This is a genomic window from Fusibacter bizertensis, assembly GCF_029914245.1.
GTDB lineage: Bacteria > Bacillota > Clostridia > Peptostreptococcales > Acidaminobacteraceae > Fusibacter_C > Fusibacter_C bizertensis.
In genome coordinates this window covers 173,015-230,685 of record NZ_JARYZI010000005.1, presented here as the reverse complement: position 1 = coordinate 230,685, position 57,671 = coordinate 173,015, and the positions used below count along the sequence as shown (strand labels likewise).

The 57,671-nt window shown below is 33.2% G+C and carries 56 protein-coding genes and 1 tRNA gene (2 of these 57 running past the window's edge); 5 read left to right on the top strand and 52 right to left on the bottom strand.

Annotation, left to right across the window (positions count from 1 at the left end; all coding sequences use genetic code 11):
• From QE109_RS09670 to lepA, 21 genes are all read right to left on the bottom strand, one after another.
• Positions 1-1,946, bottom strand: partial view of a methyl-accepting chemotaxis protein gene (locus QE109_RS09670; RefSeq protein ID WP_281094258.1) — the 5' portion only. It extends 40 nt beyond the left edge of the window; 1,946 of the gene's 1,986 nt are visible here — the first part of the coding sequence; it begins with the start codon at positions 1,944-1,946; its stop codon lies beyond the left edge, outside the window.
• 192 nt (positions 1,947-2,138) lie between these two features.
• A complete protein-coding gene (gene recO, locus QE109_RS09665; protein WP_281094257.1) occupies positions 2,139-2,906 on the bottom strand; it encodes a DNA repair protein RecO in 768 nt (255 codons plus the stop codon).
• 19 nt (positions 2,907-2,925) lie between these two features.
• On the bottom strand, positions 2,926-4,296 hold the full coding sequence (mgtE, locus tag QE109_RS09660) for a magnesium transporter (protein ID WP_281094256.1): 1,371 nt from the start codon (positions 4,294-4,296) through the stop codon (positions 2,926-2,928).
• Between the two features lie 90 nt (positions 4,297-4,386).
• Positions 4,387-5,277: a GTPase Era gene (gene era, locus QE109_RS09655; protein WP_281094255.1), complete on the bottom strand. Its 891-nt coding sequence runs from the start codon at positions 5,275-5,277 to the stop codon at positions 4,387-4,389.
• A gap of 35 nt (positions 5,278-5,312) precedes the next feature.
• The gene (locus QE109_RS09650; RefSeq protein WP_281094254.1) at positions 5,313-5,702 is read right to left on the bottom strand and encodes a cytidine deaminase; all 390 of its coding nucleotides are present in this window, start codon (positions 5,700-5,702) and stop codon (positions 5,313-5,315) included.
• Between the two features lie 12 nt (positions 5,703-5,714).
• A complete protein-coding gene (locus QE109_RS09645; RefSeq protein WP_281094253.1) occupies positions 5,715-6,812 on the bottom strand; it encodes a DUF3048 domain-containing protein in 1,098 nt (365 codons plus the stop codon).
• Positions 6,812-7,294 (bottom strand): rRNA maturation RNase YbeY, encoded by a 483-nt coding sequence (gene ybeY, locus QE109_RS09640; protein ID WP_281094252.1) that lies wholly within the window; start codon positions 7,292-7,294, stop codon positions 6,812-6,814. The genes QE109_RS09645 and ybeY overlap by 1 nt, the downstream gene beginning before the upstream one ends.
• Before the next feature lies 1 nt (position 7,295).
• On the bottom strand, positions 7,296-9,446 hold the full coding sequence (locus QE109_RS09635; RefSeq protein WP_281094251.1) for an HD family phosphohydrolase: 2,151 nt from the start codon (positions 9,444-9,446) through the stop codon (positions 7,296-7,298).
• Positions 9,406-10,422, bottom strand: coding sequence for a PhoH family protein (locus QE109_RS09630; protein ID WP_281094250.1), 1,017 nt, complete (start codon positions 10,420-10,422; stop codon positions 9,406-9,408). The genes QE109_RS09635 and QE109_RS09630 overlap by 41 nt, the downstream gene beginning before the upstream one ends.
• Positions 10,423-10,659: 237 nt before the next feature.
• Entirely contained in the window at positions 10,660-11,103 is a 444-nt protein-coding gene (locus QE109_RS09625) for a GatB/YqeY domain-containing protein (protein ID WP_281094249.1), read from the bottom strand.
• A 15-nt stretch (positions 11,104-11,118) separates the two neighbouring features.
• Positions 11,119-11,301, bottom strand: coding sequence for a 30S ribosomal protein S21 (rpsU, locus tag QE109_RS09620; RefSeq protein ID WP_204661319.1), 183 nt, complete (start codon positions 11,299-11,301; stop codon positions 11,119-11,121).
• A 116-nt stretch (positions 11,302-11,417) separates the two neighbouring features.
• Positions 11,418-11,759, bottom strand: coding sequence for a histidine triad nucleotide-binding protein (locus tag QE109_RS09615; RefSeq protein ID WP_281094248.1), 342 nt, complete (start codon positions 11,757-11,759; stop codon positions 11,418-11,420).
• 107 nt (positions 11,760-11,866) lie between these two features.
• A complete protein-coding gene (gene mtaB, locus QE109_RS09610; RefSeq protein ID WP_281094247.1) occupies positions 11,867-13,186 on the bottom strand; it encodes a tRNA (N(6)-L-threonylcarbamoyladenosine(37)-C(2))-methylthiotransferase MtaB in 1,320 nt (439 codons plus the stop codon).
• An 11-nt stretch (positions 13,187-13,197) separates the two neighbouring features.
• A complete protein-coding gene (locus QE109_RS09605) occupies positions 13,198-13,938 on the bottom strand; it encodes an RsmE family RNA methyltransferase (RefSeq protein WP_281094246.1) in 741 nt (246 codons plus the stop codon).
• A complete protein-coding gene (gene prmA / locus QE109_RS09600; RefSeq protein WP_281094245.1) occupies positions 13,938-14,882 on the bottom strand; it encodes a 50S ribosomal protein L11 methyltransferase in 945 nt (314 codons plus the stop codon). The genes QE109_RS09605 and prmA overlap by 1 nt, the downstream gene beginning before the upstream one ends.
• Positions 14,883-15,110: 228 nt before the next feature.
• The gene (gene dnaJ, locus QE109_RS09595) at positions 15,111-16,295 is read right to left on the bottom strand and encodes a molecular chaperone DnaJ (protein ID WP_281094244.1); all 1,185 of its coding nucleotides are present in this window, start codon (positions 16,293-16,295) and stop codon (positions 15,111-15,113) included.
• A 69-nt stretch (positions 16,296-16,364) separates the two neighbouring features.
• Positions 16,365-18,179 carry a molecular chaperone DnaK gene (dnaK, locus tag QE109_RS09590; protein WP_281094243.1) on the bottom strand — a complete coding sequence of 605 codons (1,815 nt, stop codon included), beginning with the start codon at positions 18,177-18,179 and terminating at the stop codon, positions 16,365-16,367.
• Between the two features lie 26 nt (positions 18,180-18,205).
• Positions 18,206-18,793 carry a nucleotide exchange factor GrpE gene (gene grpE, locus QE109_RS09585; RefSeq protein WP_281094242.1) on the bottom strand — a complete coding sequence of 196 codons (588 nt, stop codon included), beginning with the start codon at positions 18,791-18,793 and terminating at the stop codon, positions 18,206-18,208.
• A 24-nt stretch (positions 18,794-18,817) separates the two neighbouring features.
• The gene (hrcA, locus tag QE109_RS09580; RefSeq protein WP_281094241.1) at positions 18,818-19,843 is read right to left on the bottom strand and encodes a heat-inducible transcriptional repressor HrcA; all 1,026 of its coding nucleotides are present in this window, start codon (positions 19,841-19,843) and stop codon (positions 18,818-18,820) included.
• Positions 19,844-20,042: 199 nt separating this feature from the next.
• A complete protein-coding gene (hemW, locus tag QE109_RS09575; protein ID WP_281094240.1) occupies positions 20,043-21,212 on the bottom strand; it encodes a radical SAM family heme chaperone HemW in 1,170 nt (389 codons plus the stop codon).
• A gap of 54 nt (positions 21,213-21,266) precedes the next feature.
• The gene (gene lepA / locus QE109_RS09570; protein ID WP_281094239.1) at positions 21,267-23,078 is read right to left on the bottom strand and encodes a translation elongation factor 4; all 1,812 of its coding nucleotides are present in this window, start codon (positions 23,076-23,078) and stop codon (positions 21,267-21,269) included.
• Between the two features lie 226 nt (positions 23,079-23,304).
• Here lepA and rpsT point away from each other — a divergent pair, with 226 nt between their 5' ends.
• Positions 23,305-23,571: a 30S ribosomal protein S20 gene (rpsT, locus tag QE109_RS09565; protein ID WP_281094238.1), complete on the top strand. Its 267-nt coding sequence runs from the start codon at positions 23,305-23,307 to the stop codon at positions 23,569-23,571.
• Between the two features lie 173 nt (positions 23,572-23,744).
• On the opposite strand, the gene holA is transcribed toward rpsT, so the two are convergent.
• The 4 genes from holA to QE109_RS09545 all read right to left on the bottom strand — a co-directional run bounded on the left by holA (position 23,745) and on the right by QE109_RS09545 (position 29,699).
• Positions 23,745-24,758: a DNA polymerase III subunit delta gene (holA, locus tag QE109_RS09560; protein ID WP_281094237.1), complete on the bottom strand. Its 1,014-nt coding sequence runs from the start codon at positions 24,756-24,758 to the stop codon at positions 23,745-23,747.
• A 74-nt stretch (positions 24,759-24,832) separates the two neighbouring features.
• A complete protein-coding gene (locus tag QE109_RS09555) occupies positions 24,833-26,995 on the bottom strand; it encodes a ComEC/Rec2 family competence protein (RefSeq protein ID WP_281094236.1) in 2,163 nt (720 codons plus the stop codon).
• 61 nt (positions 26,996-27,056) lie between these two features.
• Positions 27,057-28,787 carry an Eco57I restriction-modification methylase domain-containing protein gene (locus tag QE109_RS09550; protein WP_281094235.1) on the bottom strand — a complete coding sequence of 577 codons (1,731 nt, stop codon included), beginning with the start codon at positions 28,785-28,787 and terminating at the stop codon, positions 27,057-27,059.
• A 9-nt stretch (positions 28,788-28,796) separates the two neighbouring features.
• On the bottom strand, positions 28,797-29,699 hold the full coding sequence (locus QE109_RS09545; RefSeq protein ID WP_281094234.1) for a hypothetical protein: 903 nt from the start codon (positions 29,697-29,699) through the stop codon (positions 28,797-28,799).
• An 86-nt stretch (positions 29,700-29,785) separates the two neighbouring features.
• Between QE109_RS09545 and QE109_RS09540 the strand changes: the two genes are divergently transcribed.
• Positions 29,786-30,991, top strand: coding sequence for an alanyl-tRNA editing protein (locus QE109_RS09540; RefSeq protein WP_281094233.1), 1,206 nt, complete (start codon positions 29,786-29,788; stop codon positions 30,989-30,991).
• On the opposite strand, the gene QE109_RS09535 is transcribed toward QE109_RS09540, so the two are convergent.
• Positions 30,988-31,899: an alpha/beta hydrolase gene (locus QE109_RS09535; protein ID WP_281094232.1), complete on the bottom strand. Its 912-nt coding sequence runs from the start codon at positions 31,897-31,899 to the stop codon at positions 30,988-30,990. The two genes, QE109_RS09540 and QE109_RS09535, sit on opposite strands and share 4 nt — an antisense overlap.
• 118 nt (positions 31,900-32,017) lie before the next feature.
• Here QE109_RS09535 and plsY point away from each other — a divergent pair, with 118 nt between their 5' ends.
• Complete coding sequence (gene plsY, locus QE109_RS09530) at positions 32,018-32,605, top strand: glycerol-3-phosphate 1-O-acyltransferase PlsY (protein WP_281094231.1); 588 nt, start codon at positions 32,018-32,020, stop codon at positions 32,603-32,605.
• Between the two features lie 80 nt (positions 32,606-32,685).
• Here plsY and QE109_RS09525 read toward each other — a convergent pair whose 3' ends face one another.
• Entirely contained in the window at positions 32,686-33,006 is a 321-nt protein-coding gene (locus QE109_RS09525; protein ID WP_281094230.1) for a putative heavy metal-binding protein, read from the bottom strand.
• Between the two features lie 136 nt (positions 33,007-33,142).
• On the opposite strand from QE109_RS09525, the gene QE109_RS09520 reads away from it, so the two are divergent.
• Positions 33,143-33,239, top strand: a tRNA-Sec gene (locus QE109_RS09520).
• Positions 33,240-33,320: 81 nt separating this feature from the next.
• On the opposite strand, the gene QE109_RS09515 is transcribed toward QE109_RS09520, so the two are convergent.
• The 9 genes from QE109_RS09515 to QE109_RS09475 form a co-directional block, all read right to left on the bottom strand.
• The gene (locus QE109_RS09515) at positions 33,321-33,755 is read right to left on the bottom strand and encodes a GNAT family N-acetyltransferase (RefSeq protein ID WP_281094228.1); all 435 of its coding nucleotides are present in this window, start codon (positions 33,753-33,755) and stop codon (positions 33,321-33,323) included.
• Between the two features lie 21 nt (positions 33,756-33,776).
• Complete coding sequence (locus QE109_RS09510) at positions 33,777-35,444, bottom strand: glycosyl hydrolase family 18 protein (protein ID WP_281094227.1); 1,668 nt, start codon at positions 35,442-35,444, stop codon at positions 33,777-33,779.
• A 93-nt stretch (positions 35,445-35,537) separates the two neighbouring features.
• Entirely contained in the window at positions 35,538-36,401 is an 864-nt protein-coding gene (locus QE109_RS09505) for a GerMN domain-containing protein (RefSeq protein ID WP_281094226.1), read from the bottom strand.
• 22 nt (positions 36,402-36,423) lie between these two features.
• Positions 36,424-37,731 (bottom strand): sensor histidine kinase, encoded by a 1,308-nt coding sequence (locus QE109_RS09500; RefSeq protein WP_281094225.1) that lies wholly within the window; start codon positions 37,729-37,731, stop codon positions 36,424-36,426.
• An 85-nt stretch (positions 37,732-37,816) separates the two neighbouring features.
• Positions 37,817-38,521 carry a response regulator transcription factor gene (locus QE109_RS09495; protein ID WP_281094224.1) on the bottom strand — a complete coding sequence of 235 codons (705 nt, stop codon included), beginning with the start codon at positions 38,519-38,521 and terminating at the stop codon, positions 37,817-37,819.
• 13 nt (positions 38,522-38,534) lie between these two features.
• The gene (gene selB / locus QE109_RS09490; RefSeq protein WP_281094223.1) at positions 38,535-40,427 is read right to left on the bottom strand and encodes a selenocysteine-specific translation elongation factor; all 1,893 of its coding nucleotides are present in this window, start codon (positions 40,425-40,427) and stop codon (positions 38,535-38,537) included.
• Complete coding sequence (gene selA / locus QE109_RS09485) at positions 40,420-41,817, bottom strand: L-seryl-tRNA(Sec) selenium transferase (protein ID WP_281094222.1); 1,398 nt, start codon at positions 41,815-41,817, stop codon at positions 40,420-40,422. Before selA ends, selB begins: the two co-directional genes overlap by 8 nt.
• Before the next feature lie 33 nt (positions 41,818-41,850).
• A complete protein-coding gene (gene selD / locus QE109_RS09480) occupies positions 41,851-42,888 on the bottom strand; it encodes a selenide, water dikinase SelD (protein ID WP_281094221.1) in 1,038 nt (345 codons plus the stop codon).
• Between the two features lie 88 nt (positions 42,889-42,976).
• A complete protein-coding gene (locus QE109_RS09475; RefSeq protein ID WP_281094220.1) occupies positions 42,977-43,459 on the bottom strand; it encodes a ComEA family DNA-binding protein in 483 nt (160 codons plus the stop codon).
• A 126-nt stretch (positions 43,460-43,585) separates the two neighbouring features.
• Between QE109_RS09475 and QE109_RS09470 the strand changes: the two genes are divergently transcribed.
• A complete protein-coding gene (locus tag QE109_RS09470; RefSeq protein ID WP_281094219.1) occupies positions 43,586-44,932 on the top strand; it encodes a D-alanyl-D-alanine carboxypeptidase family protein in 1,347 nt (448 codons plus the stop codon).
• A gap of 57 nt (positions 44,933-44,989) precedes the next feature.
• On the opposite strand, the gene QE109_RS09465 is transcribed toward QE109_RS09470, so the two are convergent.
• From QE109_RS09465 to minC, 16 genes are all read right to left on the bottom strand, one after another.
• Complete coding sequence (locus QE109_RS09465) at positions 44,990-45,370, bottom strand: RidA family protein (RefSeq protein ID WP_281094218.1); 381 nt, start codon at positions 45,368-45,370, stop codon at positions 44,990-44,992.
• A gap of 16 nt (positions 45,371-45,386) precedes the next feature.
• Entirely contained in the window at positions 45,387-46,028 is a 642-nt protein-coding gene (locus tag QE109_RS09460; protein WP_281094217.1) for a helix-turn-helix transcriptional regulator, read from the bottom strand.
• A gap of 77 nt (positions 46,029-46,105) precedes the next feature.
• Complete coding sequence (gene rsfS / locus QE109_RS09455; RefSeq protein WP_281094216.1) at positions 46,106-46,450, bottom strand: ribosome silencing factor; 345 nt, start codon at positions 46,448-46,450, stop codon at positions 46,106-46,108.
• Entirely contained in the window at positions 46,434-47,663 is a 1,230-nt protein-coding gene (gene nadD / locus QE109_RS09450) for a nicotinate-nucleotide adenylyltransferase (protein ID WP_281094215.1), read from the bottom strand. The genes rsfS and nadD overlap by 17 nt, the downstream gene beginning before the upstream one ends.
• Positions 47,664-47,668: 5 nt before the next feature.
• Entirely contained in the window at positions 47,669-48,235 is a 567-nt protein-coding gene (yhbY, locus tag QE109_RS17750; protein ID WP_281094214.1) for a ribosome assembly RNA-binding protein YhbY, read from the bottom strand.
• Between the two features lie 25 nt (positions 48,236-48,260).
• Positions 48,261-49,538, bottom strand: a complete 1,278-nt coding sequence (gene obgE, locus QE109_RS09440; RefSeq protein ID WP_281094213.1) for a GTPase ObgE — start codon at positions 49,536-49,538, stop codon at positions 48,261-48,263.
• 175 nt (positions 49,539-49,713) lie between these two features.
• Positions 49,714-49,995 carry a 50S ribosomal protein L27 gene (gene rpmA, locus QE109_RS09435; RefSeq protein ID WP_281094212.1) on the bottom strand — a complete coding sequence of 94 codons (282 nt, stop codon included), beginning with the start codon at positions 49,993-49,995 and terminating at the stop codon, positions 49,714-49,716.
• Positions 49,989-50,330, bottom strand: coding sequence for a ribosomal-processing cysteine protease Prp (locus QE109_RS09430; RefSeq protein WP_281094211.1), 342 nt, complete (start codon positions 50,328-50,330; stop codon positions 49,989-49,991). Before QE109_RS09430 ends, rpmA begins: the two co-directional genes overlap by 7 nt.
• Positions 50,331-50,335: 5 nt before the next feature.
• Complete coding sequence (rplU, locus tag QE109_RS09425; protein ID WP_281094210.1) at positions 50,336-50,644, bottom strand: 50S ribosomal protein L21; 309 nt, start codon at positions 50,642-50,644, stop codon at positions 50,336-50,338.
• Between the two features lie 109 nt (positions 50,645-50,753).
• Positions 50,754-52,163: a ribonuclease E/G gene (locus QE109_RS09420; RefSeq protein WP_281094209.1), complete on the bottom strand. Its 1,410-nt coding sequence runs from the start codon at positions 52,161-52,163 to the stop codon at positions 50,754-50,756.
• 2 nt (positions 52,164-52,165) lie between these two features.
• On the bottom strand, positions 52,166-52,861 hold the full coding sequence (locus QE109_RS09415) for a TIGR03936 family radical SAM-associated protein (protein ID WP_281094208.1): 696 nt from the start codon (positions 52,859-52,861) through the stop codon (positions 52,166-52,168).
• Positions 52,861-54,687 (bottom strand): TIGR03960 family B12-binding radical SAM protein, encoded by a 1,827-nt coding sequence (locus QE109_RS09410; RefSeq protein ID WP_281094207.1) that lies wholly within the window; start codon positions 54,685-54,687, stop codon positions 52,861-52,863. Before QE109_RS09410 ends, QE109_RS09415 begins: the two co-directional genes overlap by 1 nt.
• A gap of 18 nt (positions 54,688-54,705) precedes the next feature.
• Positions 54,706-55,818, bottom strand: a complete 1,113-nt coding sequence (locus QE109_RS09405; RefSeq protein ID WP_281094205.1) for an FtsW/RodA/SpoVE family cell cycle protein — start codon at positions 55,816-55,818, stop codon at positions 54,706-54,708.
• 42 nt (positions 55,819-55,860) lie between these two features.
• Positions 55,861-56,127: a cell division topological specificity factor MinE gene (gene minE, locus QE109_RS09400; protein ID WP_281094204.1), complete on the bottom strand. Its 267-nt coding sequence runs from the start codon at positions 56,125-56,127 to the stop codon at positions 55,861-55,863.
• A gap of 9 nt (positions 56,128-56,136) precedes the next feature.
• Positions 56,137-56,934, bottom strand: a complete 798-nt coding sequence (minD, locus tag QE109_RS09395) for a septum site-determining protein MinD (RefSeq protein ID WP_281094203.1) — start codon at positions 56,932-56,934, stop codon at positions 56,137-56,139.
• An 87-nt stretch (positions 56,935-57,021) separates the two neighbouring features.
• A protein-coding gene (minC, locus tag QE109_RS09390) for a septum site-determining protein MinC (RefSeq protein WP_281094202.1) crosses the window boundary here: on the bottom strand, positions 57,022-57,671 show its 3' portion. It continues 43 nt past the right edge of the window; the window shows 650 of its 693 coding nt (coding positions 44-693); the start codon falls outside the window, past its right edge — the gene reads right to left on this strand; it ends in the stop codon at positions 57,022-57,024.

The window sequence follows — 57,671 nt, the reverse complement described above, 5'->3', positions numbered from 1 at the left end:
GCAAGATCTCTCAATCTTTCAGCTGATGAAGCAACCTCTTCAACAATAGCTGTCTGTTCTTGCATAGAAGCACTTACTTCTTCTGAAGCTGCAGCAGCTTCTTCTGAAATACTTGCAATACTAGATATACTATCAAGAATCTCAATCTTACTGCTATCTAAAACTTCAATGTCTTTTGACACAGAGTCAATTACACTTTGTATACTTGTTATAGCTGTGAAGATCGAATTAAATGATTCTTCAACTTTTTGAACAGCGATATTTTGATCATTAGAACGTGTTTTTACTTCTTGCATAATCGTTACTGTATTTGAACTCTCATGCTGAATGCTATCAACTATATTCTTAATTTCACCGGCTGCTTTGCTAGATTCTTCAGCAAGTTTTCTGATTTCATCCGCTACAACTGCAAAACCTCTACCATGTTCACCTGCTCTCGCAGCTTCAATCGATGCATTAAGAGCTAGTAAGTTTGTTTGTTCAGCAATTGTGCTAATTGCTTGTACGATACTACCAATTGCCTCAGATTGAGAAGCCAACTGCAAAATTGCCTTTTCAGTTTTTTGAGTAGCATCATTATTTTCTGTATTCTTTTGTCTTAAAACAGTAACAGCTTCGACACTGCTCTTATTAATTTCGCTCGCTTTTGAGGTTTGATCGATCATAGAAACAATATTTTCTGTTAGGGTTTTGATGTTATCACCCATTTGTGATGCAACCTTACTACTAGTTTCACTATCAGCAGCTTGCTTAGAAGCGCCCATAGCGACTTCTTCTACAGCATGTGATACTTCTTTAGCTGCTTGAGTAGAACGGTCTGACAGTCCAACTAAGTCGTTTGATGAAGATAGAACATCAGCTGTAGCCTGTGTGACATTATGCATTAGTCCAGATACATTATCTAACATTTCGTTTAGATCATGTGAAAGTTGACCAATTTCATCTTTAGCAGTGATATTGATTCTCTTAGAGAAGTCACCCTTACTTACAACACTAATATACTCACTGATAATTTTTATGTTTTTAAGAAGAACATTTGAGAACACTATAGCAACAACAATTGCTATAGCAAGTAGTAGTGATGCAAAACCAGCAAGTGTTATGAGTAATGCTCTAGTTTGTGATGCTATTTCACTTTCATCTACTAGTGCTAATATCTTCCAGCCAAGTTCATCAATTGTAGTAATAAAAGCAATTTTTTTAACACCGTCATAAACATAATCAATTGAACCAGTCGTATTATTTTCTACAAAAGCTTTTAGTTCAGGAATAGGGATTTCTTCACCAACTAACTCCGGCTTTGGATGCGTAAAAGGAATATTATTGCTATCTAGTGCAATTACATAGCCTTTTTTACCAACTTTGATTGCATTCATTGTATTCGCTATTTTTGTGATATCAAGGTCAAGCGCAAGTACGCCTTCAAAAGAACCTGATGCGCTTAGGACAGGTTTTGCTGCTGATATAACTGTTTTAGATTCATCAGATGCATCTTTATAAGGAGCAGTCCAAATAAAACCATCTTTTGCAACAGCATCTGTATACCAAGGTCTAATAGTAGGATCATAACCAGCTGGTAAATCTGTAGATGGCCAAATGAGCATTTGTTTATCTTTGTACCCAACATAGATATTTTTAACTTCACTGTATTCTTTGATAAAAGAATCAAAAGACTTAAACATCCATGTTTTGCTTTCTTCACTTGTACGAGCTACTTTAACATTTGGATCCTCTGATATAAGCTTTGTAGCCCTCTCATAAATAGACATATAGTTTACTGTACTGTTTTTAATCTGTTCTGAAACTTCAGACACAGATCCTTTCATATTTTCAAAATAAGAATCTTTAGTAATTTTATAGACGATACCACTTAGTGCTAACATAGGAATCGTTATCACAAGTACAAATGCCAAAATGAGTTTGGCCCTTAAGCTGAATTTCTTCATATTCATTCCTCCCCGTTTTACCCAAATTAAATTATAATGATATATACCCCACAATATTTTAAATATTAACATAAAGAAAAAAAAAATAAAAGAAAGTGTATATACACTTTCTTGTCAAGATAAAAATTATATAATAACAATAATATTTGCATAAAAAATATTTTATACATAAATAGTTAGTATTTAGAATCATTACTCTATGCTTTTTAAAAATGATTTTGATCTTATTTCAGTGATGTTGTTATGAAATAAGATATAATCTTCATATATTTGATTGAGGTGAAACACATAATTTTTATGGATTTTAGTTTTTATGATAACGCGAACATCTTTTAGTGTTAAATAATGAATTAATTTTAAGTATGTTTCATTTAGTTTAACACCTCTATACTGAGTTGCTTCACAACTTTTACAAATTAGTCCACCAGCTTGAACTGAAAAATACATAACCTGATCTTGACTGGCACAATTTGTACAAACATATTGCAAATTAGCTTGATGACCCGTTATTACACTCAGTTTGATCAGATATGCCAATTTAAGTAATTCATAATCAAGTTGTTGCTCTGTTCCCACTGTTTTAGCGCTATTAGATAAGAGTGATATGATCTCAACAATCAATTGAAAATGCTTTAGATCAATTATATTGGGCATTGTAGCTAAGTTACATAATTCGATAAAATAGTTACCATAAGCTAATGTTTCCAATTGGTCGGCAATACGATAATGAGAATCAATGATTTCACACGAGATTACTTTAGTGACTTTGTTATGTGTATTCAGTGTGAAATGGCCATAAACAAAAGGTTTGGAACAAGCCGATAACTGAGATTTGGAACTTTTGGCACCATTTGCTACGACTTCGATTTTTCCAGCTTTTCTAGAATATAGGGTCAAAAATAAGTCGTTATTAAGCGTCTTTGTCGTTTTGATGACTAAAGCATCAGTTTCCAAATACATATAAACTCCTATCGATCGATTAAACCTTTGTAATCATAATTGTTGCTAGTGAAAAATAAATTGTTAAGCCTGTTAAATCTATAGTTGTAGTAATGAAAGGTGCCGATGCTACAGCAGGGTCAACACCTATTTTTTTAAAAACAAGTGGCACAATAGTTCCAATGGTTGCAGCTGTAGTCATATTTGCCCACATCGCAATGCCTACAATTAAGGCTATATGATAATCTGCTTGCATCATCATTGCTGCAAATGCAACCATAGTAGAGCAAACAATCCCAACAAATAGTCCTACTGAAATCTCATGTATAAGTGTCCTAAAGATGCCAGTCCCTTCTATAACGTGTGTTGCAATATTCCTAACTGTAATTGTCGATGATTGTGTACCTACATTCCCCCCCATTCCTGTAAGGAGTGGCATAAACATAGCAAGTGTTGCATTTGCACTTATGGTACCTTGAAAGTTTGCTAAAATTCTTGCAGATAATAACCCACCAAAAATTGTTATAATTAGCCATGGTAGACGAGACATAACTGAATTTCTAACACGTTTAAATAAGGTTGTATCGTTTTCATATATTTCATATTCGGACGTACCAGCAAATTTGAAGATATCCTCTGTTGCTTCTTCTTCTAAAATATCTAATACGTCATCAATGGTTATGATTCCTCTTAAGATGTTATCATTATCTACGACTGGTACAGCTAATAAGTCGTATTTTGATACAACTTTAGCAACATCTTCTTGATCATCGTTAACATTAACAGTTATTAAATTTTCATTCATAATAGTATCAACCGTACGGTTTGGCGGTGAAATAATAAGTTCACGCAATGAAATAACGCCAACTAGTCGATCAATTTCATCTGTAACATATAAATAATATATAGTCTCAGCATCTGGTGCAATTGCACGTAAAGTCTCTATGGCATAATAAACTGAATAGTCTTTGCGTATAGAAACATAGTCTTTTGTCATGCTTCTACCAGCAGTTCCCTCCTCGTAAACGAGTAGTTCTTTTACGTCTGCGGCATCTTCATAATCGAGAAAAGCGATAATCTCTTGTTGTCTACTCTCTGGAAGTTCACTTAATTTATCAACTATATCATCTTGAGACATATTTTCTAAAAGGGTAACTTTTTTCTCGTAAGTTAGGTCCTTTAAGAGGATACTAAACTGCTCTGAGTTTATCTCCTCAAGTACTTCTGTTGCCTTTTCGTCTGACAATAAACCGAAAACTTGAATTTGTTGATCATCTTCAAGATTTTCTAGCACTTCTGCAATATCGGCAGCATGCATGTCTTCAAGATAAACGTGAAGTTCTAAATCTTTATTTTCTTCAAGTAGTGTTTCTACTTTTGATAGATATTCATAAAACATCAGCAAGCCCATGTGTGCCACCTCCTTTAATAAACAGCTTTAAGGGTAAGTTTTTCACTTACCCTTAAAAAATTATTATCTTAAATTTAATTAAATAAAATCTTATTCTTTATAACCAAGACCTTTAAGGAAATTAGAATTGTCTCTCCATCCTTCTCGTACTTTAACAAACAATTGCAAGTTCACTGGTGTTTGTAATAATCGTTCTACATCTTGACGTGCACTCTTGCCAATTCCTTTTAATTTGCGCCCCTCTTTACCAATAATTATTCCCTTATGAGACTGCTTTTCGCATATAATATCAACTTCAATATCGTATAGTTCTTTATTGGTTCTCTTCTTAAAACTTTGAACCTCTACAGCAACCCCATGTGGGATCTCATCATCGATATACATGAGTACTTTTTCACGTATAATTTCAGAAACAATTGTCCGTTCAGTTTGATCGGTCATATGATCTGTTGGATAAAAAGCAGGACCTTCAGGGAGTTTAGATTTAATAGCTTTTATCAAATCTTCTGTTCCCTTGTTGTTGATTGCTGATAAACCAATAATCTGATCAATAAAATCAAATTGTTCATATGTCTCAAAAATTGTTTTGAAAGCATCAGGTGAGATTAAATCGACCTTATTGATGGCTAAAATAACTTTTACTTTTGATTCTTTGATGAAATCTAATAAATATTCATCTCCAGGACCAATTTTCATAGAGTGATCTACCATAAGGATAACAACATCAACATCATTTATAGCACTCTTGGCACTATTAACCATATAATCACCAAGCTTATTTTTGGGTCTGTGTATACCTGGAGTATCCACAAAAATAATCTGACTGTCGTCATCGTTATAAACACCAGTAATTTTGTGTCTAGTCGTCTGTGGTTTGCTTGACATTATGGCGATTTTCTCACCAATAATCCCATTCAATAAAGTTGATTTTCCGACATTTGGTCTACCGATGATGGTGACAAAGCCTGATTTCAATTGCATTCATTCCTCCTAATTTAACCTTTGTATCTATACACTTATTTCAAATCTATCTGTGTAAATGATTTAGGCAATAATTCTTCTATTTTATAGACTTCATAATCATAGTCTTTTGCAACTATGATGTCAATATCTTTAGAGAATTCAACAATTACTTGTCTACAAATACCACAAGGATATGTGAAATCTCTGCTTGATGATACAACAGCGATTGCTTTGTAGTCATGTTCTCCTTCAGAAATCGCTTTAAATATAGCTGTTCTTTCAGCACAATTAGTTGCGCCAAAAGATGCAATTTCAACATTACATCCAGTATAAACTTTACCAGATTTAGTCAATAATGCAGCACCAACTTTGAAATTTGAATATGGTGAATATGAAAAATCCATTGCTTCATATGCTTTTTCTACCAGTTGTTTATAATTCATTATTCTACCTCGCTATTTTATAGTTTCTTCTGTACCAATTTTCATGATTTGAAACCATGTTACTCCAGGATTCAAGGTGATCGGATTGCCCTTCAAGTCAAAAAAATCAGTTTTTGAGTCTACAGTTTTTTTAGACCACGTGACGTCCATCACTTTACCTGCACTATAATATTTACCCTTTCCAGTGGTAATTAAATCAACATCCAATCTACCTTCATTGTCAAGAACTACAGTTTTAGCATACTGAACAAGGATATTCGTACAAGTTAGTTCCTCTTTTGTGTTTTCATCAACATGTGCATCTCCGTTAGTATAACGGAAATACAGATGTTTTTCATCGTTATATTTATACGAAGTATAGTAACCAATAGAATCTGATTTTACGGGTTCTTTGTAAACAAATGTAATATCAGTTGCATCCTTACCTTCTATTATGGTGAATTCATCATAAAAATTTAAAAATGAAAAAGGCTTTGTATCAGCATAACCAAGTCTAGTTGCATCTTTTATTATGGATTCTGAAGAGGTATACATGTTATGCGGGATTTTTTTATGGTTTTCTCTCCAAAAGGCGCCACTGGTTAAACCATCAATATCAGCCAACTGATATTTTCTAATATCTGACAAGGCTTGCATTGAGCCACCAACATGGACATAATATGGATCGAACTCATAAGCCTTTTCTATAAAGTAGGGTCTTGCGCTACGTACTGGTCCAATATGGTCTGGATACGTCCCATAAAACACTGCCATATAGCGTGTGATTAATCCTTCAGCGAGTATCTCATAAACAACATCAGCTTCAGCTAGTGCTGCCTGTGGTCTTGCTAAGTACTGATTATCTAACATAACTACAATCGGACGTCTAGTTGTCAAGTCACTGTCGCTATAAGTACCGGTTAGAGGGTTATAATGACTGTCAACTACTGGTGCCGAAGTTGTTGCTTCAATTTCAGTTTCAGTTTCAGTGGGCACAGTTACAACGACTTGGGTGGTAGTTGGTTCTGTTGTTTCAAATGAATTACTTGGAGATTTAAAAACAAGCGCTAATATGACAACAAGTATGATTGTACCTATAACTGAACCACCGATAACTATATTTCTTTTCATCACTGGTCCTCCCCTATGGAAGTTCCTTTGAAGATCTTCAGTGCACCAAGAACTGCTTTTTCTTTAGTTCTCATCTCAATCTTATCCTCTTCAGTTAAATGATCATATCCAAACAAGTGTAACATGCTGTGTACTGTTAAATAGACGATTTCTCTCTCAATAGTATGGCCAAATTCATCTGCTTGACGTTTGGCTTGTTCTAACGAAATAACAACATCACCAAGGTAGATGAAGGGTTCGTTTACACCATCTTCTTTAATAGAATCATACTGTGGAAATGATAATACATCTGTGACGACATTTTTTTTTCTGAATTCATAATTAAGTGCTTTAATTCTCTCATCATTAACGAAGAGAACACTTACTTCACCCTCGATATCAAAATCTTCGTATTCAAGAACTTTATCCGTTGCTTTAACTATTAAAGCTTGCAGTTCAGAATCAAGTTCAGTGGTCGTTTCATTTAGAATTTCAACTTGCATTTCATTTCTCCTTTTGTTCAGTTTGGTCAAAAGCATTTTTTGAGATTTGGTTCATATTAATTTCAGGATAAGCAATTCTCTCGTGGAAAATACCACTTAAAACATTTAGAAACGAATTCTTAATTATTTCTAACTCCCTGAAAGTTAAATTAGCATTTGAAAACTGATTTTCTGAAATTTTTTGAGCAATAATTTTATCAATTAGATTGGTAATTGATTCTTGAGTAGGTTCTTCTAAACTTCTTACAGCCGCTTCAACTGAATCAGCCAACATCAATATAACTGATTCTTTAGAATCAGGTTTGGGACCAGAATACAAAAATCTAGCGATGTCTACTTCAGGGTTGTTGAGTTGTTCCCTATGATAAAAATACTTAATCAAAGATGTACCGTGATGTGCTTTTACGACATCGATGATTTCTTTTGGAAGTTTATTCTTTTGAAGCAAATCAACACCATAACTCATATGATTCTTAATGAAATTTGCACTGACTTGTGGAGGTAATTTATCATGAGGATTTTCATGACCGACTTGATTCTCTTTATAGTAATAAGGACGTTCAAGTTTACCTACATCATGATAAAAAGACGATACTCTTGTCAGTAAACTATTTGCCCCCACATCATGTGCAGCAGTTTCAGCTAAATTGCCAACTAATATACTATGGTGATAAGTTCCCGGCGCTTCAATGAGTAAACGCTTTAATAAAGGTCTGTTTGGGTTTGAAAGTTCTAAAAGCTTAAAAGGAGTTAGCACATCAAAAAAGCTTTCGAAAAACGGCATTATGCCTATACTTAGAATCGCACTTAAAACTCCATTAGAAGCTGCAAATAAGATGCTCAATGGCAAATTGGAAATTTCAGTTTTATTGATAATCCCTTGAGTTAAAGTAAACACTACAAGCACTAAAGAAACATACAAACCGATACCTACTACTTGAGATCTTTGTTTGATATTCTTCACCAAGGCTCTTGTAATAAGAATTGTTAATAAATATGCTATCAGAGTATAAGCACTCAGTCCCGTTTGCATACTGATCAGTATCAGTAACCCTATACCAAAATAAATGGCTATTGTTGGTGTTATCATGATGCTAGCAAGAATTGAAAAAGCTGGGAGTGGAATTAAATATGGTGAAATATCATAGAAAAATCCTGCACTTAAGAAAAATGTTAAGAATAAACTAATCAATATGCCGTATTTTTTTGGAGATGCCATAATATCTTTTTCAAAAAAAGAAAGATACATATGCAAAATTCCCCAGAGCATAACCAGCATTAAAATCAAACCTAATTTCATGGTTACAGAATCCCATGTGGATTCCACAATTACACCACCACTTTTAAGCAGATTATAGTTCGCATCAGATAAAATTGTTCCTTTTGCTAAAAACAAGGTGCCACTCTTGTAAACAACATCCTCGATTTTTGCTAATTCAGTATCGATTTTTTGAGTTGTTTTAACTTGATCTACAAACTTATTCTCTACTAAAACACCTGAAATCAATTTCAACAAGATGCCTTTATCAAAATCTGAAATGTCACTTTGTGCTTCAATATAATTTTGTATTGTTGAAACTGCTTCAATTTTCTCTATTTCAGTAAGACCACTTGACATATTTTCAACTGTAATATCGGTTGCATAATTTTGTAATAAACTAAGTTTTTCGTTATTCAACGTAATTAACGTCATTAATTCCTCAGATGTGATGTTGTATATATTTTTTCTTTCTATGCCTGCATAAATTTTTTTCATAAGCTCTATATCTTCAGAATAATCACTCTTAATCTCAGAAAGCCTAGTGAAAAATTCGTTTAAGCTTTTTTTTGACTCAACTTGTTTAGAAAAATCTACATACATGATTGGTTCTACTTCAGCAGCTTTTTGTTGCTTCAAAGCGTCAGTAGCAGCAATATCTACAATATCATTTTGAAGATAAATATCTTCTTGAATTGTATTGCCAGGTTGATAATTATAAATTCCATAAAAATTAGCGTTATTTAAGGTAAAAAAAACAATAAGAAGACTAAAAAACATCATTGAAAAATTAATTAAAAGTTCTTTATTTCTCACTTTTAAATGCAAGAACTTACGATTTTGTGAATTTTTCTTATTTTTGGTTTTCTTGTTTGAATTCTTGTTTTGAGCCATGTTTCACTTCCTTATTCACTTTTTCATAGCGGTCATAGCTGAGTATAATTTTCTTAACAAGTTCATGTCTGACTACATCTTTCTCACTCATATAAACAAAACCAATTTCTGGGACATCACGCAAAACTTCTATTGCATGTATAAGGCCAGATCGACGCCCGTTTGGGAGATCAATTTGAGTGGTATCACCGTTGACGACCACCTTAGAATTGAAGCCAAACCGAGTTAAAAACATTTTCATTTGTTCTTTAGTTGTATTTTGTGCTTCATCTAATATGATAAATGCATTATCTAAGGTTCGTCCTCTCATATAAGCTAAAGGTGCAATCTCAATTAAACCTCTTTCCTTGTAGGTATTATAAGTCTCTGGACCGAGTATATCAAATAAAGCATCATACAAAGGCCGTAAATAAGGATCGACCTTCATCTGTAAGTCGCCTGGTAAAAAACCTAGATTTTCTCCAGCTTCAACTGCTGGTCTCGTAATGATGATTTTTCCTACTTCATGATTTTTAAATGCTCTAATTGCCATTGCCACAGCTAAATAAGTCTTACCTGTACCCGCAGGACCAATTCCAAATACTACATCTCTACTTTGTATCGTTTTAATATATTGATTTTGTCCAATTGTTTTAGGTTTTATATATTTTCCTCTTGAATTAACACAAATAAACGATTTGCTTAAATCATCAAGTTTACTACCATCTCCGGTGCTAACAGATTGAATCACATAACTAACTTTTTGTTTATCTATTAATTCACCTGATTGAATATTTTTAACAAGTACATGTATCGCTTCCTCTACGCTTGATATATTTTGAGGTTCCCCTTTGAGACTAATCTCTCCATCTCTTGAAACGATACTCACATTAAACGCCTTTTCTAATAATATGATATTTTCATCTAAATTCCCAAATAACAAATGAAAAGCACTAAAATCATTTAGTATCATTTTTTTAACGGCCACAGCTGTCATTTAAACCTCCAGAGTGTAATTGTTACATTTATTTTAACATAATTTTATGTATAAATCACATCAAATAAAAATCTTCGGACATCGAGCCCGAAGATTCTATCACAAAGTAGTTGTGACTAAATAAAAAACTTCGAACATCGCGTCCGAAGTTTTATTACTTAATATGTTAGGACTAAAAAATTAATGGCATATCTTATAAAGATACGCCATTTAACTTAATGTTCACTTATATGCTTTTCAAGATAAAGCTTTTTTGACTAAATCAGATATGAGTTTGCCCTCTGCTTTTCCTTTAGTAGCATTTGTGACGATTCCCATGACTTTACCCATATCTTTCATAGTTGTTGCGCCAGTAGTTGCGATAGCTTCATCTACAATCACTTTAACTTCATCAGGTGAAAGTTGTTCCGGTAAATACTTCATTAGAAACTCGATTTCATTTTTCGTAAGATCTACAAGATCTTGACGATTACCATTATCAAATTCGACAATGGCATTATTTTTCTGTTTGATTTGTTTTGCTATAATTTCAATGATAGCTTCATCATCCAGTTCGATGCGCTGATCAACTTCAATTTGCTTTATAGCAGCACGAAGCATCGTTACAACAGACTTTTTGACTACATCTTTGTCCCTCATAGCAACTTTCAAATCATCCATGAGCAAATCTTTTAGTGACATCTTCTCACCTCTTCACTAAAACTGCTTTTTCTTTTTCTTTCTAGCTGCTTCAGATTTCTTTTTACGCTTTACACTAGGCTTCTCGTAATGTCTTCTTTTCTTAATCTCAGCCATTACGCCAGCTTTAGATGTTTCTCTTTTAAATCTTTTTAAAGCACTATCAATACTTTCATTTTCTCCAACTTTGATGCCAGACATTCACATTCCCTCCCTCCGTGAATAGATTCTTTAATAGTACAGAGGAATGTACCTAGAACATACTGTGTTATTATACACTAGGACCAGTTAAAAATCAATAAAAAATCTTAAGTTTTTTAACCTGGTGGCCACTTTAATAGTCGACCACCGAGCAAGTGATAATGCAGATGAAGTACACTCTGACCTCCGTCTTTACCGATATTTGTAAGCAAACGGTAACCACTTTGATCAATACCCGCATCTTCTGCAATTTGCTTGGCAATTAAATGAATGTGTCCTATCAAGGAATGGTGAGTCGCATCAAGATGAGCAACCGATTCAATATGTTCTTTTGGAACGATTAAAACATGAACAGGCGCTTCAGGATTGATGTCTTTAAAAGCATATACATGCTCATCCTCATAGACCTTAGTCGACGGGATGTCACCGCTTATAATCTTACAAAATATACAATCCATTTATTAACACCTCCTTTCATGCTGTAAAAGTTCAATTCTATTATAACAAATTTTATGAAATTGATTAAGCTATTTCGTAAAAAAAAAATAATTTATATAATTTTATACTAAATTACTACTGCATGAAGCTTAGAATCGTCAATTCTAACGATTTTCACAGTATAAAGTTCACCTTGATTAAGTTTTAATTGATTCATTGTTTGTTCTTCTGAATCAACTATAATATTGAGATAATTTTTACTATGACCTAAGTAGTGTTTCTCTTTTTGATCTTCTAGTAAAATTTCTAGTTCACTGCCCACAAAGGAATTCTTATAGTCATCACCTAACTGATGGGCTAACGCAATTAATGCCTCGCTGCGTTGTTTTTTTATATAACTTTCAACTTGCCCACTCATTTCAGCAGCGGGTGTTCCCTCGCGTTTTGAGAATTGAAAAACATGTATTTCACTAAATTTAACTTGTGAAACAAAATCCAAAGTTTCATTGAACTCCAAATCAGTTTCACCTGGAAATCCAACGATGATATCTGTTGTAATTGACGGGCTTGAATAGATGGATCTTAACTTGTCTACTGCTGTTAAGTATTCAGCCGAAGTATACTTGCGATTCATACGCTTTAAAACAGTGTCAGAACCACTTTGTAAAGATAGATGAAAATGATCACATAACTTATGAAGCGGTTTGATGCGTCCTATAAACTCATCTGTAATCAATCTTGGCTCAACAGAACCTAATCTAATTCTCACAACACCTTCAATGAGTTGAATAGCTTCAAGTAAATCTATCAATTTAATATGATCTAAGTCAAGACCGTAAGAACCTATATGGATACCAGTTAACACGAATTCTTTATAACCTTTTTCAGTTAATGCTCTTATCTCATCTATAATATGAGTCAGTTCTCTACTTCGTACTCGTCCTCTTGCATAAGGGATAATACAATACGAACAAAACTGATTACAACCTTCCTGTATCTTGATAAAGGCTCTCGTATGAGTTGTTATATTTGATATTGTCATTTCCTCAAAAACCTTAATATTCATAATATCCTCTACAATTACATAAGGTTTTGATGTAGTACCAGATTTGTATTCTTCAATATAATCAATGATACCACTTCTTGCATCTGTACCAATAACTATATCCACATCTTCAATTGCACTAACTTCATCAGGCGAAATCTGAGCATAACAACCAACTGCTACAACGATACTATTGGGATTATTTTTTTTCGCACGCCTAATCATTTGCCTAGACTTTTTATCACTAATGCTTGTAACTGTACAGGTGTTTATAACATATACATTTGCATAATCGTCAAAATCAACGAGTTCATATCTATTTTTATAGAATATATCCATAAGCGCATCAGTTTCATATTGATTTGTTTTGCATCCCAAAGTTACAAATGCAACTTTATTCATGTTTTTCTCCTTTAACCTAAAGCATCCATTTCATATTGGATACATGACACTGCTACAAATCCAGCAGTTTCAGTTCTTAAAATTCTTTTACCAAGCGTTGTTGAAAGTGCACCATTACGTAATAGTAATTCAACTTCTGATTCTTCAAGACCACCTTCGGGACCAATAATGATAGCGATGCGTTTACCTTCAAATGCTTTAAGGTGACCTTTTAAACCTTTACTGGTCTCCCCTTCATAGAGGATCAAGAATTGATCATAATCGGATATTTTTTCTAAAACATCCTTAATATTTAAAACACCATATAATTCTGGAATCCTATCTCGCTTTGATTGTTTAGATGCTTCCTTCACAATTTTTGACAGTCTTTCCATCTTCTTAGGGACATCCTTTGGCTTATAATCTACAATACATCGTTTGGATTGTACCAAATAAAAGTCATGGACACCTAATTCGACATTTTTTTGTAATATTAGCTCCAATTTTTGACCTTTTGGTAAACACTGAAATAAATCAATCTTAACATTAGATTCATTTTCGTGAGGTTTTTCAGACAAAATTTTAAGTTTGACAGAAGTATTTTGAACTTCGACTATCTCTCCAGTTAATAACATATCCAGTGAAACGAGTTCAATTAATTCTCCAATCTTGACACGTAAAACTCTAGACATATGGTTGACACTTTCTTGGTTATGGATAGTCAAATATATACCTGTTCTAATATCTTCAGATTCAATAAAAAATCTATGCATTACAGCTCCTTTGCCTTTTTTGAAACGACAACAGCCCATTCACCCTTTTTAACAACTTCAATGATGTTAAAATTTCTTTTTTTAAGTTCTTCAACAACCCAATCTACTTTATCCAAAATTAAACCTGAACTGATAAATGTTGCGTCTGGTTTAAGGATCGTATCAATATCATCGGATAGCTTAACGATAACATCTGCTATGATATTTGCAACGACTAAATCTGCTTTTTCTGGAATCACGTTAATCAAGTCACCATGTCTAACATCTGTAACATCTGACAATCCATTGAGTGCTACGTTATCTGTTGCTGTTTTCACTGCGTTTTCATCTATGTCAACAGCAATGATATGTTTGGAACCTAATTTTCCAGCAGCTATAGCAAGTATTCCACTGCCACAACCAACGTCGATAACAGTATCTGAAGATGTCATATATTTTTCTATCATTTCGATGCACATAGATGTAGTTTCATGTGTCCCTGAACCAAATGCATTTCCCGGATCAATTTCAATCACTAAATCATCTGATTTTATATCGAAAGTCTCCCAACTTGGTTTGACAACAATATGATTGCCCAGTCTAAAGGGTTTAAAGTATTTTTTCCACTCATTTTCCCAATCAGAAGCAAAGATTTCTTTATAATCTACTTCGCCACAGCCTAAATCAATATCAAAATCTTTCAAAGCTTCAAGGCTTTCTTTGATATCTGATACTAAAACTTCAATATCACAGTTTTCATAATAACCAGTAAGTAATGCACCATCAAAATCGAGTTTTAAGTTTTGAGGATCATAGTAATCCCACTTGCCTTCTTCTTGGTTCGTAAAATCTGCGTCGTTAGGGTTGTTAATCATTACACCTGTTGCATCATAACTATATAAAACACCAGTTACAGCATCAATTGCTTCAATAGATGTCTTTACATGTACTTCGTACCAACTCATATTTTACCTCACTTAATATATCCTATTAATTAACTAAGAATTTCACTTAAATAATATAACATATTCACACTTATGAGTCTACAAAAAGCAGTATCTACACTTAATAAGCCTCAAATATATAATATCTAAAAAAACCTAACCATTATCAAATTGCTGCACTAAGTTACTAGAACAACTAAATTTGTTATTGGTTAGGTTATTCGTATTGTTATTTACAAAAGCTAACAATTAGCTCAATGAATCTTTGATTTTATTGAACAAGTTTTTATCGTTTTTTTTTCCTTTACCACTTTGCTTGCTTTCTTCAGCTTCTGAAGTTGTAGAAGCTTTTACACCAGTCATTTCTTCATCAAACATTGTCAACGCTTCACGTTGTTTTTTGTTTAATTTCGTAGGAATTTCGATGTTAACTTTAACGTACTGATCACCTCTACCATAGCCGTTAAGAACAGGTACACCTTTACCTTTTAGCTTAAATTGTTTACCGCTAGGTGTTCCTTCAGGAATAGTAAACTTAGCTTTACCATCAAGTGTAGGAACCATTACCTCAGCACCTAAAACGGCTTGGGCATAAGAAATCCAAAGGTCATAGTAGATATCATTACCATCACGTGTAAAGTGTTTATGGGCTTTTACTCGTAAAACAACCATGACATCGCCACGTGGTCCACCATTTGATCCTAAGTCACCTTCACCACGAAGTTGCATTTGAGCACCGTGGAAAACACCAGCAGGTATATCAATTTCTTTGCTGTGTCTTTTTTTAATGATTCCATGTCCTTTACATTGATGACATGGCTGATCAAAGGTCTCTCCTTTACCTTTACATGTAGGACATTGCTTAACGCTTACAGACTCGCCAAATAACGAACGTTGAGAGTACCTTACTTCTCCCGTTCCATTACAAGTATTACATTTATGTGTATCTGTACCTGGTTCATTACCAGCTCCATGACACACATCACATTCTTCAGTTCTTAAATATTCAATGGTTTGCTTTTTACCAAAAGCTGCTTCTTCAAAATCAAGTGTTAAATCAACGCGAATATCTTTCCCTTTTCTCGCGCCATTTCTTCCTCTAGATGATCCTCCAAAGCCAAATCCACCACCAAACATTTCATTAATAATATCTTCAAAGCCACCAAAACCATCAAAACCTGAAAAACCACCGCCAGCGCCCGCATTCTGATTCACACCTGCATGACCAAATTGATCATATAGGCGCCTTTTTTCAGGATCGCTCAATACTTCGTACGCTTCATTAATTTCCTTAAATTTAGCCTCAGCATCTTTATCGTCGGGATTTCTGTCTGGATGGTATTTCATCGCAAGTTTTCTATAAGCTTTTTTGAGTTCGGCCTCATCCGCTCCACGTTCGACCTCTAATAACTCATAATAATCGCTTTTACTCACTCGTCATACCGCCTTTCTATTAGTGAAGGGCATCCGAAGATGCCCCATTTTGACATAAAGCCTTAGAATTTAGTCTACCACTTCATAATCAGCTTCGTCAACTGAATCTTCTCCATCACCAGTAGATTGTTGTGCTTGACCTTGTGCTTGTTCTTCTGCATAAAGTTTTTGAGCGATTGGTTGGAATGCATTTGTTAATGCTTCAAAGTCTTTTTTGATTGCTTCAACGTCATCACTAGCCATAGTAGTTCTTAAGGTAGCTATTTTTGCATTGATATCTGTTTTTTCTTCTTCAGTTACTTTATCACCTAAATCACCAACAGATTTTTCTATTTCATATATCATGTTATCTGCTTTATTACGTTCTTCAATAAGCTCTTTTTGTTTTTTATCTTCTTCAGCGTGTAATTCTGCTTCTTTAACTTTTTTCTCAATTTCTTCATCACTTAAGTTAGTTGAAGCTGTAATTGTGATATGTTGCGTTTTACCAGTACCCAAATCTTTAGCACTAACATTAACAATACCATTTGCATCAATATCGAATGTTACTTCAACTTGTGGAACACCTCTTCTTGCAGGTGGAATACCATCTAATTGGAAACGTCCAAGTGCTATATTATCATTTGCCATTTGTCTTTCACCTTGTAGAACATGGATGTCAACAGCAGTTTGGTTATCAGCAGCAGTTGAGAAGACTTGGCTTTTCTTTGTTGGAATTGTAGTGTTTCTTTCGATTAATTTTGTAAATACACCACCAAGTGTTTCGATACCTAAAGAAAGTGGTGTAACATCTAATAACAACACATCCTTAACATCTCCTGATAAAACACCACCTTGGATTGCAGCGCCTAGAGCAACACACTCATCAGGGTTTACACCTTTATGTGGATCTTTACCAATGAATTTTTTAACTGCTTCTTGAACTGCAGGGATTCTAGTAGAACCACCAACTAAGATGACTTGTTCAATATCACCAGCGTTTAAGCCAGCATCTTTAAGTGCTTTTTTAGTTGGTTCCATAGACATATCAACTAATTTTTTAGTTAATTGCTCAAATTTTGCTCTTGTTAAGTCCATATTCATATGAAGTGGGCCTTCAGCAGTAGCAGTAATAAATGGTAAGTTGATATTTGTAGATTGTGTTGAAGATAACTCTTTTTTTGCTTTTTCAGCAGCTTCTTTTAATCTTTGAAGTGCCATTTTATCAAGTCTTAAATCAACACCATGCTCAGATTTGAATGTTTCTGCTAAATGATCCATGACGATTTTATCAAAATCATCGCCACCAAGATGGTTATTACCATTAGTTGCTAATACTTCAAATACACCATCTCCAATTTCTAAGATAGATACGTCAAAAGTACCACCACCAAGGTCAAATACCATAATTTTATGTTGTTTGTCCGTTTTATCAAGACCGTAAGATAATGAAGCTGCAGTTGGCTCGTTGATAATTCTTTTTACTTCAAGACCAGCAATTTTACCAGCATCTTTAGTTGCTTGTCTTTGAGCATCTGTAAAATATGCAGGAACAGTGATTACTGCTTCAGTTACAGTTTCGCCTAAATAGCTTTCTGCATCTGCTTTTAATTTTTGTAAAATCATTGCAGAAATTTCTTGAGGTGAATATACTTTGTCATCGATTTTCACTTTGTGATCTGTTCCCATTTCTCTTTTGATAGAAATAATTGTTCTGTCTGGATTAGTAATTGCTTGTCTTTTTGCAGTTTCACCAACTAATCTTTCACCGTTTTTTGTAAAAGCAACTACTGAAGGTGTTGTTCTATTTCCTTCTGCGTTAGGGATTACTACCGATTCGCCACCTTCTAATACTGATACACATGAGTTTGTTGTTCCGAGGTCGATACCTATAATTTTAGCCATTGTTTAATTCCTCCTTATATTTTCGATTAATGTGATACTTTAACCATGCTTGGTCTAATCACTTTGTCGTTTAATGCGTAGCCATCTTGGAAAACTTCTATAACATGATCATTATTTTCATCTTCCGATTCAACAGTCATAACTGCGTGGTGCTTTATAGGATCAAATGGCATTCCCATTGCTTCAATCTTTTTAACGCCATTGCGATCAAATAATTCGTCAAGTGATTTTTTGATCATCTTAATACCATCTAAAACTTTACTCTCAATATTTTCTTGCTCACTTGCTGAAAGTGCTCTTTCAAAGTTATCCATAATTGGTAACATTTCAACGAATAATTTTTCAGAACCATACTTGAAAATATCATTCTTTTCTTTTTCTACTCTTTTTCTGTAATTCTGATATTCAGCGTTAAGTCTTAAAAATTTATCATTTAACTGATCAATCTCAGACTTAAGCGATTCTACTGAAACTTCAGATGTTTTTGCACTATTTTCTTCAGTATCAGCTGTGTCATTGGAAATTTCAGCTTCAACTTTTACCTTGCTTTCTTCTGCCTTTTTTTTACTCATGTCTTCATCTGCCTTTTTTGTTTTTTTATTTGACTTTGCCAATTAAACTCTCCTTTCGTCTACTGTTTATAGATAGATTCCTGAAAAAACATCTGACAAAGTGTTGCTGATATAATTAACTGTTGAAACAATTGCACCATAATCCATGCGTTTTGGACCAAGAACAAGTATTCGACCTGCATTGTTCCCATCAACATGATAAGATGAAGCAACTATACTACAATCATCTAACAGTTCTACGCCAATTTCAGTACCAATTTTAATACTTAGTTTATCTGAAGGTAAACTGTCAAATAGTTCAACAAGTTGATTGTCATTTTTTAAGAAATCAAAGATGTGACGTGCTTTTTCGGTGTCTGAGAACTCAAATGTTGAAAGTAAATTTGAAACACCATCAACATATAATTCAGTTCCATTTAAGCTTTTTAAAGCATCGCGCAATATAGGTATTAGATAATCTACTATATTACCAAACATACTAAGTTTTTCTTTCATTTTGGAAATAGATCGGACATCAATATTTTCAATTGTTTCTCCACTAAGATGAGAAACCATCGTATCAGATATTTTATCTAATACAAATTGTTCAGTATTGGATAAAGCTAATTGAATATTTTTAACAATGCCTGTATCCGTCACTAGAATTAATAATACTTTTGAATCAGAAACTTTAATCAATTTAAGGTTGGCAAGCTTACACTTGTTAAACTTCGGTATAGAAACAACAGCAACTAAATGTGTAAAATCCGTTAATAGTTTAACTGTTTGCTTAGCGATATCACCCGCTTCAATTATTTTGTTTAATAAAAGAGACTGAATGATTTCTTTATCTCGTGATGAGATACTATTTTCATATACTAAAGAATCAACATATAATCTATAGCCAAGATCAGAAGGAATTCTTCCTGCTGAGGTGTGAGGCTGTAGCAGATAACCTAATTCTTCAAGATCAGCCATTTCGTTTCTTATAGTTGCAGAGCTAATTCCGAGTGGATATTTTTTAGAAATAGTTCTTGAACCAACAGGTTGCGCTGTATCAATAAAGTCACTAATTATCGCTTCTAATATTTTTATTTGTCTATCCGATAACATTAGATCACCTACCTTTGTTAGCACTCGCTCTATATGAGTGCTAATTCTATAAATAATATACAGCTTGGTGGCAGTGTTGTCAAGAATCTATTTAACAATTAATAGTCTATTTACATATAATTCATAAACTTTATTTAGTCATATAGACGTGAAAAAAGATACTAAATCAGATTTGACTTAGTATCTTTACATGTTCGGATTAATCTTCCATAAATTGAAGGAAAACCTGATTTGATAAATCCATTCCTTTTATTGTAAGTTTAAGGATATCTTCAGTAAGTATTACTAAACCTTGCTTTAATAAGTTCTCAAGTGCATTCGCATACTTTACATTAAAATCAATATTATATTTCTGATTGAGTTTATTAATAGAAACACCTTTATTTAACCTAAGTCCTAACATGATGCTTTCAAATAAATCTTCTGATGTATCTATAAATTCCTTCTCAACAATTGGTAATTTCCCTTCGCTCAATAATTTAGAATAATCATAGATTCGACTTGTATTTGAAAAGCGTTCGTTATTGAGTTTAGAATGAGCTGAAACCCCAAGACCGAGATAAGCCTCGTTTTCCCAATATACCAAATTGTGCTTTGATTCAAAGCTAGCTGATGAAAAGTTGCTTAACTCATATTGCATAATTCCTTTTTCAGCTAAACCATTGATTAGCAAATGATACATATCTCTCTCCAGTTGTTCATCTGGTAAAGTAATACTTCCCTTTTGATATGATTCAGAAAGTGGTGTACCTTCTTCAATTTTAAGTGAATAGGCTGATACATGTTTTGGCTTTAATATACCAACTAAATGTATTGCGTTTTCAATATCTTTAATTGTTTGTCCCGGTAAACCAAACATAAGATCAAGACTTAAGTTTTCAATGCCTGCTCGCTTTATTGCCTCATACGAAGTCATAAAGTCATTGGTTGAATGAATTCTACCTATTTTATGCAACAGCTGATCGTTGGTCGTTTGTAATCCCATTGAAATTCTGTTAATACCACTTGCAATATAATGGTTGAGCTTTTCTTCAGTTAAAGTGCCCGGATTGACCTCTAATGTGATTTCAATTTCATCTGAAAAATTTGCTAAGGATTTAAGCTGCATAATCAGATTATGAATAAATTTTCCATCAACTGAACTTGGTGTACCTCCACCAATATAGATTGATCTAACTTTACTCTTTTCAAGTAACCCACTATATAGACTGATCTCAGTTTTAAGTGAATTGAAATACGCTTCTACACCACCATTGATTTCAAAATCACCAACTCTATGAGATATAAAATCACAATAGGCACATTTGCTAACACAGAAAGGAATGTGTATATAAATACTAAGTGGGTTGAGTTTTATTTGTTTTGGCATGTTGAGCTCCTTTCTTAAGGAACAAAAAAGGCAATCCGAAGATTGCCCCAAAGTTTAGTTATCATCAAATTTGAGGACAGATAAAAACGCTTGTTGTGGTACTTCCACATTTCCAAGTTGTCTCATTTTCTTTTTACCCTCTTTTTGCTTTTCTAGTAATTTTTTCTTACGAGAGATATCGCCACCATAACATTTTGCGAGAACATCTTTCCTAAGCGCGCTAATGGTTTCTCTTGCGATTACCTTTGCTCCAACAGCTGCTTGGATAGGGATCGTAAACATTTGTCTTGGAATAACATCTTTTAATCGTTCACATATAATACGACCTCTTGATTCAGCTTTGGATTTGTGAACAATCATTGAAAACGCATCTATTAAATCTTTGTTTAGTAGAACATCTAACTTAACAAGTTCAGATACTCTATATTCAAGGAAATCATAATCTAATGAGCCGTAGCCTCTTGTTTTTGATTTTAAGGCATCAAAGAAGTCGTAGATTACTTCGTTGAGTGGCAATTCATAATGTAATACGACCCTTTTAGGGTCAAGATAATCCATATGAATCAAATCGCCTCTTCTATTTTGACAGAGTTCCATGATATTACCGACATATTCATTTGGTACAATTATATTGGCTTTGACGATCGGTTCTTCCATGGTACTAATCTCAGTAATAGGAGGTAAATTAGATGGATTTTGAATCATTAAAATTTCACCATCATTTTTAGTAACTCGATAAATTACACTAGGAGCTGTTGCAATTATATCTAGATCAAATTCACGATCAATACGTTGTTCAATAATTTCTAGATGTAACAATCCTAAAAAGCCACATCTAAAACCGAACCCAAGCGCTACTGAAGTTTCTGGTTCGAAAGATAAAGCTGCATCATTAAGTTGAAGTTTCTCAAGTGCATCTCTAATTTCATCGTAGCTTTGACCTTCTGCAGGATATATACCGCAATAAACCATAGGGGTCGCTTTCTTATAACCTGGTAGAGCAACTTCAGTTGGTTTTACACTACTTGTAATTGTATCACCTACACGACAATCTTTCACGTTCTTTATGCTCGCAGTGACATAACCAACATCACCTGCACGAAGTTCATCAATAGGTAGAGGGCCTGGCACGCTAATACCAACTTCAACTACTTCGAATTTTTTATTTGTAGCCATCATTAAAATTTTATCGCCTTTTTTTACTACGCCTTCCATAACACGAATATAGGCAACTGCTCCTTTATAGCTGTCATAATAGGAGTCGAATATGAGCGCTTTTAGTGGCGCTTCTTCATCTCCAGTTGGCGGTGGCACGTCAGCTACGATTTTTTCAAGTACATCTTCAATATTACGCCCTTCTTTTGCAGAAATTTGAGGTGCATCTTCTGCTACTATGCCGATAACATCTTCGATCTCTTGGATCACTTCTTCTGGTCTAGAACTTGGAAGGTCAATTTTGTTCAGTACAGGAACAATCGTTAAACCTTGTTCATCCGCTAAATGTACATTAGCCAATGTCTGAGCTTCAACACCCTGAGTTGCATCAACCACAAGTATCGCGCCTTCACAAGCGGCTAACGAACGAGAAACTTCATATGTGAAGTCAACATGACCTGGTGTATCTATGAGGTTAAGAAGATACTCATGACCATCGTTAGCTTTATAAACTAAACGTGTGCTGTTAAGTTTAATGGTTATGCCTCTTTCTCTCTCTAAATCCATACTATCTAGGATTTGTTCTTTCATCTCACGATGTGTAAGCAAACCTGTTTTTTCTATGAGTCGATCCGCCAGTGTTGATTTACCGTGATCGATATGTGCAATGATGGAAAAATTCCTAATATACTTTTGCCTTTCACTTGACATTAAATGTTGCCTCCTTATATGACTACCCTACTCTATTAAATATCCTTCTTAACTAAAACGAAGTAATTGTAAACTTTTACCTTTTTTCTTTGTAACTAGCTTATAAATTATACCACACCAAGGTTGTGGACTCAAATATTTATCTTTCATTAAAATAAAAACTTGCACTTACCCCCCTTAAGTGATAGAATAAATCTGTTGAAAAACTATCGGGGAGGTGAAATACATGGCAAATATCAAATCTGCAAAAAAGAGAATTAATGTTATTGAAAAGAAAACTGCTCTTAACAAATCTAAAAAATCAGCTATCAAAACTGCTGAAAAAAGATTTTTAGAAGCACTTGCATCTGGTGACATTGCTTCTGCAACAGAAAAGTTTAATCATTTTGAGAAGAAAATGGCTCAAAATGGCGCAAGCGGTTTATTCCATAAGAATGCTGCTTCAAGAAAAATCTCAAGACTTAGAAAAAAATTAAACGCTGCGGCTGAATAGTCGTTTAATTGGATTCACTCTGAGAAACCCCGATATCAATGACCGTGTCAATTTTAATATTTGATCAAATATTAAAGAGCGTACAAGTTAAGTACGCTTTCATTTTTTTAAAAGGCTCCCTTTTGGGAGCCTTTTAATTTTGTGTCATACCACTTATAATCACTTCCAAGTACTTATGCAATATTCCCTATCTGAAAAAAGGCTTTTTCCATTAATAACAAAGGTTTAATAACACTTGATTTCATAGCAATGTCTACTTCTTCTAAAACATCTATAATTTCAATTAACTGCTTTACAGTAAAATGACTTGCAAAACCACCCGCTTTTTTGGCTACAAAGGGATGTATATCTAATTTGGAAGCAATTGTTGGACTACTATGCCCTGCTTCTAAAAGCAGTTTTGTTTTATATATATTACGATATTGTTGGTTAATCATATAAAATACTTTAATCTCAGCTTCACCACTTGAAATGAGTTGCGTTAAGATTGTTAATGCCTCAGATATGTGCTTTGAACTCATTGCATCCATCATTTTAAATATATTGTGTTCAATTGGGATGTCTACATATTGTCTGATGACTGACTCAGTTATAGCTCCATCAACACCTGAAAGCATTCGTATGGTATTATCAACATCATAAAGATTTTTATCTGCTTCAGGTTCAAGATAATTAATCATCTCAATTAAAAAGCTAATTACATGTAGATCGACCTCTTTATGATAAAGTTTAAAGCGCTTTGCACACCATTTTACGAGTTCCTGTCTTGATAGACGATCAACTGTTACAACATCTGCTATTTTGTTAATTTGCTTATATATCTTTTTTCGTTTATCTAGCTCAGTCTCAGCAAATATGAGTACTATATGTTCTGGTAATTGCTGAATGAATTTTATAAGTTTTTCTTCTTGTTCATCTTTTATAGTTTTAAGTAAACCAGAATTTTGGAACAAAACAATACGACGTTCATCAAAAAAAGGTAATGTCATAGCAATGCTTTGGACACTATCAATGTCCATAGGACTGTCGACTACAGTTAGATTGAAGTCCATATATGCTTGCATCAAGAAATTCTCTGCAATATATTTTGTTAAATTATCGATAAGATAATTTTCTGCGCCATTTATTAATGTCACTTGCTTAATCTCGTTAGACTTGAGTTGTTTAAAGTATGTCATAAAATCCATATACGTCCCTCCAGTCAATATCATACCAATAAAATGCTACAATATAAAGTAGTGATTTTTTAAATTTAACAATTTTAAGGTTCACAGGTTATAATAAAAGACGAATTTAATAATGTTTTGACTTTGATTTCGCCATTACTTAGGTTTACGATTGTTTCACCATCTCTATAAGTCATCGTATGATTAATTTTATTTTCAAGCAATTTTTTTTCAAAATCAATATTAGGCATATTATACTTTTTACTACATGAAGTGAGTACGAGTTTTAAAACATCACTATTATACAGCGTAGAGTTAAATGAAGTTTTAGAGCCGTGATGGGCAGATTTTACAAAATCAACTTGATTTAGGTCATTAATTGTATCAATCATTTCAGTTGAGATGTCGCTTAGTATATAGCCCAAATATGTTAGGGCATTTACTTTTATAATCAGCGCATTTTCATTTGGATCATCTTTATAATTCTCACCTTTAATTGGAATCACTTCAATTGTCAAATTTTCATCTAAAATGCCAATAGACTCTATTGATAATCTATGTGATTTGATAATTTGAATTTTTACTTTAGTATTACTAATTTTATCTTTTAGTAACTCATAGGTCTCATCATTTAAGATTAAATATTTGATCTTCATGTTATTGATAAGTTCAAGTGCACCGCCATAATGGTCCTGATGCGCATGAGTGATAATTAGTGCATCTATACTATGTATCCCCTCCCCTCTTAAAATTGTTTCACATGAATTTTTGCCATCTCCAGTATCAACTAATATCTTAATATTCTTAGATTTCAACAGAGTCATATCACCATGTCCCACATCATAGGAAATTACTTGAATTTGACTTGAAGAATTAAAATCTCTACATGTAAAAATGAAAATTAAAGCAATAGCTAAATAAATAAGAAACTTTCTTCTTTCCCTGTAAAGCCGCCAAATTGTATGACATAAGAAATATACCAGTATGATACACACTATTATCAAAAAATCACTTTGCTTAAATGCAACAATAGCACTTAGATTCAGCGGCATCTGCATAGCAATTAAATTCATAATACCTACAAATTTATCTATAGCAAAAATCAACAGGTGACTTTTAAAGCCAATTAAAGCAATTATTATATACAACAAACTCAATGGTAGTAATATGCCGATAATCGGGACTAATATTAGATTAGACAAAAAACTATATAGGTTGATCTTTTGAAAAAAATATAGACTCGCAGGTAATAATAACAATTGAATCGCAATACAAAAACGCAAACTTTCTAGATACTTATTTTTAATTTTGTGTTTAAAAATACTTTTATAAAGTAATGCAACACATATATAAGCATAATAAGACAAGTACATAGACGTTGATAAAACTGCATGCGGTTGAACTAATATTATAATCAGTAATGAAAATGCAATGCTCATATAAATATCTTTTTTCCTACCCATGGTCTGAGTGATTTCGTTATATAAGATCATATAAAATGCGCGCTGCGCAGAGTATGGCCAGCCAATAACTATGAGTAATATGATTAAAATAATAAGACTAAATATGCTTGAAGCATTATAGGGTAAAAATGAGAGACATTTTTTTATAAAGTAGTATATAATTCCAAAATGAAGTCCTGAGATTGCAAATAAATGTGCTAATCCAAGATCTTTATACATCGAGTAATTTTCAAAATTGGTCTTGTCGCCCAATATCAGCGCACGTACAAGTTCCTTTGACTTACCAGATAATGATGAATCTATAATAGTATTGATTTCACCGTATAGTTTTGACTTTAGTGTGAGTATTGATGAACGCTTGTAATCAGGATTCGGTTTTAATTCTAAGATCTTAAACTGCTTTGTGATGCCTTTTGAATAAAGGTATTTGTCATAATCAAAACCAGACTTATTTTTAACAGAAGTAAACTGAATTTGATTTAGATTGACTGAGGCAATAAAACTTGAACATAAATTATCTACACTAACTTGACTATTATCTTTAGTGTAATGATATAAACGCCATTTAAAATCAACTTTATCCCCCTTAACTTTTGTAATTCTAGCGATAAAATAATCATCATATATATTGCCCTCAATTATTTCCCCTTCGATGAAAACAATTTCTTCAGCTATACTTTGATTTGATTTAAAGTGCTGCTTTGTCAAAGAAACAGTTTGATAGTATTGTTGATTCATGAAAAAAAACATTATTATCGTAATGATCGTTACAAAAAAAAGAAAACCACGCTTCATAAAACCTCCATATATTTCCATTATAACAAAATGGGAATATATGGCAATGGCGTGGTGAAATTTATTTTCTATTTTCAATAATTTGGTCCACTCTTTTAATCAATCCATCCAAAACTTTTTCATCAAAACCTACATTATTTTGTGTTTCAAAATTGAAAACTTTCTCAGATATTTCTTCAAGTTCTAATAAATCAATTTTATCAAACTTAATTATTGGTATTGCCTTTAACGGTGTTGCATACAGTTCTAAAAGTTGCCCCTTCCTCTTTCCCATATGACTCAACCATTCCATGTAGGCATTTGAATTAAGTAACAAACAAAGGACTTTCAAACTATAAGGCGAGTTGACTTTGCCCTTTATATAATAAACATCAGCAGATGCGTAAAAATGGTCTTTAACATATGCAAACCTATTGGTCCTTGCACGTTGAGGTACAACTAATTTCTCGCCTTCAAAAATAGATGGATCTCTTGGCCAAGTAAGTGTAAACCAACTTCGAATCCCCTTAGTTACTTCTCTACGTTTGGATAATTTCATCTCGTATTTTTCCATATACTTGATTACCTTTTCATCTATAGAGTTGTGATTGAGGTATAGAAGACGTAGCTTTGTATCTTTGTTTGCAAAATAGTGCTTTATATCGCTATTTTTAAAAAATGGTACTGCATACTGGAGTGCTTCCTTAGGTAATTGTGATAATTCTTCTTCCGTATAAACAAATGCAGCATCCGAACCTGTAACAATACCTTGATGAACATTATATAGATCACCTAGCAATCCGATTTTCCCACTTTTAATATGATTTATTCTACTTTGAACCAAGTCAGAGACTATAAATTTGACTAAACCATCTTCTTGGTAAATCAATTCTGGTGATAATTTTTTTTCAATTCGATAATCCTCATCATACATGATGACTGTATCAACAGGTTGTCTTTTCAGAACGTAGATACAAGCGTGTAATTTGCGTTCTGGGAAAACACGTGCATCTCCATAATCAATATATCTACTAAAAGTAAAATGCGTTTTAATAAAAGATCTTAAATGTTTAGCACCATCCGCTGAAAGAAAGTAGTTGCTTGAGAGATAACAAAGTGACCCCTCACTTTTTAATAGTTCCCAGCCTCTATAGATAAAAAAATAAAAATAATCCATTTTTCCTTCATAGTACTTTTTTCCAAAGGGTGTATCTTTTATGGGTTGAAACCAATTCAAATTATTTTTTTCACCAATATAAGGTGGATTTCCAATAATTAAATCAAATTTAAGCGTATCAAAATAATCTTCTATTAAACTGTTACCACAAAAGAGATTGAGCTTTTTAGGTGTGATCTCTATGGACTCAAAATATGCAATTAAGGTTTCTTTAAAAACAAGAATGGCAGTTTCGTCAATATCAATACCATAGATACAGTCTTCGACCAAGTTCGTCATAATAGTAGACAAATCTGCTTTACAACACTTGACTAAATACTCAACAAACTCAATATAGGTTAAAAGTAAAACACCGCTGCCACAAGATAAATCTAGAATTTTTGAAGATTTAATCAAGCTTAGAAGCTCCTGCGAATCCTCCGAAAAGGATTCGCTCACTTCATCTTTTAAGTATCCTTCAACATAAAGCGGATATAAATTAAATGAAGTAAAGTTTTTACATATATGATCATCAATCAATTGAAATATCATCTGTTGAGCTAGCCATTTAGGGGTATAAACAGTTCCTGAAACATCCTGTATAGTAACAGATGTCTCATGACTATATCGTTCTCTTAGATGGGTATAGTTTGACAATGTATCCTCCTAAAGTAAATCCTCAAGCGAAAAAATCTCATCTTTTAAGAAAACTATATCTGCTCTCAAAATTGGTTCAATCACTTTTTTCATCGCTTTGCTATGCTCTGGAGAATTGCAAAGTACGTAGAATTGACCATTAGAGATCTCAATTTCAGCCAAAATTCGATCTTCTTCCATCACTCTTAAAATTGGTTCTTCTTCTTCATCAGCAAAAACTGGGAGTGATAATGTCATAAAGAGTTCATACAGTTCATCCTTATTGCACCTATAAGCATAAGTAGATTGATATAAATTCAGCTCATCTTCATAAGCATTCTCTTCTTCTACTTGATTCACGATATCCAATACTTTGTAAAGGAGATGACCATTAGCATCAAGAAATGAATCCATAGGTGTAATTCCTTGACTTTGAGTAAACTGGTTATATTGATCTAAGATATATTTTTTTATACTCTCTTTAAAACTAACCTCAAGTTCAAAAATATCGCCCACAACAGTATGGGTATTATCAATAGAGATTACCCTAGCACTTATAAGTGGAGTAGATTCCGAAACGCCAGATTCTAATAGAAAGTCATCATTTGTAAAAATATCTTTAAGTGCAACACGTTCATGTTCAAGGTTAACTTCAAATATGCTTCTTTGAGATTTTTTAAGGGCTTCCAAAATTGCCACAGCTTCCTTATTTTCATCTAGTGGTTGTTTAAGTTTAAACCGATCAATCATATTTTGATGAGTTTCAGAATGTAGATAATTAAAAATCAGCCATTCAGCAAAACCATCTGTATCCGATTGATCGTCTTTTAAAACAAATTGTTGTTTTGCAATATCTAGTTCTTTTTTATTGCTAGGCATCACAATAAACTCGTATAAATCGTTATATATCTTCTCTATCATTTCAATATTCATATATGTTCTCCTCTTTCATTGAATTCTAATCTATTATATACTATTTGGGTGAAGATTTCAGTATTCGATTACTTTAGGAGGTACAAATGACAATAAAATCATTTTTAAATGATGCATATACACATCAATTTAACGCAAAAGTAACATCTATTGAGCAAGAAAATCAACTATATAAAATTCAACTGGATCATACCTTTTTTTATCCTGAAGGTGGTGGACAGCCTTGTGATCATGGAAATATCGAAATGTTGGAGATAGCAGATGTACAAATAGATCAAGAAGATATTTTCCATATTTCAAAGGACTGTCCAAAATTTAAAGTAGGTGAAAATGTAACTTGTAAAATTGATTTTTCAAGAAGATTTACGCTGATGCAACAACATACTGGGCAACATATCCTTTCTTCCTGTGCAGAAAAACTTTATGAAGCCAATACAATTGGATTCCATATTGGCGCAGACTATGTGACCATTGATCTTGATCAAAAGCTAACTCAGGATCAAATCGTTAAAATTGAAAACAGTGCAAATCAAGTAATTTATAGTAATAAAGAAGTGATTGCTCACTACCCAACAGCTGAAGAATTAGCAAATATGCCGCTTAGAAAGCAACCAAAAGTTACAGAAAACATACGTGTAATAGAGATCGTAGAAAGCGATTTTTCTCCGTGTGGTGGCACTCATGTTAAAACGACTTCTGAAGTTGGTATCATCAAAATCAAAAAAACTGAGCCTTATAAATCTGGTATCAGAATTGAATTTGGATGTGGTGGATTTGCCCTAAAATTCATCCAAGAAAGAAATGAAACTATCAATTCACTTATGAAACTGTTTTCCGTGAAAGATAATGAAATTCTTAACTTTACAGAACAATTGTTAGAATCTCAGAAAAATGATCGTGCTAATCTACAAGCATTAAAAGAGCAACTCTATAAAACACAAGTCGCTCAAATTTTAGAACAGTTTGATTCAGAAGAAATTAAAGTGATAACTTTAACTGAGACCGATATGAGTATGACAGATTTACGCCTAAAATGTAACATCTTATGCGAAGCTGAAAATATTATCGTACTGGCTGTTAGCAGTGAAGGCGAAAAAACACACCTCGTACTTTCAAAATCAAAAAATGTGAGTCAAGAGTTTAATATGGGACAATTATTTAAATCGGAAATCGCACCATTTGGTGTCAAAGGTGGTGGAAATCCATTTGTTGCACAAGGTGGTAGTTCAGATGCAGTTAATATCGATGAAATAATGGCTACTTTGGAAGATAAAATTCAAAAAATGTTCTAATTATTAATTTCATCTAACCATTCAACAACATCTTCAAAGACTTGTTTTCTATTAACTTCATTTAGCATTTCATGACGCCCTTCAGGGTAAAGGATTTTCTTTACATCAAACTTTAGAGCGTCATATTTTTTAGCTGCTAAATTAACACCTTTTGAGTAGTTTCCAACAGGATCACCTTCACCTGAAAAAATAAGCATTGGTAATCCATCTTTGAAATTACTATAATCCGGATGATATAACAGTTGATAAAGTCCATTTGAAAATTCTAAAAAGAACGAACTAGGGTGTATTTGACCACAGTAAGGATTATCAATATATGCTTGCACCATTGTGGAATCGCTTGATAACCAATCAAAAGACGTTTTTGCGTCTTTTATTTTTTTGTTATAATTTTTAAAGGCAATACTATCAATCAGAGTAGAGACATGTTTATCACCATGTTTTTTTACATCTTTAGCAGCGAGCCATTGTCCTAGTTTTAAAGATATCTTATCAGGATATCCTGTTCCAGACAAAATTACACCATCAACTAAATACGAGTAAGAAATGATGAAATCTCGAACTAAGAAAGACCCCATACTATGGCCCATGATGAAGACTGGTATATCATCATATGTGTTCTTCACGTAATCGACAATATGTTTTAGGTCTTCTTTCATTTTTGACCAGCCTTTTTCTCCTAGATAACCAAGCATTTGAGCTTCTGGTCCATGCCCGCGTTGATTTACACCGATAATACCGTAGCCGTGATCAGATAAAAAATTTGCAAATGCATCATAACGTTCAATCGTTTCTGCCATTCCATGCGCAAGTACAACCATTGCTTTTAAAACTGTACCATCTGGTGACCACACATAACCTTTTAATGTGATTTCTTCAAAGGAATCAATACTGAAATCTTTTCTCATAGAATACTCCCCTTCTTAGCTCAATATTTATAATATTATTATAACACTTTAAGAATGATATTTTAACTGATTGTATTTTATGCTAAAATGAACATGCAATTTAATTTAGGAGGCATGAATGATATTTTTATTAGGGGTATGTAGTTATTTTATCGGTAGTATTCCATTTTCTTATTTGATACCAAGATGGATTGGAAAAATAGATATTAGAAGACATGGTAGTGGTAACACTGGGACTACCAATGTAGTAAGGACTTTAGGTTTAAAAGTTGGCGTTTTAGCTTTTTTAGGTGATTTTCTAAAAGGCGTTATACCAGCTCTAATTGGCCTTCTATGGCTTGGAGAGTTAGGCGGTGTTGTTGGTGGCGCACTAGCTGTTATCGGCCACTGCCATCCAGTATGGCTTAAATTCAAAGGTGGTAAAGGTGTGGCGACTTCTGCAGGGATTCTTTTAGTACTTTTCCCAGATATTGTGGTTATACTTGTTGTTGTACAAGCCCTAATAATTGGATTTACAAGATATATGTCACTTGCTTCTATTATTAGTGCTGTTTTATTGCCTATTCTCGCAATTGTTTTTTCTAAGAGCACATTATTTATATTATTTTCTTTCTTACTTGCAATTTATGTGATCTTTCGTCATAGGAGCAATCTAAAGCGTTTAATAAATGGCACTGAAACAAAATTAAACTTTAAGAAGAAGTAATAGATTGATTTAACTATAAAAGCAGAAACAATTTGGACTTATATCCATTTCGTTTCTGCTTTATTTATTTGGTATTTTAATTATTCTATAATTACAGCTGTACCTGAAGCAGTTACCATTAACATGTTATTTGCTTGACCAAGTACTTCGTAATCAATATCAATTGATACTATAGCATTTGCACCCATTTCAGCGGCACGTTGTTTCATTTCTCTTATAGCATTTTCTCTTGCTTCGATCAACTCTCCCTCGTAAGAATTTGATCTTCCACCAAAAAAGTTTGTTAAGCCTGCTGCGAAGTCTTTAATAAAATCTACACCATTTATTACTTCTCCAAAAACAATTCCTTTATACTCTACTATTTTGTATCCCTCCACCGATGGTGTTGTAGTTATAATCATCTTCCGCCTCCATAAATTGTATTTGTAATTAATATATTTACTAATTACTTTGTAGTTCAATTATAAGTGGCAATAATTAAAAAAAAATTAATAAACTATGAAAATCACATATAATCTGCTAAAATGATATTACTATGGGGGTAGAGAGGTGCTGGTGTGCCTTCTGATCTTCAAAATCAGCGCGAGTATTTAAGAGATGCTTGGGTGGGTTCGATTCCCACATACCCTCGCCAAATAGAATATATAATATTCAATATGATATTATCAAATAGAAAAGAAAGCCTACTATAGGCTTTCTTTTCATATTTAAAGAATCAATTAACTGTATATACACAGTCGTATTTTTGTCCAACCGCATCATCATATACTCGCTTTTTCACGGAAAAGCCATAACTTTTATAAAAACTAACATCTTCATCACCTGGTTCAGATGTAACTATTGAAACACGCTCACTCTTTATCGCTTCTGTAAGAATAGCTTCAGCAATTTTTTGCCTATTGTAGCCAGAAGAAACCGCCATGTGCCTTACAACGAGTTTGTTGTTATCAATTTTTGAAAACCCCATCAAACCAACCAGTTGTCCACTATCCGATGCAATATAGAAGCGCCCTTGTGTTTTTGCATAGATTCCTTGAGCAATGTTCTGAATTTTCCCATATGATGGATTCATAAGTAACGTGCCTAATAACTCAGAAATGTCTTTACGGTCAATAATTTCTTCATAATGACCTATTAATTCAATAATCAAATTAAACCTCTTTTATAAATTTTATTTTAATTCTATTTGTTGTAAATCAAAATTCGTCAATATTTGAGACCAAACATTCATATACTGGTTTATATCACTTTCATATTCAGGAATTATTCCTAAGCGCCAAAGTGATATCCCACCCAAGCCAAAGTACTTCGCAACATCAGTTTTAGCTTGAATACTTCTTTCGTCTTCATACCATACAATGCTTTTAATATTATTTTCGTAGAACTCAATGTAAGCACTTTGTAATGCAGATGAATATTTTACCATCGCACCATCATCTATCTTTTGGGCAATTGTTGCATAAGTCGGATGATAAGGTGTACTGTTGATAATTTGGTTGTTCTCTACTTTCCATTGAGCAGTATCAAATGAAAATTGTAATAATACTTTTTTTGTATCAGAAACACCTGAAATAGGGTCTGTAATAGCATTCAAAGCATAATATACTTCATTTATAGGTGATAAAGGTGTCACAGTATAACCTAAAAGCATCTCAGAAGTACTGAGTTTTTTTGCATAATAATCGTGTGCCATTAAGATAATATAATCAGCATTGTTTCCAAGTGTTTTAAAATCGTATCCATCAAAATAAGTTAAAGCATCTCCTCTTTCAGGATGTACTGCAATGTAAAGACTTAAATTTAACTTTTCAAGTTCTTTATCAAGCTTAACCACAAACTCATTATAGCGTTTTGCGTTATCTTCACCCTTAAGCCCTTCAAAATCAATTAAAACACCTTGAAATTCAATTTTAAAAGCATTTTGAGATGCCGCATCTATAATCGAAGTAATGACTTGATCTGAAAATGATGAACTATTCAAAATTGATTCTGCTAAAGTGATTGTCTTACCGCTCTCGCTATCAATTGTTGTTTCATCTTTTACAAAAACCATCAATTGCTTTGATATGGATTCTACATCAGTGGCTTCAAGAGCTGATGCATATCCTGTAGGTACACGATATTCGTTAGAATTCGCACTCGTCATATTTAAAATGACATTTTCTTTGTTTTTATCAAATTCAAGTCTCGCCCAACCATAACTTAACGAGTTTAACTGACTAGAAAAATCTGCTTGCGAAAAGGAACTGATGGCATAGTAGCTGTGTAATAACTCAAACGAACTGTTGTAACTATTACTTACATTATATAGAAGTGCAATTAGTTCTTCTTTTTTTATCAATTGATCTGGTCGAAAAGTTTTTGCGAAATTGATAGATACCCATCCAAATCTATTTGCTAAATTTAAGAAGGTATCTTTTTCAAATGTATCTACAAACGGTGAAGCTTGCTCACCTAACTGGTTACTAATTTTATCAATAGAAAGCCAATCAAAAATAACATCAATTGCTTCACGTCTAGTCAACCTATGTTGTTGATCAAAATTCATATCATAAGCTTCATTAGGCTTGATTTTTGATAAGATTGTAGTCATATCCACTTCTGTAACTGAAGTACCAATTCCGAATTTTTCAGAACGTGGAATCAAACCTTCATTAACCATTGTCTCAATTATATTATATGCCCAGTGTGTTTGAGTCACATCTTTAAAACTTTCATTTTCTGCATAACTTAGCCTAGTTGAAGTGCCGATAAACGTAAATTGAATAAAAAATACTAGCATTATAATAAAACCACTTTTTATTTTCAAAATCTTATAAAAATGATATAAAGTTTTCATTAATTTCACCCTTTCTGAACTTATCTTTATATTTATTATAATCGTCATATGCATAAAGTACTATAACACAATGATTACAAACAGATTAACGTTTTACTCATCACTTAAATTTATTCTATAGGCATTTTCTTCTTTGATTACGCGCCAATTATCATAAGTGTTAAGCATAAAACCATCCGTTTCATACTGTTTGGTAAATTTTATAAATACTTCCTCATAATCATTATAAATACGTGTATAGAATGTATCTCTATGAAACTCTTTGTGTGTATCAATAAAAGCATTTGCATATGAAATAAAACGGCTATAGTTATAAGTTTTAAGACTTGTCTCAGAGAGTAAGTTGTACGCTAAATCAAAACGTCTTGAATTGATATTTTCAACAAATTCTAAAACAATATCTGCAGCTGTTGGAATTTTATTATAAATTAAAGATTCGTCCATCGTTAAAGGCGATTTTAAATTAAACCCATTTACAGGATAATTGAATTGTTTACCATCTACTAAGATTTGAACATTTTTAATTTGACTAATTTCAGTTAAGCTATTTACGATAGACCAAATATAGAGTGGAAAGTCCTCATCAACTAACAATTTATCAAATTGATTCGTTTTGTTGATGTTTACATAACAGGTATCCTTAATAAGATCAATTGAACTAATACTCACACCTTTGTCATAAATTGATTTAAAATATGAGTTGCTTGCACCATATGACAAATTTAAGATGATGGACTGATCGTAATTCTGATCCTCTATTGTGATACTACGAGATTCTTTTCTAAGTGCATGATCATAAACAAAATATAAATTCGATCTAATTTTTATAGCACCATCCTCTGGAGATACATATTGGTTTGGATTTAACGAATCATACGAAATCTCTGTATTAATCGCGATAAGTCCGATGCTAGCTATGATAATTAACAATAGCATAATACTTACTGGAAATTTCATGTTGGGACTCCTTTAAATCACTCTATTTTTTAGGTAGAGTTATAGAAACTTCAGTTCCAGAACCTAACTCACTCTTTACAGAAATAGTACCTTGGTGAAGTTGTATGATTTGCTGTGCTATGGCAAGTCCTAACCCAGTACCGCCAGTTTTTCGCGCTCTTGCTTCATCAACTCTATAGAATCTATCAAAAATAAACGGCAGATCTTTTTCAGGTATTCCGATGCCTGTGTCCGTAACTTTTATGATGATCAAATCTCTCATGTCAACAAGTTCCACCGTTACACTTCCCTCTTCTGGAGTATATTTTACCGCATTGCCAATGATATTGAGCAAACATTGCTGCATCTTTTCTTGATCTAAATGAATTTGAATTTTATTATTTGCAGTTAAAGAAAGATTTATTTGTTTTTTTAGAGCAATTGGGTTCAAAGTTTTGATGACCCATTCCAACAAATAATTTACATAGGTAATACTATAATCTAACTCTAATTCATCTTTTTCAACGCGCACTAAATAGAGTAAACTATCTATAATTTTGTTAAGTCGATCAATTTCACTATTGATATCTTGCATAAATTCACGGTAAATAGCTTCATCCCAACTTGGTGATGATAAAAGTGTATCAGATACTATCTTCATAGATGTCATAGGTGTTCTAAGCTCATGAGAAACATTGGAAACAAATTTCTTTCTTCTTTCTTCTACTTGAAATAGTTTTGTCGTCATTAAATTGAAAGCTTTTCCAAGTTCACCTATTTCATCGCTGCCTTGAATCTCTACTTTAGTATCATACTTTCCAAGCGTAATTGTTTTAACAGAATCTGTTAACTTTTCAATAGGCTTAGAAATGATATCTGCAAAAAGAATACTGATAAAAATCGAAACAATAATCGCCATCGAAAAGATAATAAACAACTTATCCATAAATCTATTAATATTTTCAAATATATAATTAGCATCAATTGACATAAAAATTGTACCAACTATATTATCCCTATCTATAATCGGCACAGCAGCATACAATAAATAATCACTTTGAAACAAGTAAATATTGGATGCCTTTATTCCTCTAACTGCATCTTCTATCTCTCGATTTTCCAGTAAACTTCCTCTTAAAACATCAAAAGAATCCACGAGAACGTCTTTTGAATTATTTAGAATTAGCGATCTCGCTCCATACTCTAGGCTGTTTTGTTTAACAAGGTCATCGACATATTTAAATGTATACTCATTGTCAATATTTGTGATAAATGGCGCTACTTGATTTGCAACTATGGTAGAAAAGGTCAACAAATTTTCTTGCGCCTCATTTACATTACTTTTAACCAATGAGTCTTTGACAAAAAAAGTAGTAAGCAACATAACAAAGGTTATTAATATTAAATAGGTGGAAACAAGTTTCCACCTAATACTTTTAAAGAACTCTTTTCTTTTTATTTTTGAAATAATAGCCAACGCCCCATTTCGTTAAAATATAATCTGGTTGAGAAGAATTTGTTTCGATCTTTTCTCTTAATCTTCTGATATGAACATCAACCGTTCTAACATCACCAAAATACTCATAACCCCAAATCGTTTCTAGTAATTCTTCTCTTGAATATACTTTTTCCTCATTTAAAATCAATAAGAGTAATAAATCAAACTCTTTAGCAGTTAAATTAACTTGCTGACCATTAATGGTTACCTTTCTACCAAGGGTATTGATATTAAAGTCACCGAGATTTAAGACATTAGAAGTCATATTCTGATCACTCACTTGTACACGTCTCAAAATAGCTTTAATTCTTGCTTTTAGTTCTAACATATTGAAAGGTTTTGTTATATAATCATCGGCACCATATTCAAGTCCTAAAACCTTACTTGAGTCATCATCTTTTGCAGTTAACATGAGGATAGGTACCATCAACTTCTCTCTCACTTTTTTACAAACCTCAAGCCCATCCATTCCAGGTAACATTAGGTCGAGAATTACTGCATCATAAGTGTTAGCAAGAATCAAATCATATGCCTCTTTACCATCAACAGCTGTTTCAACTTCATAACCTTCTTGTTCTAAACTAAATCTCAATCCTTTTAATAAAATCGGTTCATCGTCAACCACTAATATTTTCTCTGCCATATTTCCACTCCATTCACTTTTTAAATAAGGTTCGTGTATTTTCATTGCGTTTCGTTAATTGTATTTTGTCGAAATGTTCAAGCAATAAGACAGTAGCTTTTCTTGAAAAACCAAACAAGTCACGGCACTGTGCAACACCTATTGATTCATTATTTTCAAAATAGCTTAGAAGACACTTCTTGCTTTTACTATAATCATCTATACCCATTACGTTTTCATCATTAATTTTAACAAGAATTTCATAATTAATCAAATGATATAGTAATTCTTTAATAATATTTTTGTCATAATTCAATTTTTGAAGCTCTGAAATTGGAACAATCGGTTGTTGATAATCCAATATGGTTCGCATAATGGCTTTTTTGACTTTAACTTGTGCATCGGAAAAGTGAATTTCAAATGTTTTTAGAGCAATTACATCACCATTTTGTTTTAACTCTTCTAATTCTATTAACTTAGTAAGGATCAAAGAAAATATTTTATTATCAATTGTGATCAAGGGTTTATTGTTTTTTAGAAAATCATTTACTTTTGACCTTAGTGTTTCTTTTGACATACCAGCTCTAAAAGGATACTGTTGATGTTCTTTCTCAACTTCTAACAAACAAATTCTCTTGATTTTTTCCCAGGTTTCAAATGTAATATAGAAAGAATTCGAAAGTCTTAAGAGTTCCTCTTTTGTAACCAACTTGTCAATCGTATCTATTCCGGTATCATAATCAAGTGAGGTTTTTTCAAAGATACCATCATCAAGAGTAAAAATAGGATAAAACTGCTGTAGTATCCTTAGTAGCTCTAGCTCCATATTTGTTATATCATTGACTTTATCCTTTTTTGAAGCATATGGATTTGTTATAACCCCACCTCCAATTGTATACATTGGAGAATAGGTTCTTAGAATTACATGATCATTTGCTTTACAGTATATCGGTTCTTCAAGTCGTAATTGTACCACTTTTTCCTGTCCAGAAATGATTTGCTCGTCTGCTAATGCAATTCTACAAAGAATTTCACGTGTTCCATGGTAGAGCTTTAAGCGCTGCCAGTGTTTAACTGAACCACTCGTTTCATCGAGTTTTAGCTTAATGTCAATTATCATTGTTTCTTTTAAATGATCGCTAGAGGTTAATAAATCACCTCTTGAGATATCTTGTATGTCAACATTTAAATTAATAGCAGTACGTTGTCCATAATACGCTTCATCAACTGATCCGCCATAAACTTGTATCCCTTTAACTCGAATTTTCTGATTGCCAGGATATTTATAGATTATATCCCCTTTTTTTAATTGTCCTTCTATCAGCGTACCAGTTGCTATTGTTCCAAAACCTTTAACTGTAAAAACTCTATCTATATAAAGCCTTGAAATAGTCGCCTCTTTAAGAGCTGTCTTTTGATTACTTATACTTTGAAGCGCTTGAATCAAATTCTCTCTTGATAAATCATCGTAGATTGAATAAGTTACAACTTTGAAATTTCGAAGAACAGTATTTTTAACAAGATGACCTATCTCATTAGTTACTTCATTTAACCGCGAAGTACTTACCAAGTCAGCTTTTGTTATGACAATTATACCTGCATTGATTCCTAAATGATCTAAGATATGAAGGTGTTCTATCGTTTGAGGTTTAATACCCTCATCAGCTGCAACAACCAGCATCACCGCATCAAATCCCAAAGCACCTGAAATCATCGTTTTAATAAATTTTTCATGTCCTGGAACATCTATAAACCCTACTGTATTTTCATTGTCTAATTTTAAGTGGGCATAACCATTCTCAATAGTAATACCTCTAATTTTCTCATCTTTTAATCGATCTGTTTCTATGCCTGTTAAATGCTTTATCAGTGCAGTTTTTCCATGATCAATATGTCCCGAGGTGCCTATAACCATATGTTTATTCAAGTTGAGCTCCTAATGTTACAGTCGTTATCCCATCTATTAGCATTGAAAACTCGTCATCAAATATGGTTCTAAAATCAAAATGAATTGATTCGTTATCAATTTTGCAAATAATTGGCACATTTAGTTTACGCATTGCAATTTGTAGATTATTTAGATTTAGATCGCCTTTTAAGGTTAAACCATAAGAAGGTAATTCAACAAGAGGTAATGCGCCTCCTCCAACCTGTGACACCATAGGTTCAATTGCATATCTCATGTTAATCTTTTGTAGTGCATATTGATTTGCTTTAACAAAACGCGTCACCTTCTCATATACAGCATCTTCTGACATATGAAGCATTGAAAGTGTTGGTATATCTAAAATTGCATTTTGCTTATTCTGATACTTGATCAATGTATCTTCTAGTACTGCAAGTGATAATTTGTCTATACGTAGCGCACGAAGCAATTGATTTTTTTTAAGTAGATCAATATATTTTTTTTTGCCTACGATTATTCCTGCTTGACTTGCACCTAGTAGTTTATCTCCCGAAAAAGAAATTAAATCAACTCCAGCGCGTATACATTCACTGATACAGGGTTCTTGTAAGCCTTCAATGGTATCAAAATTAATGATTGCACCACTTCCAAGATCCTCGTAAAAAGGAATTTCAATTTTTCGAGATAACTCACCTAAAGACTCCCGATCCACAGAATGAGTAAATCCTAATATTTGATAATTACTTGTATGTACTTTCAAAATCATGCCAGTTTCAGAAGATATTGCATTTTCATAATCATAAAGATGTGTTTTGTTAGTTGTACCCACTTCTACTAATTTACATCCACTTGCTTTCATAACATCAGGAATTCTAAATGAACCTCCTATTTCTACCAGTTCACCTCTTGAAAGGATAACCTCTTTATCATTAGCTAATGTGTTCAAAACAAGTATCACTGCTGCGGCATTATTGTTAACTACTAAAGCTGCTTCAGCGTTAGTCAGTCGGCACAAAAGACCTTCAACATGCGCATATCTAGAACCTCTACCACCCTTTATAAGGTCATACTCCAATGTATTGTAGTGTGACATAGTTTCTTCTAGATAAGATAATGTTTGTTTTGAAAGGACTGCACGTCCTAGATTGGTATGAAGTACGATACCCGAGGCGTTGATTACATGTTTTATATTATGCGTTAATAGACGTTCTAATGAATCCACAATATTGAGAATGACCTCATTAACTACAACTTCATTTATTTTTCCTTTAACAATTTGGGTTCTCAAATCATTCAAGTTCTCATCTATCACCGTCTTAATATGCTGAATATCAAGTTGTTCAAGATATTTTTCTGGTAGCAATTCGATGATAAGGTCTATTTTAGGAATTTGACGTAATATTTCATTCATGTAGATTTATACTCCTTCCAATCTAGTGAATTATTAATATAGTATCAGTGCAGTATCTTTTCTTTCTGAAACATATCCAATTTTTGAAACAGGTAAATCATATTTTGATTTAAGACTCTCTATAAATAAGTCGCTATCACTTTCAGGTATGGCAATCAATAAACCGCCTGATGTTTGTGGATCATATAGTAGATCTTCAATCATTTCTGATACCACAGTAGCATTTGTGATCTTGCCTTTACAGAAAGCCCTATTTTTATATGCACCAGCTGGAATAATCCCCATCTCAGCAAGTGCTTTTGCATCATCGATGATAGGCACTAAAGACGCTTCTAAATTAATAGTTATATGACTTCCTTCTGCCATCTCAAGTGCATGACCTAATAAGCCAAAGCCAGTAACATCCGTACATGCATGTACAGCTATTTCTAATTTTTTTAAAATTTCAACAGGTACTTTGTTAAGTGTACTCATCTGTTTTGTTATCTTATCGATTATCTCTGACGAGAGCATGCCTTCTTTTAAAGCGGTTGTTAAAACCCCTATTCCCAATGGTTTTGTCAATATCAATACATCACCTGGAATAGCACCTATATTTCGCCATATATGATCAACAGATACTGTACCCATTACAGATAGGCCGTATTTGGGTTCGTCATCCTCAATAGAGTGACCACCAACAAGAATTGCCCCTGCCTCTTTAACTTTATCTGCTCCGCCATGCATAATTTCTTTTAAGATAGAAGGCGATAGACAGTTTGGAAAACCTACAATGTTCATTGCAAGTGTTGGAACGCCACCCATTGCGTAGACATCACTCAACGCGTTAGTTGCTGCTATAGCACCAAAATCATAAGGATTATCAACGATTGGGGTGAAAAAATCTAAAGTTTGTATAATTGCTAATTCGTCACTAATTTGATAGACAGCTGCATCGTCAGATGATTCAAATCCTACAAGCAGTTTCTTGTCTTCGAATTTGGGTAAATCGCACAAAACTTGTGCGAGGGTCTCAGGACCAATTTTAGCAGCTCAACCAGCGCTTCTTGAATAAGATGTTAGCTTAACCATAAGATTGCCTCCTTTCACTATTATATTATCATTATAGCAATTATTTGAATGACATACACGTGTAATCTTGAGTATAGCAGAATTTCAACTATTTAGTACGTTTGATAACTAACTTTGCAATTTTTTTCTCACCAATACCTTTAACTTTAGTTAACTCATCAAAAGTTTTAAAAGGACCTTCCGATTCTCTGAAAGATATAATAGCTTTTGCAGTTACTTCACCTATACCTGATAATGTCATAAGCTCTTCTTGACTTAACTTGTTAAAGGCATCAATATCATAATATTTATTTTCAGATACGCTATAGATATAGTCTACAGGCGCCTCTAAGCGCTCTTTAATTTCTTGTACAAACACTTCTGTGGTCTCAACATTCGTCGTATACAAGCGATTCTCGTCTGATTTTACATAATTGTAAGCTGTTTCATCAGTGACTTCCTCACTTAGATATAGATTAGCTTCACCTAGAAAAAATATTGACCTTAAAATAAGAACAACTAAAAATGTTGTTAAAAGTACAATTATTGAAAAGTTAGCTTTAATATAGTCTCGATTTAGATAGTGTTTCAATAGGCCTCCATTTGTACATATATGTAAATATATGGTATTTTAAATTATAATATCATAATTTTGTGATTTAAAAAAGTTCAAAATTACATTATAATATTAGAAGCACTATAATTTGGAGGCAACTGAATGAATATCAAGAAGCAAATATCAATTTTATCTTTAATATCGTTACTACTTTTTACTAATTTTATGAGTTTCGCTTCGGAATATGATGTTAAATCATCAGATCTCATTGCTGAAACTGCTGTGTTGATAAATGAACAATCTGGACAAGTTCTTTTTGACAAAAATGCTGATACACCTATGTTTCCTGCAAGTACAACAAAAATATTGACTGCAATTATTATATTAGAGGATTTGCCACTAGATGAAATAGTAACTGTCGATGCAAATTCACCCTTTGCAGGTGGAAGTTCTATTGCACTTGAGCCAAATGAACAACTAACAATAGAACAATTACTTTATGCACTTATTATTACAAGTGCTAATGATGCTGCTGAAGCACTAGCCATTCATCATTCTGGATCAATCGAGGCATTTGCAGATGTGATGAATAAAAGGGCTGCAAAACTAGGTGCAGTTAATTCAAATTTTGAGAACCCTCATGGCTTACCAAATCCTGATCATGTTACAACTGCTTATGACCTAGCGATGATTGCCAAGCATGCAATGGAAAATGACATGTTTAGAAAACTGGTAACCACAGTACGTTATGAAATTCCACCTACTAACCTAAAGAAAGATACGAGATATTTAAACAGCACAAATAGTTTTTATCAAGGTATGGAAGGATCAAATGATCTAATTACTGTTAGAGGTAAAAAAATCCCTATTGCCTATGAGTATGTTGTAGGAATAAAACGAGGCTATACAGAACAAGCAATGAACTGTCTCGTAACTTCTGCTGAAAAAGATGGCAAGTCATATATATCAGTAGTGCTCAAATCAAATGGAAATAGTATGTATCAAGACTCTAGGTTATTATTAGATTACGGACTTTATGGTCTTGCCACTCATGTGCTAAATAAAAAGAATGACACAATTGAAACTGTTCAACTTAACAATAAAAGAGAAACCAAAATCCCTCTGATCGTGGAAACTGATGTAATAGTAGATTTACTTGAAGATATTGATCCAGCATCATTATCTTCTAAAGTGACCATTAATTCAAATATTGATTTGCCAGTTTCTAAAGGTGAAGTACTTGGTACACTTGCATACTATAATGGTGAACAGTTATTAACAAGTGTGCCACTGGTGTCTTTAGATGATTTTGCAGGAGAAGATTTAGTTACAGAACTTACTAATTTTTTTGTCACTGACCAAAGACCTATATTTTCAAAATCATGGTTTATTTATTTGTTCATTCGCTTAATTATAGCTCTATTGCTCTGGAGATCAGTTATGACACTCATTCGTCTTCAAGGGCTTAAACGCAAACAAAAAAGCAAACAAAAAACTAAATTAGCATAACAAAAGAGGATGTAAATGAATTATCATTATACATCCTCTTATTATTATGAATTAGTATTATTTCTTATAAGCAATCATTTCTATCTCTACATCAGCAAATAATGGTAAGTTAGCTACTTCATATGCAGCTCTTGCAGGTTTATGCTCAGTGAAATACTCAGCGTAAACTTGGTTCATATCTGCAAACTGAGTGATATCGTTTAATAAAACAGTAACTTTTACTACGTCGTTGAAAGAACAACCCGCCTCAGCTAAAATTGCCTTTGCATTTTCAAGTGATTGTTTCGTTGCTGCTTTTATATCTCCTTTTACCAGTTCACCTTTTCCTGGGATCAGCGGTAATTGGCCAGATACATAAACAAACTGTCCCGCTTCAATTGCTTGTGAGTATGGTCCCACAGCTGCAGGTGCATTTTCAGTTGAAATAACTTTTAACATTACTACCTCCTAAAATCTACTTTCCTTCTCTAATTCCGTCTAAATAATTGTAAATTGTATATCTAGAAACTTGTAGTGAATTAGCAACATAATCAATTGCGCCTTTTATTAAGAAAACACCTTTTTCTTCAAGATCTTTTACAATATTTACTTTCTCGTCTTTAGTTAAATAAATTACAGGACGACCAAATTTATGAATTGTACCTTCAACTATATCATAAAGTACATCGTTTACTTTGTTGATTTCTCCAATTACTTCTACTTCTTTTTCATCTACTTTGCAAAGTTCATTCATAACATTTCTTGCACTTAACATATCAGTGATATCAAAATTTATACACATGCAACCAACGATGTTGCCTTCATCATCTTTTAAAAAAGTTGTTGTTGATTTAAGCTCTCTACCAAGTGTGCTTTTACCCGTATAATTATAAACATCATTACCTTCTTGGTGTTTATTGATTTTTGATAAAATTGAATCTGTCATTTTAGTATCAACTGTTCGTCCAGTGACATGTCCATTAAAGATCGCAACAATTGAATTATCAATGTTCTGAAAGTCGTGAATTACTACCTCACAGTTAGAACCGAATGTTTCAGCTACGCCTTTGGCAATTGGGACAATCGATAAAAGTAGTGGGTGTATAGGTTTGTCCATAGTGTTCTCCTCTCAATATTTTGTATGTTGAATATTGTATAATAATTTATCTGAAAACTCAACATATTTTATTCATTTTACGCGAAATTTACTCTTTTTGCATCGTTCCAAATACGTTCTAAAGAATAATAGTCTCTCGTTTCTGAGTTGAAGATATGAACCACAATATCTCTATAGTCCAAAAGCAACCAACCACCTTGTTGCTTGCCTTCTTTATGCTTAATCTTTATCCCTTCTTTAGCCATTTCCTTTTCTACATAATCAGATAGTGCGTTGATATGTGTAGAAGATGTACCTGTACAGATAATGAAATAATCTGCGATTGGATTGATTCCTTTAACTGAAAGCACAACAATTTCATGGGCTTTTTTATCATCAAGAACAGTATATATTTTTTCTGATAAATTAAATATCTGATCCATTATTCGCCTCAATTCTATTATTTTTATCTTTCTTAAGTTGATCAATCATTTCCTGAGTATTTTTATGAAGTTTTAACTTCTTGCTTGACAATAGTTGTTCGCATTGACCATGAAAAGTTAGTATAGTTTCATCAAGACTAATATATGCAAGCTTACGCAAAATCTCGACACCATTAAAATGTCTAGAAGGTTCAATAATATCAGCTACATAAACTATTTTGCATAAGAGTGACATATTTTTTATACCATAAGTATGCCACTTTATTGCATCCAGTATTTCTTGATCCAAAATATGATATTCTGATTTTAACAAAGCCGCTGCGACTTCACCATGTGCTAAGTTTGGTGTTGCAAGGATACTATCATCCTCAAAGATGTCATAACGCTTCACTAATTGTAGCATCTCTTTACTTTTAATTTCTTTAGCATAATCATGACACAAACCCGCAAATTCAGCTTTTTCAGCTTGCGCACCATAAAGTACTGCTAATTTTCTTGATAAGTGCGCAGTCTCAACACAATGCTTGAATCGTTTTGCTGAAAGTTTAGTTTGAAGTATATCTTTCATCTTATAAAGCATAGGATGATGTTGTCTATACAAGAAATTATCTTGGATATATGCTTCAACACTCTCTGGAAGTAAATATTTTACACTTTTTTCTTCTTCAACACTTTTACGAATATCCGTTGAACTAATTGCCAATGCAGGTACATATGACAATTCTATTTTTGCACCATATTGAAATTTTAAACGTTCAATTTGATCAGAAAGTTCATGTGGATCAACTCCTGGTCTAGTTGCACCTATAAAATTTACAAGTTGAATCAGCTCTGCATACTCTTTCCATGATTCTAGTTGTAAAATTGCATCAGCACCAGTGATAAAAAACAGTTCATCTTTATCTTGCAATGTCTTTTTTATGGCTTTTACTGTATCAATGGCATAAGTTGTTCCCTTTTGTCTAATCTCTATGTCGGAGATTTTAAAAAAAGGGTTACTTTCAATAGCAAGTTGAGTCATTTCAAATCTTTGCATCTTATCAGCTGCATTTGCAAGTGATTTATGAGGTGCTTTACCAACAGGTATAAAAAGCACCTCATCTAAGTGCAAGCTTGTTCTTATCTGTTCTGCTAACATCAAGTGACCGAAGTGTATCGGGTCAAATGTACCACCCATAATGCCAATTCGTCTTCCTACAGATTCAGAATCCATTTATATTATCCTCTTTTTGTTGTTTTGAGACTTCTTGTATTGCGATCATATGAACTCGTGTTTGCGCCTGGCTTTGAGAAGTATTTAAATGTTGTTTTAGCCTTTTCTTTCTCAAGTGCCTTCTCTTTCGCTTCAGCTTCTTCTTTTTTCGCCTTTATTGATGATCTCTTACCATGAAGTGGTTTTGATTTTTTACCACCTTTTTTTGTGAGAACTTCAACTCTATTTGTTTTATTTTGGTTCTTTTTTTGAAGATTAACTTTAACTCTTGAATTATCCGCGCCAGGAATTTCAAGTGTTGGATCAATTCTTGATTGTCTATATATCGTCAATTTATTACCAATTGCTTGGACAAATTCAGCATCTAGTGCTTCACATATTTGTCTAGATGCATGATCTGCAGATTCAGCACTATTATCAAGTACATTGATTTTGATAAGTTCATGCCTATCTAGTAATATACTAATTTGATCTAAAAAAGCATCCGATACGCCTTCTTTACCTATTTGAGTAATCGGCTTAAGATTATGAGCCAATCCTTTTAAAAAACTTCTTTGCTTACCTGTCAACATATTTTCTCCTATTATTTATGACCTTTTAGTCGTAGAATTCAAATTCTAAATCAAAGATTCGTACAGTATCACCGTCTTCTATACCCATAGATCTTAAGTGTTCAAACACACCACTCATTTTAAGTGCATTTTGGAATCTTCTAAGAGATTCTATATCTTCAAGATTTGTTGAGTAAAGAAGTCTATCAATATAATCTCCTTCAACACAATACGTCTCGTTATCCATGAAGTACTTAATGTCTTTTTCATTAGAAGTATCAATTGTCTCTACAAAGTAATCAGATTCATCAATAAGTGCTTCAACTTCAACAGTATCAAGGAGTTCCGTTACTCTAGCTAATAATTTATCTACACCTTCACCTGTTGCTGCTGAAATTGGAAAAACTTCATAACCTTCATCAGTTAGTTGTTTTTCAAATTGATGATAAAGTTCTTTATCAAACAACAAATCCATCTTATTAGCAGCAACAACTTGAGTTCGTTTAGCTAGTTTTTCATTATAACCAAATACCTCTGCATTTATCTTACAGAAATCTTCATAAGGATCTCGTCCTTCAATACCTGATATATCAACAACATGGATTAAAACTCTCGTTCTTTCAACATGTCTAAGAAAATCTAAACCAAGACCAACACCCTCTTTTGCGCCTTCAATAAGACCTGGGATATCAGCAATTACAAAACTTTTGCCTTTAATTGCTTCAACTACACCTAAGTTTGGTTGAAGCGTTGTAAAATGATAATTCGCAATTTTAGGTTTAGCCTGTGTGGTTGCAGCTAAAAAAGTTGACTTTCCAACATTTGGATAACCCAACAAACCTACATCTGCTAACATTTTTAATTCTAGTGAAATTGTACGTTCAACACCCGAAGTACCTTTTTCTGCAAAGGTAGGTGCTTGACGCGTTGGTGTCGCAAAATGTTGATTACCTCTACCGCCTCTACCAGCACTGGCCAAAACAACTTTTTGACCATTGTCTTTGAGGTCAGCAAGAACTTTGCCTGTTTGTATATCGCGTATAATTGTACCTTGAGGCACTTTGATGATTAAATCGTCTGCCGCTTTACCACTCATTCTTTTTTTGCCACCATCTTCACCAGGTTCAGCTATATATTTGGTTTTGTATCTAAAATCCATTAAAGTTCTCATGCCATCATCAACAACAGCAATTACACTGCCACCACGACCACCATCGCCTCCATCTGGACCACCATTTGGTGCATATTTTTCTCTACGAAAGCTTACTCTACCGCTTCCACCATCGCCCGCTTTAATTACAATTTTCGCTATATCTACAAACATATTACACCTCTTTTTTTACGCTCTCACTTATCATAATAATGCTTTTGGAAAAAAAAGTCCATTATATAAATCAAGTTTAAACTTATGGGAAAACTCGGGCATCGAGCCCTCCGGTTTTGTCACAAACAAGTTGTGACTTAATAAAAAAGCCCATCATAGATGATGGGCTTTAAGATTAAGCTTCATAAACGCTTACTTGTTTTTTATCTCTACCTTTACGCTCGAATTTAACGACGCCATCTACTTTAGCAAATAAGGTGTCATCTCCACCTATACCGACGTTAACTCCAGGGTGAACCTTAGTGCCTCTTTGTCTAACTAAGATGCTACCAGCGCTAACTGGTTGTCCATCAGCTCTTTTTACGCCAAGTCTTTTAGCAGCTGAATCACGACCATTCTTAGAAGAACCAACACCTTTTTTACTTGCAAATAATTGTAAGTCAAAAGTTCTTAACATGTCCCCTGTACCTCCTTGATCTTAAGTTTAATGTACTCTTTATAAGTACGTTCAATTGCTTCTATTCCGACTCTAAAAGTTCCGAAAATAATATCTATTACATCACTTAAATCATCATTTTTTAATCTTAATTGAAAGTGTCCACTAGAAATTTTCAAATCTAATGATTTTTCAGGTATGCCACCCACCTCTTCAATTGCATTTGCAAGTGTTTGAGCAAGTGTTGATACCGCAGCACATACTAAATCCCTTCCGGGTTCATCTGAATATGCATGCCCTGTGATTTTAACAGCACAGTAATGGACAACATTTCTTTGAATCTCAACTTTAATCATGATAATTATAAGTTGATAGATTCGATTTTAACTTTTGTATATGGTTGTCTATGACCTTGCTTTTTTCTATAGTCTTTTTTAGACTTGTACTTAAAGATGATCACTTTTGGGCCCTTGCCATTTTTAACTACAGAAGCAGTTACTTTAGCGTTAGCTACAGCTTCGCCAAGTTGTAATCCGTCTTCAGTTGAAATAGCCAATACAGTTGTAAAATCAACTTGATCTCCAGCTTCAACGTTTAATTTTTCTACAAAAATCTCGTCTCCCTGTTGAACTTTGTATTGTTTTCCACCAGTTTGAATAATTGCGTACATATCGCACCTCCTCTATCCTTATCTCGCCAATGTAGGTACATAGATTGTATGTTTAAAACCTACTATCGTGCGGCTACCCGATAAATATTATCATAAGTCATCTACAAAGTCAATGCTTTACACTTTGTATTTTAAATTTATTTTGATTTTTAAACGAATGCTTCAATTCTATTTTAAAATTAAAATCAGAAATTAGATTATTTTGTCTTAAAAAAACATATAATGCATCTTCTAGTTCGATCTTTAACTGTTTCGTGTTTGTATGTTTCTCAGTTCGTTTCAATTCCAGATATAATTGATACAATTGATAATAATTTAAATCTCTCTCAGCATAATCAAAGCTTAACAAGTCTTTAATCGTAGGTAATTCACGTTTCTTCGTAAGCTGTAAAATACCCAGTGACGTAAAATCCTCAATTACAATTTGGTTAGATTTATCATAACCTGAATTGAGTAAATGTTGTGTAAAAGAAAGTTGTTCTTGTGGTAACATATCAATAAAATCAATTAATATAATTCCAGAAATATTGAGCAATTTAATCTTTTGTAAAATCTGTGCTGCTGCAATTGCATTGACTTTAAATACACTATCACGTTTCTTAGAATCCATTACATATTTCGCTGAATTTACATCGATAATTGTAAAGGCCTCAAGTTCATTAAGTACAACTGTAACCCCTTCAGGCGTTTCCCATTTTTCTTTGTATAACAATTGATCAAGCGATACACCATGTTCTATCAACAATGAAGTGTCAGGTGATTTTAAGGAGATCAGTTGCTTTGAAATGCCAATTGTTAATAGCCACTTCTTATCTTCTTCAGTTGTTACACTATATACATCAACTGGGTGTTCTGTTAGCATTTCTTCAACCTCTTCCTGTAAAATATTCTTTTGATAAAGACATTTTACTGTAGAAGTAATTTCAAAGGCCTGAAGAATCTTTTCCCACTGATTAACTAAACTTGAGATCTCAGAGATGATTTCGTCGTGTGTTACACCTTCTTTTAAAGCACCACTTCGAAGTATTAACCCAAATCCTTTGCATGCACTTTTCATTTTTAATTCTAAACTTGCTAAATCCTCAGTTTTTTCGATTTTTCTGCTAATCCTAACACCGTTCATTTTAGGCATAAGAACAACATAATTACCTGGTAAAGAGACATCTGCAGTTAATTGAGCACCTTTAGTTTGATATGGTGCTTTCTCTACCTGAACCAATACCATCTGTCCTTTTTTTACCAATTTAGACAATGGCTGTCCCTTAACTTTATTTGGGGAAATACCAAGACCTCTTAATAGCTCACCACGTTGTATAAAGCAATTTGATGACAATCCGATATCAATAAATGCACTCTCCATTCCATCAGAAATAGAGATAACCTTACCAGTAAAGATATCTCCCACTCTATTGGGTTTTAAAAGATTTTCTATAAAAAGTGCTTCGATCTGTTTCGTTTTATTATCAAAAATTGATGCAATCGACAAGATAGGCGATCGATCTAAAGTGAAAATCTTCATGCTTAAACGCTCATTTCAAATAGTGGTGTTAATTTGTCTTCATTTTTGAAGAACAATTGTAACCGTTCAACTCTGATATTATCAATTTCTTGAGGTATACCAAAGTGTTTGCACATAACTTTTACAAGAGTCTCTGGATTTAAGCTTCCTTGACTACCCGTTTGTACGATAGCTCTTAAAATCATCTCTTGTTCACCTTTATAGACAATCTTTAAAGAATCGATCAACTCGATAATATTAAGAGATCTCATATTGCCATTTTTGGCTTTTTTTTCATATAGCACTTCACTTTGATTCAGAAAATCTTGAATCCATTCATCAATAGGTAGCTGTTGTATACTTTGCTTAAATTCTACTTTAATAAGGTATTCAGAATGTGTAAGTGATGCCATCAGTGATTTCTTAGATGTAACATACGCTGCATCAACTACTTTAATGCCATCAGGAAAATTCAACTTTAAAATATCAGATAGTGGCACTTCAGATTCAAGTTGTACTTCCATTACTTCTGCTTTACTTGAATAACCTACTGAAAGGGGTGAAGCATACGTCATCTTTGGAATAGGATTAAATCCTTCAGAAAATTTTAGTGGCAATTTATTGTATCGGAACACGCGTTCAAAAAGCTTCATCAATTCTAAATGCCCTAAGAAGCTCATGTAGTTTTCTTTAGTATATACAATTCTAAGAGTTGTCATTAGCATTCACCGCCTATCAAATCAACATTTAAACCACATCCCGTGCACCCCTGACGACAATCTGGTGTTTCTTCTGCAAGTAATGCTTTTTCATATTCACTTTTGAGATAACGTTTTTGTACACCTGAATTGATAATATCCCATGGGAAAAATTCATCAAAAGCCCTCTCGCGTTTGGTATAAAAATCAGGATCCACACCACAAGCTTCAAATGCGTTTTTCCACACTCTATGGTCAAAGAATTCAGCCCATCCATCAAATTTACAGCCTAACTCATATGCTTTCAATATAACTGCACCAAGTTTTCTATCACCCCTTGCAACTACACCTTCAAGTACACTAGTTTCAGGATCATGGTAGTTATAAACGACTTTTCGATTAATAAGTTTAGTTTTCAAATGATTGATCTTTGCATAAAACTCATCCACAGAATCTTGTGCCATCCACTGAAATGGCGTAAATGGTTTTGGTACAAAGCAAGAAGTACTAACAGTTACTTGCACTGATTTCTTCATATATTCAGGTTTGACTTGCTTAAAAGTATAAGTCCCTAAGTTAGCAATATCACTAATACCATCTAGATCCTCTGTGGTTTCTGTTGGCAAACCAATCATAAAGTATAATTTCACACGATGCCATCCTAAAGAAAATATACTTTTGTACGTATCTAAAATATTATCTTCAGAAACGCCTTTATTGATAACATCTCTCAATCTTTGAGTACCCGCTTCCGGTGCAAAAGTTAGTCCGGTCTTCTTAACCTTTTGAATTTCCTTCACAACATCAATTGAGAAACTATCCAAACGAAGAGATGGTAAAGAAACAGAAACATTGTCTTTTTCATACTTGTCTACAAGTTGCGTTACAAGTGGACCAATTTCACTGTAGTCCATGGTACTTAATGAAGTTAAAGAAAACTCTTCAAAACCTGTGCTGCTAAGAATTTTATCTATATTGTCTACAATCGTATCAGGTTTTCTTTCTCTAATTGGTCTATATAACATTCCTGCCTGACAGAATCTACAACCTTTTGTACAACCTCGGAAAAGCTCTATCATAGCCCTATCATGTACAATATCAGCAAAGGGTACTATCATCGTTTCAAGTTTAAATCCAGCATCAAAGTTGCGTACAAAACGCTTTTTAATTGTTTCTGGAACAGCTTCAAGTAATTTATACCCTGTCATGACACCTTTTTGATCATATTGAGGTTCATAAAATTTAGGTACATATATTCCTTCAACATTTGCAGCTTTCAAAAGCATTTCATTTTTACTTATTTTACCCGCTTTATAAGGTCTATAAATTTCGAGAAAATCAAGTAGTACCTCTTCACCTTCACCGATAAAAAACATATCTATAAAATCAGCAATTGGCTCTGGATTATATGCACATGGACCACCCGCAACAATAAGCGGGTCTTTATCATGTCGGTCTTTTGAAAGTAGTTCCACTCCTGATAAATTAAGCATATTTAATATATTGGTATAGCTTAACTCATATTGTAAAGTAAAACCAATGATATCCATATCACTCAGTGGTGATTTTTTCTCTAAGGTAAATAATTTCAACTTTTGATCACGAAGTTCTTTTTCCATGTCAGCCCATGGTGAAAATGCACGTTCACAAAAAACATCTTCCTGAGCATTTAACAAACTATAGATAATTTGCATACCTAAATGACTCATTCCAACTTCATAAACATCTGGAAAAGCAAAACAAAATCTAATCATTTCATCTGTCAAATCTTTGTTGAATGTATTAATTTCGCCTCCAATATATCTTGAAGGTTTTTCTACCTTATGAAGCAATGCTTCTAAACTCATCGTTCCTCCTAATAAAAACTAACTATTAAAAAAAGTTCCTTTTTTTCTTCTAATATAAATTGATTCTACTATTCCTATTGCGATCATACTAGATACAATAGAAGTTGAACCATAACTAAAAAACGGCAGTGTAATTCCTGTAACAGGCATTCTACCTAATGTCATTGCAATATTTTCAATGATTTGAAATGCAAACATAAAAACTATTCCTACAACCACATTAGAGCCAAAATCATCTTTAATCCTACGACTAATTGACACCATTCTTAGTAGAAAAAACATGTAAAGCAAAATGACAGCTAGGCCACCAACAAATCCAGTCTCTTCCACAAATACAGCAAATATAAAATCTGATTCTTGTACAGGCAAGTAATTTAATCTATGATAAACACCTTGGAACAAGCCTGTTCCATACATTTGGCCAGAACCAATTGTAATTTTAGATTGCATTACGTGGTAATTACCTGGCAGAGAAAGATCATTAGGATTTAAAAATGCATCTATTCGCTCTCGTTGATGCGATTCCAAATGAGGATAAATTAATGGTATTCCCGCTACTAGCCCACCTAATCCCAATCCTATTTGCCAGTATCTGAGCCCATTAGCAAGCATTATACCAAAAGTAGCTGATACAAAGACTAAAGCTGATCCCAGATCGGGTTGCTTCAATATCAAAGCCAAAATAGGCAGTAGTGTGATCCCCGCTTTAACAACATCTTTTATGGATGACATACCACCACATTTTTCAACAAACTTCGCTAAAAACAAAATATAAGTTATTTTCGCAATTTCACTGGTCTGAAAATCTATTGGACCAAGGTCAATCCAGCTCCTAGATCCATTTCTAATTACCCCAATTCCAGGAATAAAAATGATGAGTAATAGAAATATTGCAATACCGTACATCCACCAATAAAATTCGCCAACAACTTCAAAGTTAATAAACTGTAAAAGTCCTATAATGACTAATCCAAAGAGGAATGAAAAAGCTTGCATCTGTACTTGTCTTGTTATGCCATAAGTCATAACGTCTGTTGCACTTGCAATCGCAAGAAGTCCAAGCGCAAAAATAATGACCACAATCCCCATGAGAATATAGTCAAAACTAGTGATGATACGTTTAATATTCACAAAGACACCTCGATTTAAAAAAGGTCCCGAAGGACCTTTTGGTTACCGCTTCAAATTCTTGAGTGGAATACTTGCAACGAGTACAGGCTTGCCTGAAGCACTATCCTTAGTTCTCGTGATTTTAATATCTAAGTCCGACGGATCATAATCCACATGTTCAGAAATAGATGATAATATATCTTTTTTAAGTAGTTCCAAAAGTTCAGGCGAGCAATTAGATCGATCATGAACCAATACCAGTTTTAAACGGTCTTTGGCTACGTTTTTACTCTGTGGTTTGCTATTTAAAAATCCAAATAAGTCAAACATAGTCTCCTCCTATTTGCTAAATGACAGTGCTCTTTTGATTTTATCTAAAAAGCTCTCTTGAACGTCAAACTCTAAAAATGGAACTTCTTCACCAGAAATTCTCTTTGCAATATTTCTAAAAGCCATACCCGATAAAGAATGTTCTTTAAGAACAGCAGGTTCACCTCTGTTTGTACTCATAACAACTTCTTCGTCATCTGGAACAACACCAATTAAATCAATCGCTAAAATATCTTCGATATCATCAACATTCATCATCTCGCCTCGTTTTACCATGTCAACACGTAACCTATTAACAATTAGTCTTGGCTCTGAAATTTCAGCAGCTTCTAAAAGTCCAATGATTCTATCAGCATCTCTAACAGCTGATACTTCTGGTGTTGTAACCACTATTGCACGATCTGCTCCAGCAATTGCATTTTTAAATCCTTGCTCAATACCCGCTGGGCAATCTACTAATACAAAATCATGTGTTTTCTTTAAATCGTTAATCAATTCTTTCATCTGTTCCGGATTAACTGAATTCTTATCTTTAGTTTGGGCTGCTGGTAAAAGTGAAAGATTGTCAAACCTTTTATCTCTGATAAGCGCTTGCTTAACTTTACAAACACCAGTAACAACATCTACTATGTCATAAACAATTCTATTTTCTAATCCCATAACGATGTCAAGATTTCTGAGTCCAATATCTGCATCGATAACACAAACTTTTTTACCAAGTAGCGCTAAAGCTGCTCCAATGTTAGCAGTAGTAGTGGTTTTACCTACACCACCCTTGCCTGAAGTTACTACGATTGCTTCACCCATTATAGTACACCCTCCAAATTCTTCACATTTTCTATTTTTTATTATCCCACTTAATGACTGTTATCACAATCCAACAAAAGACTTATTTTAATGACACTTTTCAATCTTGATCATGCCACCACTTACCGTTGCTTTCTCTGGAATATTCGTATGGAAAGACTCATCATCACTCGGTGGTACTGAGATATAGGTTGAAATACGTATTTGCGTTGGTTTTAGCAAATTTGCAATCACAACTGCTTTATCGTTTCCAGCAGAACCAGCATGAATAAATCCCAAAACACGTCCCATTATGATGATATTGCCTTCAGCAACAACTTCTGCACCTGGGTTTACATCTCCAATAACAACAACATGTCCAGGAAAATGTACTGATTTTCCAGATCTTAACGTTCCAAACACAAAGTGAGTATCACATAAAGTAGGATTATCTTTAATTGTTTGCGTAGGTTTGTTAATTGGCTTTTCCTCTATAATCTCTTTTGAAATTTGACTTTCAACTGGTTTAGTAGGCGTTTTAATTGAAAGTTTAAAATCTTCTAAGCTTTCAACTTCAATTCCGAAATCATCAGAAATAAGTGCTTCAATAGCAGCTTTTTCTTTATAACTAAAACTGCCTCCTTTAATACCGATGATTCTAGATCCTTTATAAAAAGATCCTCTTTCAGTTAATAAAGCATTTAAATAAGCCATCACTTTATCAAAGGATACCGCTTCATTTATATTTAAATAAAGTC

Bases quoted from the DNA above. Each gene is read 5' to 3' on its own strand.
- mgtE (WP_281094256.1), bottom strand. From the start codon at position 4,296: ATGGGCTTGCTGATGTTTTATGAATATCTATCAAAAGTAGAAACACTA.
- era (WP_281094255.1), bottom strand. From the start codon at position 5,277: ATGCAATTGAAATCAGGCTTTGTCACCATCATCGGTAGACCAAATGTC.
- QE109_RS09510 (WP_281094227.1), bottom strand. From the start codon at position 35,444: ATGAAAACTTTATATCATTTTTATAAGATTTTGAAAATAAAAAGTGGT.
- hemW (WP_281094240.1), bottom strand. From the start codon at position 21,212: ATGCCAAAACAAATAAAACTCAACCCACTTAGTATTTATATACACATT.
- ybeY (WP_281094252.1), bottom strand. From the start codon at position 7,294: ATGCAAGTTGAAATTCTAAATGAAACGACCACTGAACTTGATTCTGAA.
- selA (WP_281094222.1), bottom strand. From the start codon at position 41,817: ATGAATGAAATATTACGTCAAATTCCTAAAATAGACCTTATCATCGAA.
- mtaB (WP_281094247.1), bottom strand. From the start codon at position 13,186: ATGAATAAAGTTGCATTTGTAACTTTGGGATGCAAAACAAATCAATAT.
- QE109_RS09615 (WP_281094248.1), bottom strand. From the start codon at position 11,759: ATGGATTGTATATTTTGTAAGATTATAAGCGGTGACATCCCGTCGACT.
- QE109_RS09540 (WP_281094233.1), top strand. From the start codon at position 29,786: ATGACAATAAAATCATTTTTAAATGATGCATATACACATCAATTTAAC.
- holA (WP_281094237.1), bottom strand. From the start codon at position 24,758: ATGGATTTTATGACATACTTTAAACAACTCAAGTCTAACGAGATTAAG.
- prmA (WP_281094245.1), bottom strand. From the start codon at position 14,882: ATGAGTTGGTACGAAGTACATGTAAAGACATCTATTGAAGCAATTGAT.
- QE109_RS09460 (WP_281094217.1), bottom strand. From the start codon at position 46,028: ATGGACAAACCTATACACCCACTACTTTTATCGATTGTCCCAATTGCC.
- QE109_RS09645 (WP_281094253.1), bottom strand. From the start codon at position 6,812: ATGAAAAGAAATATAGTTATCGGTGGTTCAGTTATAGGTACAATCATA.
- rpsU (WP_204661319.1), bottom strand. From the start codon at position 11,301: ATGTCTGGCATCAAAGTTGGAGAAAATGAAAGTATTGATAGTGCTTTA.
- nadD (WP_281094215.1), bottom strand. From the start codon at position 47,663: ATGGATTCTGAATCTGTAGGAAGACGAATTGGCATTATGGGTGGTACA.
- plsY (WP_281094231.1), top strand. From the start codon at position 32,018: ATGATATTTTTATTAGGGGTATGTAGTTATTTTATCGGTAGTATTCCA.
- minD (WP_281094203.1), bottom strand. From the start codon at position 56,934: ATGGGTGAAGCAATCGTAGTAACTTCAGGCAAGGGTGGTGTAGGTAAA.
- QE109_RS09635 (WP_281094251.1), bottom strand. From the start codon at position 9,446: ATGGCTCAAAACAAGAATTCAAACAAGAAAACCAAAAATAAGAAAAAT.
- QE109_RS09465 (WP_281094218.1), bottom strand. From the start codon at position 45,370: ATGTTAAAAGTTATTTCAACTGAAAATGCACCTGCAGCTGTGGGACCA.
- recO (WP_281094257.1), bottom strand. From the start codon at position 2,906: ATGTATTTGGAAACTGATGCTTTAGTCATCAAAACGACAAAGACGCTT.
- QE109_RS09555 (WP_281094236.1), bottom strand. From the start codon at position 26,995: ATGAAGCGTGGTTTTCTTTTTTTTGTAACGATCATTACGATAATAATG.
- QE109_RS09470 (WP_281094219.1), top strand. From the start codon at position 43,586: ATGAATATCAAGAAGCAAATATCAATTTTATCTTTAATATCGTTACTA.
- dnaK (WP_281094243.1), bottom strand. From the start codon at position 18,179: ATGGCTAAAATTATAGGTATCGACCTCGGAACAACAAACTCATGTGTA.
- lepA (WP_281094239.1), bottom strand. From the start codon at position 23,078: ATGTCAAGTGAAAGGCAAAAGTATATTAGGAATTTTTCCATCATTGCA.
- QE109_RS09415 (WP_281094208.1), bottom strand. From the start codon at position 52,861: ATGACAACTCTTAGAATTGTATATACTAAAGAAAACTACATGAGCTTC.
- rplU (WP_281094210.1), bottom strand. From the start codon at position 50,644: ATGTACGCAATTATTCAAACTGGTGGAAAACAATACAAAGTTCAACAG.
- rpsT (WP_281094238.1), top strand. From the start codon at position 23,305: ATGGCAAATATCAAATCTGCAAAAAAGAGAATTAATGTTATTGAAAAG.
- QE109_RS09420 (WP_281094209.1), bottom strand. From the start codon at position 52,163: ATGAAGATTTTCACTTTAGATCGATCGCCTATCTTGTCGATTGCATCA.
- QE109_RS09430 (WP_281094211.1), bottom strand. From the start codon at position 50,330: ATGATTAAAGTTGAGATTCAAAGAAATGTTGTCCATTACTGTGCTGTT.
- rpmA (WP_281094212.1), bottom strand. From the start codon at position 49,995: ATGTTAAGAACTTTTGACTTACAATTATTTGCAAGTAAAAAAGGTGTT.
- QE109_RS09630 (WP_281094250.1), bottom strand. From the start codon at position 10,422: ATGACAGCTGTGGCCGTTAAAAAAATGATACTAAATGATTTTAGTGCT.
- QE109_RS09505 (WP_281094226.1), bottom strand. From the start codon at position 36,401: ATGAAATTTCCAGTAAGTATTATGCTATTGTTAATTATCATAGCTAGC.
- hrcA (WP_281094241.1), bottom strand. From the start codon at position 19,843: ATGTTATCGGATAGACAAATAAAAATATTAGAAGCGATAATTAGTGAC.
- QE109_RS09410 (WP_281094207.1), bottom strand. From the start codon at position 54,687: ATGAGTTTAGAAGCATTGCTTCATAAGGTAGAAAAACCTTCAAGATAT.
- QE109_RS09495 (WP_281094224.1), bottom strand. From the start codon at position 38,521: ATGGCAGAGAAAATATTAGTGGTTGACGATGAACCGATTTTATTAAAA.
- rsfS (WP_281094216.1), bottom strand. From the start codon at position 46,450: ATGGATCAGATATTTAATTTATCAGAAAAAATATATACTGTTCTTGAT.
- yhbY (WP_281094214.1), bottom strand. From the start codon at position 48,235: ATGTTGACAGGTAAGCAAAGAAGTTTTTTAAAAGGATTGGCTCATAAT.
- QE109_RS09605 (WP_281094246.1), bottom strand. From the start codon at position 13,938: ATGCATAGATTTTTTATTGAATCTGAAGATATTAGAACAGGTATATAT.
- QE109_RS09625 (WP_281094249.1), bottom strand. From the start codon at position 11,103: ATGTCACTAAAAGATTTGCTCATGGATGATTTGAAAGTTGCTATGAGG.
- QE109_RS09535 (WP_281094232.1), bottom strand. From the start codon at position 31,899: ATGAGAAAAGATTTCAGTATTGATTCCTTTGAAGAAATCACATTAAAA.
- QE109_RS09545 (WP_281094234.1), bottom strand. From the start codon at position 29,699: ATGAATATTGAAATGATAGAGAAGATATATAACGATTTATACGAGTTT.
- minE (WP_281094204.1), bottom strand. From the start codon at position 56,127: ATGTTTGACTTATTTGGATTTTTAAATAGCAAACCACAGAGTAAAAAC.
- QE109_RS09525 (WP_281094230.1), bottom strand. From the start codon at position 33,006: ATGATTATAACTACAACACCATCGGTGGAGGGATACAAAATAGTAGAG.
- QE109_RS09650 (WP_281094254.1), bottom strand. From the start codon at position 5,702: ATGAATTATAAACAACTGGTAGAAAAAGCATATGAAGCAATGGATTTT.
- obgE (WP_281094213.1), bottom strand. From the start codon at position 49,538: ATGTTTGTAGATATAGCGAAAATTGTAATTAAAGCGGGCGATGGTGGA.